General features: G+C 41.8%; 35 protein-coding genes and 2 tRNA genes. 19 read left to right on the top strand and 18 right to left on the bottom strand.

What is annotated here, in order from left to right; translation table 11 throughout:
• From WAZ74_RS03835 to WAZ74_RS03805, 7 genes are all read right to left on the bottom strand, one after another.
• A partial coding sequence (locus tag WAZ74_RS03835; protein WP_422305980.1) for a ribose-phosphate pyrophosphokinase-like domain-containing protein occupies positions 1-185 on the bottom strand: 185 nt, incomplete at its 3' end.
• Between the two features lie 110 nt (positions 186-295).
• Positions 296-371: transfer RNA gene (locus tag WAZ74_RS03830), tRNA-Gln, on the bottom strand.
• Between the two features lie 243 nt (positions 372-614).
• A tRNA-Gln gene (locus WAZ74_RS03825) sits at positions 615-690 on the bottom strand.
• A gap of 215 nt (positions 691-905) precedes the next feature.
• The gene (locus WAZ74_RS03820) at positions 906-1,226 is read right to left on the bottom strand and encodes a hypothetical protein (protein WP_422305978.1); all 321 of its coding nucleotides are present in this window, start codon (positions 1,224-1,226) and stop codon (positions 906-908) included.
• A gap of 137 nt (positions 1,227-1,363) precedes the next feature.
• Positions 1,364-2,332, bottom strand: a complete 969-nt coding sequence (gene ispE / locus WAZ74_RS03815; RefSeq protein ID WP_422305976.1) for a 4-(cytidine 5'-diphospho)-2-C-methyl-D-erythritol kinase — start codon at positions 2,330-2,332, stop codon at positions 1,364-1,366.
• Positions 2,333-2,423: 91 nt separating this feature from the next.
• Positions 2,424-3,062, bottom strand: coding sequence for a lipoprotein insertase outer membrane protein LolB (gene lolB / locus WAZ74_RS03810; protein WP_422305974.1), 639 nt, complete (start codon positions 3,060-3,062; stop codon positions 2,424-2,426).
• Between the two features lie 198 nt (positions 3,063-3,260).
• The gene (locus WAZ74_RS03805) at positions 3,261-5,147 is read right to left on the bottom strand and encodes a tetratricopeptide repeat protein (RefSeq protein ID WP_422305972.1); all 1,887 of its coding nucleotides are present in this window, start codon (positions 5,145-5,147) and stop codon (positions 3,261-3,263) included.
• A gap of 694 nt (positions 5,148-5,841) precedes the next feature.
• Between WAZ74_RS03805 and hemA the strand changes: the two genes are divergently transcribed.
• From hemA to WAZ74_RS03785, 4 genes are all read left to right on the top strand, one after another.
• On the top strand, positions 5,842-7,239 hold the full coding sequence (gene hemA, locus WAZ74_RS03800; RefSeq protein ID WP_422305970.1) for a glutamyl-tRNA reductase: 1,398 nt from the start codon (positions 5,842-5,844) through the stop codon (positions 7,237-7,239).
• A 533-nt stretch (positions 7,240-7,772) separates the two neighbouring features.
• Positions 7,773-8,909 (top strand): aminotransferase class V-fold PLP-dependent enzyme, encoded by a 1,137-nt coding sequence (locus WAZ74_RS03795; RefSeq protein WP_422305968.1) that lies wholly within the window; start codon positions 7,773-7,775, stop codon positions 8,907-8,909.
• Between the two features lie 189 nt (positions 8,910-9,098).
• Positions 9,099-9,536: a YeeE/YedE family protein gene (locus tag WAZ74_RS03790; RefSeq protein WP_422305966.1), complete on the top strand. Its 438-nt coding sequence runs from the start codon at positions 9,099-9,101 to the stop codon at positions 9,534-9,536.
• 87 nt (positions 9,537-9,623) lie between these two features.
• The gene (locus tag WAZ74_RS03785) at positions 9,624-10,043 is read left to right on the top strand and encodes a DUF6691 family protein (RefSeq protein ID WP_422305964.1); all 420 of its coding nucleotides are present in this window, start codon (positions 9,624-9,626) and stop codon (positions 10,041-10,043) included.
• 111 nt (positions 10,044-10,154) lie between these two features.
• Here WAZ74_RS03785 and WAZ74_RS03780 read toward each other — a convergent pair whose 3' ends face one another.
• Positions 10,155-11,819 carry an AMP-binding protein gene (locus tag WAZ74_RS03780; protein WP_422305962.1) on the bottom strand — a complete coding sequence of 555 codons (1,665 nt, stop codon included), beginning with the start codon at positions 11,817-11,819 and terminating at the stop codon, positions 10,155-10,157.
• A gap of 489 nt (positions 11,820-12,308) precedes the next feature.
• On the opposite strand from WAZ74_RS03780, the gene WAZ74_RS03775 reads away from it, so the two are divergent.
• From WAZ74_RS03775 to WAZ74_RS03760, 4 genes are all read left to right on the top strand, one after another.
• Complete coding sequence (locus tag WAZ74_RS03775; RefSeq protein ID WP_422305960.1) at positions 12,309-14,444, top strand: FAD-dependent oxidoreductase; 2,136 nt, start codon at positions 12,309-12,311, stop codon at positions 14,442-14,444.
• Between the two features lie 289 nt (positions 14,445-14,733).
• Positions 14,734-15,561 (top strand): hypothetical protein, encoded by an 828-nt coding sequence (locus WAZ74_RS03770; RefSeq protein ID WP_422305958.1) that lies wholly within the window; start codon positions 14,734-14,736, stop codon positions 15,559-15,561.
• 244 nt (positions 15,562-15,805) lie between these two features.
• Positions 15,806-17,014: a serine hydrolase domain-containing protein gene (locus WAZ74_RS03765; RefSeq protein ID WP_422305956.1), complete on the top strand. Its 1,209-nt coding sequence runs from the start codon at positions 15,806-15,808 to the stop codon at positions 17,012-17,014.
• A 129-nt stretch (positions 17,015-17,143) separates the two neighbouring features.
• Positions 17,144-17,776 (top strand): DUF2238 domain-containing protein, encoded by a 633-nt coding sequence (locus WAZ74_RS03760; protein ID WP_422305954.1) that lies wholly within the window; start codon positions 17,144-17,146, stop codon positions 17,774-17,776.
• A gap of 153 nt (positions 17,777-17,929) precedes the next feature.
• Here the strand turns inward: WAZ74_RS03760 and WAZ74_RS03755 are convergent, their stop codons facing one another.
• Together WAZ74_RS03755 and WAZ74_RS03750 are read right to left on the bottom strand one after the other, a co-directional pair.
• A complete protein-coding gene (locus WAZ74_RS03755) occupies positions 17,930-18,346 on the bottom strand; it encodes a VOC family protein (RefSeq protein ID WP_422305952.1) in 417 nt (138 codons plus the stop codon).
• Positions 18,347-18,415: 69 nt separating this feature from the next.
• Positions 18,416-19,420: a lipoate--protein ligase gene (locus tag WAZ74_RS03750; RefSeq protein WP_422305950.1), complete on the bottom strand. Its 1,005-nt coding sequence runs from the start codon at positions 19,418-19,420 to the stop codon at positions 18,416-18,418.
• 386 nt (positions 19,421-19,806) lie between these two features.
• On the opposite strand from WAZ74_RS03750, the gene WAZ74_RS03745 reads away from it, so the two are divergent.
• Entirely contained in the window at positions 19,807-20,853 is a 1,047-nt protein-coding gene (locus WAZ74_RS03745) for a helix-turn-helix domain-containing protein (protein WP_422305948.1), read from the top strand.
• A gap of 133 nt (positions 20,854-20,986) precedes the next feature.
• Here the strand turns inward: WAZ74_RS03745 and WAZ74_RS03740 are convergent, their stop codons facing one another.
• Positions 20,987-22,594, bottom strand: a complete 1,608-nt coding sequence (locus WAZ74_RS03740; protein ID WP_422305946.1) for a GMC oxidoreductase — start codon at positions 22,592-22,594, stop codon at positions 20,987-20,989.
• A gap of 551 nt (positions 22,595-23,145) precedes the next feature.
• Here WAZ74_RS03740 and trpB point away from each other — a divergent pair.
• On the top strand, positions 23,146-24,372 hold the full coding sequence (gene trpB, locus WAZ74_RS03735) for a tryptophan synthase subunit beta (RefSeq protein WP_422305944.1): 1,227 nt from the start codon (positions 23,146-23,148) through the stop codon (positions 24,370-24,372).
• Positions 24,373-24,470: 98 nt separating this feature from the next.
• Positions 24,471-25,367 (top strand): DMT family transporter, encoded by an 897-nt coding sequence (locus WAZ74_RS03730; protein ID WP_422305942.1) that lies wholly within the window; start codon positions 24,471-24,473, stop codon positions 25,365-25,367.
• Between the two features lie 95 nt (positions 25,368-25,462).
• On the opposite strand, the gene WAZ74_RS03725 is transcribed toward WAZ74_RS03730, so the two are convergent.
• Positions 25,463-26,575: a hypothetical protein gene (locus tag WAZ74_RS03725; protein WP_422305940.1), complete on the bottom strand. Its 1,113-nt coding sequence runs from the start codon at positions 26,573-26,575 to the stop codon at positions 25,463-25,465.
• Between the two features lie 98 nt (positions 26,576-26,673).
• Positions 26,674-27,804: a hypothetical protein gene (locus tag WAZ74_RS03720; protein WP_422305938.1), complete on the bottom strand. Its 1,131-nt coding sequence runs from the start codon at positions 27,802-27,804 to the stop codon at positions 26,674-26,676.
• A 332-nt stretch (positions 27,805-28,136) separates the two neighbouring features.
• On the opposite strand from WAZ74_RS03720, the gene WAZ74_RS03715 reads away from it, so the two are divergent.
• Complete coding sequence (locus WAZ74_RS03715; RefSeq protein ID WP_422305936.1) at positions 28,137-29,240, top strand: alkene reductase; 1,104 nt, start codon at positions 28,137-28,139, stop codon at positions 29,238-29,240.
• 115 nt (positions 29,241-29,355) lie between these two features.
• On the opposite strand, the gene WAZ74_RS03710 is transcribed toward WAZ74_RS03715, so the two are convergent.
• Together WAZ74_RS03710 and WAZ74_RS03705 are read right to left on the bottom strand one after the other, a co-directional pair.
• Entirely contained in the window at positions 29,356-30,351 is a 996-nt protein-coding gene (locus tag WAZ74_RS03710; protein ID WP_422305934.1) for a pirin family protein, read from the bottom strand.
• A 258-nt stretch (positions 30,352-30,609) separates the two neighbouring features.
• Positions 30,610-31,926, bottom strand: coding sequence for an NAD(P)/FAD-dependent oxidoreductase (locus tag WAZ74_RS03705; protein WP_422305932.1), 1,317 nt, complete (start codon positions 31,924-31,926; stop codon positions 30,610-30,612).
• Between the two features lie 558 nt (positions 31,927-32,484).
• On the opposite strand from WAZ74_RS03705, the gene acs reads away from it, so the two are divergent.
• From acs to WAZ74_RS03670, 7 genes are all read left to right on the top strand, one after another.
• Positions 32,485-34,446: an acetate--CoA ligase gene (gene acs / locus WAZ74_RS03700; protein WP_422305930.1), complete on the top strand. Its 1,962-nt coding sequence runs from the start codon at positions 32,485-32,487 to the stop codon at positions 34,444-34,446.
• Between the two features lie 415 nt (positions 34,447-34,861).
• Positions 34,862-36,094: an NAD(P)/FAD-dependent oxidoreductase gene (locus WAZ74_RS03695; RefSeq protein ID WP_422305928.1), complete on the top strand. Its 1,233-nt coding sequence runs from the start codon at positions 34,862-34,864 to the stop codon at positions 36,092-36,094.
• Between the two features lie 265 nt (positions 36,095-36,359).
• Positions 36,360-37,694 (top strand): tyrosine-type recombinase/integrase, encoded by a 1,335-nt coding sequence (locus WAZ74_RS03690; RefSeq protein WP_422305926.1) that lies wholly within the window; start codon positions 36,360-36,362, stop codon positions 37,692-37,694.
• A gap of 117 nt (positions 37,695-37,811) precedes the next feature.
• Complete coding sequence (locus WAZ74_RS03685; RefSeq protein WP_422305924.1) at positions 37,812-38,717, top strand: hypothetical protein; 906 nt, start codon at positions 37,812-37,814, stop codon at positions 38,715-38,717.
• Between the two features lie 463 nt (positions 38,718-39,180).
• Positions 39,181-39,435: a helix-turn-helix transcriptional regulator gene (locus WAZ74_RS03680; RefSeq protein ID WP_422305922.1), complete on the top strand. Its 255-nt coding sequence runs from the start codon at positions 39,181-39,183 to the stop codon at positions 39,433-39,435.
• Positions 39,432-40,382, top strand: coding sequence for a hypothetical protein (locus tag WAZ74_RS03675; RefSeq protein ID WP_422305920.1), 951 nt, complete (start codon positions 39,432-39,434; stop codon positions 40,380-40,382). The genes WAZ74_RS03680 and WAZ74_RS03675 overlap by 4 nt, the downstream gene beginning before the upstream one ends.
• Positions 40,372-43,146 (top strand): hypothetical protein, encoded by a 2,775-nt coding sequence (locus WAZ74_RS03670; protein WP_422305918.1) that lies wholly within the window; start codon positions 40,372-40,374, stop codon positions 43,144-43,146. The genes WAZ74_RS03675 and WAZ74_RS03670 overlap by 11 nt, the downstream gene beginning before the upstream one ends.
• A gap of 235 nt (positions 43,147-43,381) precedes the next feature.
• Here WAZ74_RS03670 and WAZ74_RS03665 read toward each other — a convergent pair whose 3' ends face one another.
• From WAZ74_RS03665 to WAZ74_RS03655, 3 genes are read right to left on the bottom strand one after another with little or no spacing between them, the layout of a single operon-like run.
• Positions 43,382-44,626 (bottom strand): GIY-YIG nuclease family protein, encoded by a 1,245-nt coding sequence (locus WAZ74_RS03665; protein WP_422305916.1) that lies wholly within the window; start codon positions 44,624-44,626, stop codon positions 43,382-43,384.
• Entirely contained in the window at positions 44,626-46,554 is a 1,929-nt protein-coding gene (locus WAZ74_RS03660) for a DEAD/DEAH box helicase (RefSeq protein ID WP_422305914.1), read from the bottom strand. The genes WAZ74_RS03665 and WAZ74_RS03660 overlap by 1 nt, the downstream gene beginning before the upstream one ends.
• On the bottom strand, positions 46,547-48,406 hold the full coding sequence (locus tag WAZ74_RS03655) for a class I SAM-dependent DNA methyltransferase (RefSeq protein ID WP_422305912.1): 1,860 nt from the start codon (positions 48,404-48,406) through the stop codon (positions 46,547-46,549). The genes WAZ74_RS03660 and WAZ74_RS03655 overlap by 8 nt, the downstream gene beginning before the upstream one ends.
• Positions 48,407-48,722: the final 316 nt, after the last annotated feature.

Here is a 48,722-nt window from a genome sequence, read left to right as displayed (position 1 = left end):
GGTGCACAAGTAGGCTGCATGATAAACACGTCTTTACCGCGTACGTGTTCTTTGATTTCCACGGCAATTTCGCCATCAGAAAAACGCGTGATGTCAGCTTTACCAAGAGGTATATGAAGATGATCGGCTACGGTTTTTGCTAATTCAGGGTGAGCATTACCCGTAAAAATCGCCAAATAAGGCATGACAGAAGTCCTATTGATTGACTCAAGCAGCGACCGCTAAGCAGTGTCAAACTGCTCAAATTAAGAAAAGAGTGGTGAAAAGTATTGATGACTACTATTACAGTAAAAAATGGTAGGGGTAGCTGGACTCGAACCAACGGATGTCAGGATCAAAACCTGATGCCTTACCAACTTGGCTATACCCCTGTAATGTCTAGGCTGTGTACGTCGATATCTAATCATAACTTTTATTAACAGTCATTGTTAGAATAGCGTCACGACCTGTTTGTTATCTAATAAACGATAAGCCGTCTAAAATATAACTTTTCCCTAACGGTGTTCATTGCGAACTATACCGAAACTGGCATAACGTTGTCAATGTCAATAAGATGAGCGGCTATCTATAAACCACTCATGATAAATGCACATCAAACGCTTTGAGCTTAAAAATGGTAGGGGTAGCTGGACTCGAACCAACGGATGTCAGGATCAAAACCTGATGCCTTACCAACTTGGCTATACCCCTATTGAGGCGACCTATTATAGATAAATATTCAGCTTTTGCAAGTCATTTACGGCTTTTTCTTAAGTTTATTCAAAATACCGTAAGTAAAGTTATTTTAGCAAGTCGATGCCTATAATCTGATTGTCGCTCGGTTTCGTGTATTACTTGCAGATTGATAATTACTTTTTGGCTTAAGTAGAGTAAGTTTTACAAACTACTGTAATTTGACAATACCTTTATCGTAATAATACTTGGCAACTGGCGTCATTTGATAGGTCGCATTCGATGCGAGTAGTAGGGTCTGATTTCGGTACTGCTTCAATTATATGTTGAGAGGTTATATTCCAGTGTGTGGCATCGGTGATAGAGGCACATTCCTTAGTCATAGGCGCTACAACCGCTAGTGCATCCTCTTGACTGTCCAGTGCCAAGACGACGCTAGTACTATAGGCTTGAACTTCTAACAAGCAAGGCTGTATTTTATGGCGGGTCATATAGTCTTGATAAGCAGGTATGCTCACAGAGGCGAGCATACCAATAATAAGAGCTTTTAGCATCGTTTATATTACCGTTGACTTATCTGCTGGTTGATACGTTATTGAGTAGATAAAATTTATGGGAATCGTTATTGTAGCTGCTTATTTGATACCCTCGCAAGACCTTTATATTCACAATAACGAGTCATCACTTAACCCTAATACAAACTCCCAACCACATGCCCTGCACAAGGCGCATCGTTAATCCATTTTGCCAAAAGTGTCTTATCATTCGTGACACTCGCATCCAAGGGCAAAAATACCGCACTACCAGAGCCGGTCATTCTTGCCGTGCCCAATGCTTCTGATTCTAGCTCTTGCAAATAATGCAGCGCTTCGCTGACCGCAGGCGCAAGGCTAGTTACTACTGGCGTAAAGACATTATGATAAGGCGTGTTTAAATGTTGCACATAATCATTTGAATGGTTTTTAATGGTTTCAATCGATAGCGTGTTGATATCTCTCTGTAGTTTGGGATGCGCAAAAAGCTCAGCAGTATTGACGTGGGCATCAGGCGTCAAGACTAGATAATGCTGGTCTGGCAAATCAATAGCGGTTAATTGCTCACCAATGCCCATGGCAATGGCATCTTGTCCAAAAATGAAAATTGGTACATCCGCGCCGATGGCAGCACCGATTTTTATTAGTTCATTTTGAGTAAAGTTAAGCTGCCAAATCTCATTAAGCGTCATCAATGTTGTCGCGGCATTAGATGAGCCACCGCCCAATCCTGCCCCCATTGGCAAGTGCTTATCTAAAGTCACTTCTACTTGCGGTAACTGCTCAGGTAGCTTATTGGAGTCTATGGCAGCTGCCAGTAGCGCGCTAGCCGCTTTAAAGATTAAGTTGTCTTCTATACTGGTGGTTATAGCTTCTGCACCAACCAACGTTAGCAGCTGACCACACAGGATATTAATATCTACTGCACTATTATTATCCGCTATAGTATCAAGAGTAGTTATTACTTTGTCTGTGACCGAAAAATGCAGATAGTCGCCCCAGTTAAGCAGACGAAACACGGTTTGCAAATCATGATAACCATCAGCGCGCTTAGCGGTAATATGCAAAAATAAATTAATTTTTGCCGGCGATAAGCGCGTGATAACGGATGCAGTGTTATTGGTCATAGATAACCGTCTTTATAGGGTGGTCTTGAATATTAGCATTAAACATTATTATGAAAGCGCTATTCAAAACAATGGTCAAATTTATGCACTATTATTTTTGATGATCAATCGTCATAACCACTTTATTGCCTTGCGACTGAATCGCGCTGATTTTATTTGGTAGCTTATCTGCGCCTTTATAGCTAAAGCTGGCACGCCATTCACCATTTACCGAACTGATTAAACGATTTTGGGCGTCGAGTTGCGGCGCGCTATCTGAAGGCGCTGGGCGACCAGATACCCAATAAGGCATCTGTGAGATAGGCGCTTGCCAGCCGGTGGCTTTTTTAAGTAGTGTTTCAGGATCATCTGCGGTCAATGTACCCGTTTTTTCGCTAACTAAAGTCGCCGACTGACCATTATATTCTATATTGGTTTTGCCAATGCCTAGTGCACCGATGAGCTCAATCGCAAAACGGTCATTTTGTTGTCCCCATGCATAGAACGCACTGCCGCCTTGAGTACCGCTCGCATCATTGCCAGGAGTCGTCACGCCAATTTTACCAGTGATATTAAAGTTTTCTAGCTTTTTAGGTTGTTCAGCGTTTTGACCTTGTACGGTGGTAGTCGGCTGGTTGGTCGCATTGGCGGTTTTCATTGATTGGCAACCAGATGTGATTACCATCGCTGCTGTCATCGCGGTGAATACGGCTAATTTATTACGCTTATAAGAAGGGCTTAGGGTAGACATGATGTTTCCTCAAAATAGACAAGTTTGCAAAATTATTATTTAGAAAATAGGTTAGCTTAAGTGTTATTTGTTACTCGGTTATGCGTGGCTGTTAGCTTCTTATAAGTGACTTGTAATAATGGACGCCATACTTAAAGGCTTAGCCGAGCTATACCGTTAATTATTAATTACATTGTTTGTTGTTAATAGAATCGCTTATTAATAGAGCTGTATACGGTCATTAACATTGTGTTGCCCGAACGAGAAACGCTGCTGTAGATCGGCCAGCAAGGCTTCGACTTTGTCATTATCTCCTAGACCTTGATAGGCACGTAAGAGTAACGTTCCTGAGCGTAGGGTGGGCAGTACGTCATAAGGGGTTTGTAGATAGTCGATGACTTGTTGATAACTCTCGTTGGCTAAGGCATTGCTTGCCAGAACATTGAGCGCTTGCAGGTGTAGCTCGTTGTCATAACGCGGGTCATCATAGCGTATCTGTATAATCGCAGTTGCCAGCGCCAAACCTTGCTCAGAGCCACGCTCATTGGTCAGTAATAGCTGGGCATAACTCAGCTGATAAGCAGGGTTGGTAGGGTCGAGCGCCTGCAAATGATTGAGTAAAGTGCGCTTAACGACATAGTCATCCTTATCATCAAGGAGCTGCGCGCGCGCGAATAGTAACATCTCATTGTCAGGATATTTACGAGCTGCCCGAGTTAATAAACGCAATGCTTCTGCAGACTCATTTTGCTGCCATAAAATATCGGCTTGTAGCACAAAGCTATCAGGCGCAAATATAGCAAAATCTTTACGCAGCTTTTCTAAAGTAGCGATTGCGGCATCGACATTGTCATTGAGTAAGTCAAACGCCACCACTTTTCGTCGAGCTTCTAGCACCAAGTCTTCTTGCATGACGCCATTAAGATAGTATTTTGCTTGATCAAAGCGCTGCTGGCGCTCGGCACTGATACCAAGATAGTAATAGGCTTGATCAAGATAAGCAGGGTTTTTGGCTAACATATTAAGTAGTTGGTCGGCCTTATCATATTTTTCAATATCCAAACTGACTAGCGCGGCTAACAAGGTAATTTCAGCATCATCAGCAAAACGCTCGTGGGTATCAAGTAAGCGTTGCCATGCCTGCTCACTTTGTTGTAAGTCGAGTAAATAGCGAATCTCGTATAGGTATAAGCTTTTACTATCAGGATTACGCAGACGTGCTTGGCTGACATAATTAATGACTACTTCCGCTGGCTCAGTTTTGCGCAATATGTCCGCTTTTAAGGTAATAAAAGGCACGTAATCTGGTTGGCGCTCTAGCGCCCGATTGATGTGCACGATGGCAATCTCAGGCTCATTGAATTGGTAGAGTAAACCTGCTTTTAATACGGACAGCGAAGCGTTTTGCTCACTGTCGATAGGTTGTAAAGCAGCAAGTAGTTCACGCTTATCTTCATCACTATTTGGATAAATGCCAATTAGGATTTCACTGAGGTCGGCGCGAGGATCATAGCTTAAGATACGGTTTAGGGTTTCGCCTGCCAACTCATAATCATGCGCTCTTAATGCTAAATGGGCGACATAAAACCAAGCAGGTACGTGATCTGGGTTTTGGCCTTGCCATTTTTTAGCGAACTGTAAGGAATCTTCAACATTTTCATGACGTAACGATAAGCTCAGAGCCCGCTCAAACACCGCTGTCGCATCTTGTTTAAAAGATTGCTGCTTATAGATAGTAACGGCTCTTTCGGTATCATCGCGATCTGCTGCAAACTCCGCATCTAAAAGTGCATATAAGCTTGGCTCGTTAAAATCAGAAATTGCTTCGCTGGCTGGCAAACGATTTACATCTGTTACACTTTCAATTATTTGCGTTTGAGTGTTAAGCGTTTTACTAGAGGCATCGTCAGTGATGGCTGCATCATTGGAGATGGCTGATGAGATTTCGGATGATTTTATGTTTGGTGACGAGCTTTCATAGTTAGCGTGAGCGGGTAATCCTAAGCACAAGCAAACGGCCAGCGATAATGCTAGCTTATAACGTTGGCATAGACGCTCAATAAGGGCGTGCAGTAAAGCTCGAAAGCTAGATTGAGAATTATGCATAGGTTGTAGTCTAAATGATGACCCAAAAAAAACCATAGCTAGCAGTGTTCACCTATTATCTATGTTATTTATCCATGTTCTTTATACATATTATTTATGCATGAAATGGTTTGCATCGTAAACGGATGATTTTATTATAATCATTTTAAAAACAGATGTCTGTGATGAATAACTTTATCAAACATTATAAGAGTAGATTGAGGATATAAACAAGAGCGCCCGTGTTACTCAAATATTAGCAATTGAGGGAGATTTTTACCAGTAAATCGCTATTTCGAGGGTGTTTATTTTTTTGGGCTGACGCTATAAGCAACATAAGCAATCGTTTCAATGTTGGCTGACGATAGCAGTTGATTTATCGCTAGTGCGCCCAAATACAGACAAATAGCTGCCTTGTATGGGTGAGTGTTAAATAAAGCTGGCAATAATGATATAATGAGCGATTTTTAGCATGTTACTTTATCTATGCTCTGAATCTGAGTTCTGAAAGGCTTTCTGTTAAAGGCTATTTCTCAAAGAGTATTGATTAAGTTTTCAAAGAGTATTTATCAAGAGATTTCTTCTAAAGATAGTGTCTTAAAAGCTACAAGCAACGTATTCAACGCTGCGTCTTCAAAGCTACTGCATAGTATTTTAAAAAAGGACTGAGAGCATTTAGCTGGCAGGTGAACGTTATATTTATGGTCTATCAATAATGAGATTAGTGGTCATCGGCGTCAATCACAAAACCGCACCAGTCGCTCTACGAGAGCGCTTGGCGCTTGTGGGTGAGGATGTGAATATCGCGCTTAAGCAGCTACGTGGCTTTACCGATGGTAGCGTGATTGTCTCCACCTGTAATCGTACTGAAATTTATGCACTAGTACCAGAAAACGCTGTAGCACAAATATCAACATCACAAGACTCAGCCCCACAAATTACAGAGAATACCGCGCCGGTTGGTTCTGGTAATACACCGAGCAGCACTAATCTCTCTTCTGCTACCATCAGCGCTCATATCTTAAAAATAAAAACTTGGCTTGCTGACTTTAAGCAGTTGCCACTGAACGAGATTGACTCTTACTTGTATGTCCATCGTGACACTCACGCTTTAACTCATTGGCTTAGAGTCGCTTCAGGGCTTGACTCTATGATACTGGGTGAGCCGCAGATATTGGGTCAGATCAAGCGTTCTGTACATCTTGCACAAGATCAAAAAGCACTCAGTAATCAGTTGGGTTGGATTGTCGATCAAGTGTATGCCGCTGCTAAGCGTGTGCGTAATGAGACCAAAGTCGGCGCACAAGCAGTATCGCTCAGCTATGCCGCTGCTAAGCTGGTGACGCAAATATTTGATAATTTGCCTAGTCGGACTTTATTGGTGGTTGCTGCAGGTGAGATGAATCGCTTGGTGGCGACGCATATCGCTGGGCTTGGGGTAGGACGCGTTATTATTTGCAACCGTAATCCTGAGCGCGCAGAAGCATTAGCAGCTGAGCTACGTAACCCTAACCGCCGCGTCGATGTGAGACCCCTACAAGAGCTGCCGCAATTACTGGCAGAAGCAGATATTGTGAGCAGCTGTAGTGGTAGTATGGATATCCTGATTGATAAAACCATGACCTTACGGGCGCTAAAAAGTCGTCGCTATCAGCCGATGTTGATGATTGACTTAGCGGTGCCGCGCGATATTGACTCGACCATTAGCCGGATAGATGATGTCTATCTCTATTCTGTCGATGATCTGCAACACGTGATTGCGGGCAATATCGAACAACGTCGGCAAGCAGCAGTCGATGCTGAGCTATTAGTCAGCCAATTGGTCGTTGAGATGGATCGACGTTTTCAAGTGCGCCAAGTGGGCAAAGATATTCAGCATTATCGTGCACGTACTCAGGATCAAGTAGAAAAACTACTGCATGAGTCCATTGCCAAGCTTCAGCAGGATAATATGAACCCTGAAGATATCATCACCGAGCTATCAAGACGCCTGACGCAAACCTTGACTCATGCGCCATCGAAGCTGATGCGCAAAGCAGCTCGCGAAGGTGACAATGAATTGCTCGACTTTGTGGTATCAGGGCTACAAGACGCCCATCGTGTTCGCCGATAGTTACCTGCTATTTATTGATAAATCTCATGGACAAACCATATATTACACAAGTGTTATCATAACGAAAACATGCGTTGTCAAGCTGCATTATCAGTGCTAATATCATGCTGTTACGATTATATTAAGTGATGATAATTGATTGGTTAATTAATAAGGGTTGTTAGGATATGCTTGCGATATTCGCTAAAAGCGCTAACGCCTTTATTTTATCTTAACCTCTGTTCGACTCATCAGTTGTCAATGACCATTCTTATCAGCCTACCATCGCGTAGCAACGATAGTGGTGCGCATATCATATGCGGTTTTGCTTAAAAATTAATAACATCAACGATGTAAAAGATACCACTATCAACGGCAATAGCACTAGGATAAAGCGCTATATCGTCAACCCTGTGTCAAACTCTTAATACATACTCAATATTAGTGCCCCGTTAATACTATCTATATTGGTATTTGGCTAAAATAGTGTTTTTTTTGCTATAACCAATACTTAAAAATAATTAAATTGTCTAACAACAAACAAGGAATGTGCTATGCCTGCATTACGTCAAGATATTGATCCAAACGGCTTATTAGAATACTCAGTGGTTTATACCGACCGCGCCCTCAATCATATGTCAAAAGCCTTTCAAGAAGTGATGAATGACTTATTAAGCAACTTAAAAACGGTTTATAACGCCGAAGCTGCGGTCATTATTCCAGGGTCTGGCACTTATGGTATGGAAGCAGTCGCTCGCCAATTGACCATTGATGAAGATTGCCTCATCATCCGTAATGGCTGGTTTAGCTATCGCTGGACGCAAATCTTAGAAAAAGGTAAATTTGCCAAGTCATCTACGGTGCTAACCGCTGAGCGTACCGAAGATACCGAAGCGCCAAAACCATTTGCACCCGTTGCTATCGAAACGGCGGTCGCCAAAATTAAGGAAGACAAACCTGCCGTTGTCTATGCGCCGCACGTCGAAACGTCATCTGGCATCATCTTGACAGAAGATTATATCAAAGCCTTAGCGGAAGCGACTCATAGCGTTGGTGGTTTATTGGTCATTGACTGTATCGCCTCAGGTTGTGTGTGGTTAGATATGAAAGACTTAGGTATTGATGTGCTCATCAGTGCACCGCAAAAAGGCTGGAGTAGCACGCCATGCGCAGGTCTGGTTATGCTCAGCGACGCTGCCATCAAAAAAGTAGAAAACACTGAATCTAATTGCTTTAGTCTTGATTTAAAGCAGTGGCTAACGGTGATGCGTGCGTATGAAAACGGTGGTCATGCGTATCATGCGACGATGCCAACCGATAGCTTGCGTCAATTCCGCGACACTATTAACGAGGCCAAAGAAATTGGCTTTGATAAATTGTGTGATGCACAGTGGGAGCTTGGTAACCGTATTCGTAAAGTACTTGAAGGTAAAGGTATTGAGAGCGTTGCCGCCGATGGCTTTAAAGCGCCAGGCGTTGTCGTGTCTTATACTGAGCGTGATGACATACATAAAGGCAGTGCCTTTGCTGAAGCGGGCATGCAAATCGCTGCTGGTGTCCCGCTAAAAGTTGGCGAGCCTGATAACTTCAAAACCTTCCGTTTAGGTCTGTTTGGTTTAGACAAGCTGACTGATGTTGAGGGTGCAGTAGAGCGTTTTGAAAAAGCACTTGATGAAGTACTAGCAAAATAATTTGAGCCGCTGACTTGTTTATAGGTAATATGTTTATTTAAGCAGTCAGCAATCAAATAAAGAGATACTGAACTTCTGCGTTACGCTAGGTTCAGTATTTTTTTACCTTTTTATTATATTTTATAATATAATGTATTTATATAAAACGAATTTATATCTGTTTTGATAAAATCAGCTTAGGTAAATATTATGAGTATACAAATAGACTGGCAAGCCTTTACGCCAATCTCCTTGGTCGGCGGTCTAATGCTGGGCGTAGCAACTGTCATTTTGCTATTGGGTATCGGACGTATTGCGGGTATTAGTGGCATTGGCGCAAGCTTACTTAAACCAAAAAAAGTAGAGGCGTGGCAAGTGCTTTTTATACTGGGTCTTGTCGTCTCGCCAGTGCTTTATAGTCTGGTCAAACCCTTGCCAGATATAGAAATTACGACTTCTTTGCCATTGCTTATCGGGGCGGGATTACTGGTTGGTTTTGGCACACGCTTAGGGTCTGGCTGTACCAGTGGACATGGTATCTGCGGTAATGCGCGCCTGTCTCCACGCTCTATGGCGGCGACAGCAACCTTTATGTTCTTTGGTATTGTGACTGTTTATATTGGTCGGCATGTCTTGGGCTTGATTTAACAGATTATTTAATCATTAAAATACCGAAAATATATCAAATACGATTTATAAAAGTTTAGATTAACCAATGACGTGCGAGACAGAATAATGCTAAAAAATATAATTGGATTGTTTGCAGGACTGCTCTTTGGTATCGGGCTATTAATTTCGGGCATGACTGACCCTGCCAAAGTACAAGGGTTTTTGGACGTGTTTGGTGCATGGGATATCTCCCTCGCGCTTGTGATGGGCGGTGGCTTACTGGTGGCAATCGTAGGTGTACAACTGGCAAAGCGTCAGAAGATAAGTTGGATTGGTACGCCGATAGACATGCCGACTAAAACTACGATTAATGGCAAATTATTAATCGGTGCGATGCTATTCGGTATTGGTTGGGGCTTGGTCGGTATTTGCCCAGGACCAGGGATTGTGCTGCTTGGTACCGGACAATGGCAAGCCTATGTCTTTATACCAGCGATGGTTATTGGCATGCTAATATACCAATGGCTTGAGCCCAAATTAAATTAATACTAAAGTTAAAAAATAATAATCAGCCCAATTTCTAGTTAGGCTGATTTTTTTGACTATTAATTTTAACGTTTACTGACTTAATTTTTATCAGCTTAATTTAGTTAATGATCACTTTTGGGTTACGGTTACTTTAGGGGTTTCATGAGCCATGGATTTAGCTGCTTGACGCAATTCAAACTTTTGTACCTTACCGGTACTGGTCTTTGGAATCTCAGCAAAGATGATGTATTTAGGTACTTTAAAGCCTGCTAAATGCTGCTTACAATGTTCAATGACGGTATCACGCTGTAAAGTGCTGCCTTCATAAATCTCAATAAAGGCCACGGGTACTTCGCCCCATTTATCATCTGGTGCTGCAACTACTGCACAACTTTGGATAGCGGGTATCTTATATAAGATATTTTCCACTTCGATACTGGAGATATTTTCCCCTCCTGATATGATGACGTCTTTAAGCCTATCCATAATCTTAATATAGCCATCGGGATACTTTACGCCCAAATCACCAGTACGGAACCAACCATTAGCAAATGCCGCTTCGGTCGCTTTACGGCTTTTTAGATAGCCTTTCATGACCATATTGCCACGCAATGCCAACTCACCCATTTCTTCGCCATCAGCTTTTACAGGTTCCATTGTTCCTTGTTTAAGGACATCAAACTCGGTCATCAAGTGAGAAGTGACACCTTGGCGCGATTTTTTTTGCGCACGAGCAGTAATATCTAGCTCATTCCATTCTTCTTGCTCAGCACAAATCGTCACTGGACCATACACTTCGGTAAGGCCGTAAGTATGGGTGATATCGAAGCCCATCTCTTCCATTTGCGTTAGCATAGTTTCAGAGGGCGGCGCGCCTGCAACCCAGCCTTTGACCTTGTGAGTAATGGCGGCTTTATATTCAGGTTTACCATTGGCAATCATGTTGTGAACGACAGGCGCTGAACAATAATGGCTGACTTGATACTTTGCAATCAGTTGCAAAATCAAATCGGCATCCATCTTACGTAGGCAGACATTGACACCAGCCCGCTCGGCGATACTCCACGGAAAGCACCAGCCATTACAATGAAATAACGGTAGTGTCCATAAATACATTGGGTGCTTGGGCATATCCCAATCTAAGATATTGGAAACAGCATTCAATGTGGCACCGCGGTGATGATAAACCACACCTTTTGGAACACCAGTCGTGCCAGAAGTATAGTTAAGCGCAATCGCATCCCATTCATCTGCTGGCTTTTCCCAATTATCTAACCTATCTGAGCTAGCAATTAATGCCTCATAACTCATCTGTCCAAAACTTTCTACATTAATAGCTACATCAGTCGCATGAATGATAATTAAATTAGGAAAGGTTTCAACAATAATTTCTGCAAGCTCAGAAAATTCGCTGTCCATCATTAAGACTTTGGCTTCAGAGTGTTGCAGACAGAAAGTCAGCGCGTTAATATCAAGACGCGTATTTAGCGTACATAGCACCCCACCTGACATAGGCACGCCAAATGCACATTCAACCATCGCTGGCGTATTGGGCATCATAACGGCAACGGTATCATTTTTATCAATACCTAGTTTTCTTAAGCCGTCCGCTAATTGACGGCAACGGCTATAGGTCTGTTGCCAAGTTTGAGTGAGGTTATTATGTTCAAGGTCGTCATAGATGATGGCCGTCTTATCAGGATAAACCTGCGCGCTGCGGATGATAAAATCAATAGGGGTAAGCGGTTGATAATTGGCAGCATTTTTGCCAAGACCGGTGTGAAAGTCAGTCATAGTGATAGTCCTTTATCATATTTTTAATATTGGGTGAGGCAATGGTTGTACAAAGCATTTGTTTAGAGCAGCGGCTTTATCAAGTGAGTTTATCTAAATCAGTAACTATATAAGCCAGTAACTATTTCAGTCAGTAACTATCTAAGCCAATATGGATAGCAGTAAACCCTTGCGATGAACGGCTATCTTTTATTTTGAACGGAATATATCACGATAAATAGCTGCTTATTTATTATAAACAGTCGCAAGCAAAAATTGGGCTGGTTTTGTGGCGTTTACTTAACCAAATACCATAGAATAGTGTCCTGAATAGAGCCGTTTATCGTTATAATTAATAGAGTGTTCACTCATCAGTCGCTTGTCTGCATAGCTGACGAGAATAGCGGTGTGTTACGATAGCGGTAATGTTAAATCACGCAACATAACTATATCTAAAGAGCATTTCTGTTCTAAAGAGCATCTCTGCAAACCATTCATAAGGAAAATGATATGACCGCCAGCCGCCCTGCCAATACGATTGACACCGCTAGCACCAACGAACACTATCCGCATTTGTTTGAGCCGCTAGATTTGGGCTTTACTACGTTAAAAAACCGCTTAGTGATGGGCTCAATGCACACCGGGCTTGAAGACCGCTTTTATAATTATGGTAAGCTAGCCGCATATTTTGCAGAGCGTGCCAAAGGCGGCGTGGCGATGATGATTACTGGTGGTATTGCGCCCAATCGCGAAGGCTGGTTGTCGCCTGTCGGTGGCACGATGAACACCAAAGCTGACGTGATTAATCATCAGCGTGTCACTCGTGCAGCGCATAAATATGACAGCAAAATTATTATGCAAATCTTGCACAGTGGTCGCTACGGTTATCAGCCGTTTGTGGTGTCATCAAGCCCGATTAAGTCACCAATCTCACCTTTCAAACCGCGCAAAATGAGCATTAAAAATATCGAACAAACCGTCGAAGACTTTGCACGCTCGGCTCGTCTTGCCAAGCAAGCGGGCTATGACGGTGTCGAAATCATGGGCTCTGAAGGTTATTTGCTCAATCAGTTCTTATCGCGTCATGTCAATAAGCGTACCGATGTTTATGGCGGCGATATTCATGCGCGTATGAAATTTCCGGTTGACGTGGTCAAGGCGGTTCGTGCTGCGGTTGGTGAGGATTTTATTATCCTGTTTCGCTTGTCAGTCATTGATTTGGTCAAAGACGGCAATGTCATGGACGAGGTCATCACCGTCGCCAAAGCTTTAGAAGAAGCCGGCGTGACGATTATGAATACCGGTATCGGCTGGCATGAAGCGCGTGTACCGACTATCGTCACTAGTGTCCCGCGCGCCGCCTTTGTGGACTTTACCGCTGAAATCAAAAAGCATATCAATATCCCGATGATGGCGGCTAACCGTATTAATATGCCTGATACGGCTGAAGAAATTTTGGCCAGTGGCCAAGCAGACCTGATTCAGATGGCGCGTCCGTTTTTAGCCGATGCCCATTGGGTCAATAAAGCCAAAAATGGTCAAGCCGATCGCATCAATACTTGTATTGCTTGTAATCAAGCTTGCCTCGATCACACCTTTGCCAATAAACGTTCAACTTGTCTGGTCAATCCGCAAGCTTGCTATGAGACTGAATTGGTTTATAAGAAAACCAAAAAGCCGAAAAAAGTCGCGGTTATTGGTGGCGGTGTCGCTGGTATGTCAGCGGCGCACGTTGCCGCTTTACGCGGTCATGATGTGACTTTGTTTGAAGCCAAAGATATCTTGGGTGGGCAATTTAACTACGCCAAAGTCGTCCCTGGTAAAGAAGAATTCTTTGAAACCATTCGCTACTATATCAATGAGCTTGAGCACTTAGGCGTTGAGATTAAACTCAATACCAAAGTTGATAAAGCGATGCTCGAGAAAGCCAAGTTTCATCATGTCATTGTTGCAACGGGTGTCGTACCGAGAAGCTTAGCAGGCAAACTCGAAGGCGCAGACTTACCACAAGTGATGAGCTATGCAGAGTTGCTCTCTGGTGAAAAGTCAGTCGGTGATACCGTTGCCGTCATCGGTGCGGGCGGTATTGGTTTTGATGTTAGTGAATATTTGACCGCAAAACACGGTCAGCCGCTCGACGAGCTAGGTCCTGAGCTGCTAAAAGACCCAAGCTATCGTCCAAAAGCGCAATCGATTAGCGAATGGCGTGAAGAATGGGGCGTGACCAGTGATACTGACTATCAAAGCGAAGGTGGTTTAATCAAGCCTGAAGGAATTACACCCATACGCCAAGTTTATCTGATGCAGCGTACTAAAGGGCGTTTGGGTGGTGGTCTAAATAAAACCACCGGCTGGGTACATCGCGCCCATGTTAAGTCGCATGGTGTCATTCAAGTATCTGGTGCACAGTACGAAAAAATCACCAATGAAGGTATTTGGATTACCAATAACCAAGGTCAAAGCCAGCTATTACGTGTCGATAGCGTGGTGGTCTGTGCTGGTCAAGAGTCCGTGGTTGAGCTGATGCCTAATGTTGGCGATGCGCCAGACGCACAATATCACTTAATCGGTGGTGCAAAGCTAGCGGCTGAGCTAGATGCCAAACGTGCGATAAGAGATGGTGCAGAGGTTGCGGCGAGTATTTAAGGTTTGATTCAAAAGCTTAGTTCGGAAATAGAAGCGGCGAGATTAATTATCTCGCTGTTTTTTTGGTTTATAGATTAGCTATTTGTAGGGTGGGTTAGCTGAAGCGTAACCCACCAAATATTGATTTATTCTATTATTTCGTGCTTCTATACTACTTTAAAAATCATTCGAAGCTAGGCTTACCTTTTCACTCACAATTAGCGAATTAATAATGATAATAACTCCTCACAAGATACTTTTAATAGCGTTTTCTACATCCAGCTCTCTTTTAATTAGTAGCTGTTCAACCATGACTGATTCTCAAGAAGCTTCTGATACTCCTGTGTTACCCGAAATTAGGCAAGCGAGTATTAGTCTAGACGAGCGTAGTGCTGATGCTTCTTGGTATGAATTAGTTTCTAAAGGGGTTGAACTAATTCCTAGCGCCCGAGCCAATTACGATACACAAGAACCAGAACTAATGGTAATGGGCCCTGCTCAAGTCTTAGTGCTCGACTCCAAATACTATGCTATGGCTTACGGTGTCGATCATACCGAAGCCATGCGTCAGATGCTGATTCAGCATGATAATCAAGAACAAAATGATGCACTTCAAGCAGAATTTGGCGATAGGATAGTGGCAAGGGGTCTTATTGATGAGCCTGAGTATGGGATTTTAATAACATTAACGGATACTGGAGCGCTGCCGCCTGATCGAGTGCTATATCGACCTGCTAATAAGCTTAGTGAGCGTGAGACTGTTGCCCAAAGTTATAGAACAATGACGCCAGAGGGCATTATGCTCACTCAAGCTGAATTGGATAAAGCTATGGAGCTAATCGAGTCACCAACACGTTTTATAGTAAAGTTTGAGGTCAGTCCAAAAGCCAAAAATCTAACGGACGCTCAAAAACAGCTCATGTATGATCGCTCTAATGAGCTAAATAAACAAATCCCTATGCTCATTGGAAGTTCATACGACAGTAGAGAAGGCGAATATAGAATTTACGTGCATGAGGAAGATGCCAAAGCTGCTGGACTTACTGAAAAAAAATTAAAGCAAATTGGTGAAAAAGTGATGAAAATGCCAGTTCGGATCAAGTGGGCAAAAGGCTATGCTACTTATGGAAATGAGTAAATAACAAGCGTAGGGTGAGGTTTTAACCTAGCTCTATCTATAAAATATAAACAAATTGATAATGATGAAAATATAGCTTTAGTGTGTTAGTTTAACTCTTAATTCGCTGGGCTAAAGCCCAGCCTACGCTCTAAGCTTACTACCAAAAAAACCATCTCCCAAAACTCTATATCCATGCTAAATTAAACCTTATCAGCGATAATCAATCGTACGCACCAACCACGCCATAAAAAAGGATTTTATAATGGTAGTGTTAAAGACCCTGTTTAAATGGATCGTTTTGCCTATTGTAGCGCTACTCATTATTATCAGCTTGGGCTTAGTGGTGACGGGCAATGCTTATATTTTTAGAGGTTTACAGCTTACTTATCTTAAAGGTGAAAACACTGCCAATATCGATGATTATATCGACTTTGATAATCGTACTATTCGTGCCAAAGATACTATCGCGTGGGATAAAGATGCTAACTTTGAGCAAGTCGAACTCACGCCCACCTTGCAAAATGCCTTAGATACCGATGAAACTGTCGCCTTTGCTATTATCAAAGATGGCAAGCTGCTGTACGAAAATTACTGGCAAGGTTACGGTAGTGATTCGCATACTAATAGCTTTTCGATGGCAAAAACCGTCACTACTATGTTATATCTCAAAGCCGTTGAAGACGGCTATATATCCAGCATCGATGAGCCTATCACTAAATGGCTACCTGAATATGCGAACAATCAATATGCAAAAAATTGCACCCTTGCAGATTTATCGGCGATGACCTCCGGATATGATTGGACCGAGGATTACTATTTTCCGATCAATCCCACTGCGGAATCTTATTATGGTCATGACTTAGTGAAGCAAATGGTTAATCGAGACTTTGTAGAAGAATGTGGCGGTCAGTTTGAATACTCATCCGGCGACACGCAAATGCTCGGTATTGCTTTATCGCGAGCGTTAGAGCCGCATGGCTATAGTATATCGAGCTATTTGGAAGAGAAGTTTTGGCAACCACTGGGCATGCAAGGCGATGCCTATTGGTCGCTCGATGGCTCAGAGAGCATCGAAAAAGTATATTGCTGTCTCAATGCCAGCGCTTTAGATTTTGCCAAATTTGGGCAGTTATTATTAAACGGTGGTGAATGGCAAGGTGAGCAATTACTCAGCAAAGCGCACGTTGATTTTATGATTACGCCCAATGCGGAAGCCTTTGCAGCAGGGCAAGCACAAGTTTACGGTCATTCGGTATGGACGGATATGGACAGTCCGATTCCGTTTTATGCCATGCTCGGTCATTTAGGTCAGAGAGTATTGGTGCTGCCCGAAGAGAATGCGATCATCGTTAGGCTAGGTAAGCAAAAAGGCTTACCGACACCAGTAGATGGCTTTCATTTGGAGCCGGACTTGGGTCAGTATGTCACTGAAGTGAAAACTATTTTGGATAAGCTGCCAAAAGAGCAGTAAACTGAGTTAATTTATTAGAGTGAGTTAGCATTAGCATAACCTATCACATTCATCGTGCGTCATTAATACTCAAAATAGTCAGTACCGTGATAAAAGTCACTATTTTTAACAAGGAATATTGAAACGTTAATGAATCACTCAAATAAAAATAGAGTGCATGATGGCTCGCTTAAGACTGTTTGGTTAGTGGTATTTTTTGTGGTGCTCATTTGGTCAGGTATTGCACCTAAAAGTTATTTCACTTGGGTTTTGGAGGTTGCGCCCGCTCTGATTGGTTTAGGTATACTCGCTGCGACTTATCATAAATTTACCTTATCAAGGCTGACGTATTTTCTAATATTGCTGCACTGCATCGTATTAATGATAGGCGGTCATTACACGTATGCCGAAGTACCTCTGTTCGATACTGTCGCCAACTGGTTTGGTTGGGAGCGCAATCACTACGATAAATTGGGACATTTCGTACAGGGGTTTGTACCGGCAGGTATTGCTAGAGAAATTTTACTGCGCTTAAATGTCGTCAAAAACGAACGCTGGCTATTGGTTTTCGTGCTGTCAGTTTGTTTGGCGTTTAGTGCCTTTTATGAGCTGATAGAATGGTGGGTAGCGTTAGCAGTTGGCAGCGATGCAGAATCCTTTTTGGGGACGCAAGGCTATGTCTGGGATACGCAGTCTGATATGTTTATGGCGTTGATTGGATCGGCTGTATTCTTATTATTTTTTCGAAAATGGCAGGATTCAAGTATCCGAAAATTGACTTGAGTTAGCGTAGGGCAGTCGGTAACGTAACCCACCAAGTCTATGACTTTGTTATCTGACGTTAAGTCACCTTTAATCTTTACTTCCTACGAAATTTTTATAAGTCTAATCCTGCCTTATTTATTTACTACGTAGCAATTTTACTTACCAAGTAACTTACCACGTACCGATATTTTCCATCGAAATCCAAGGCTCGATAGGTGCTAAGCGCTCACCATCTTGGAGTATCTCGATTGAGATATGGTTAGGGTCTTTGACGAAAGCCATATAGCCATCTCTAGGCGGTCTTAATATCTCGACACCCGCTGCCATAAATATCTCACACTGCTCATATACATTATCGACTTTAAAAGCAAAGTGCCCAAAGTTATTGCCGTTGGTATATTCTTCCTTATCCCAGTTATGAGTCAGCTCAATCTCTGGCGCACCTCCATGGGTCGCCAAAAAGTATAAGCTAAATCGTCCTGTTTCAGAATCCTTTTTTCTAAGCAGTTTTAAGCCCATCAGCTCACAGTAAAATGATAAGGTTTCATCTAGTTTATTGGTTCTAATCATTGCGTGTAAATACTTCATAAAAACACCTCTTAATTTCTAATCTTCTGAAAAATGTATATCTATAGCTTTTTAATCAAACACCAAAATTTAACCTTCCATCTCCCCAAGCAACCACCCGCAGAAGTCATCAATCTGCGCCGCTAACTCAGCATGAGTATTGGCTAATTCATTAAGCTTATTTTTAGTCGACTCTTTATTATATTTAACGTCAGTCAGCGACTCTTTTAACAGGTCAATCAGCTCAACGTTTAACGCATCAGAGAAAATGACTACCTCCCGTATCACTGCTTGCTTCACATCAAGGTGCAAGTCAATAATACCCCAATCAAAGCGCGTCTCAATGTGATGAGTAAACTCAGGCGTCTTACCAAAGCGCCAATTCCAATCAGCCATTTGCTGATAGTATTTGTTCAATGTCGGCTGCTTGGCGAGACTAGCTTCATCCAATTCTTCTATCGGAGCAGTATCGCCATAATACTCACAAAACGCTTCGATAATCGCAGCGGATAAAGTCTCGTGATTGATGTCTTCATTAAACTCAACCAAGTTAGCGACACGAGAACGGACAGATTTAATACCTTTGGCTTTCAGTTTTAGCGGATGCGGATTGAGATAATCGCCGAGCTTTTGCATATCAGCATTGACCAATAATGTCCCGTGATGGAAGCTACGGTCGGCGGCATGTTTAAAGGCGCTGCCTGATATCTTCTTATCACCGACTTGCATATCATTACGACCAGATAAATCCGCGTCTATGCCCAGCTTTTTTAGCGCGTTGATGATAATGGTAAAGTTCGCTGCTTGGTCGTAGCCGTCTTTGGGCGATAAAAAGGTAAAGTTGGTATTGCCTAAATCATGAAATACCGCACCGCCGCCACTTTGTCGCCGTGCCAAAAACACATCGTCGGCTTCCATCTTGTCGATTTTGCATTCTACCCACGGGTTTTGCGAGCGCCCAATGACCACGGTCTCGCTATTGCGCCATAGGAATAGCGTGTGCGAGTCGGGATTAAGGGTATTAAATATCCAATCCTCGGTCGCGAGGTTAAACCAAGGATTGGTCACGGCAGATTTTAAGATACGCAGTTTCATTGTTTGTCCTTTTTCTCGAATGATTTTTCTAGATTTATTATTACGAATAGATATTGTCATTGTTGCGGATGCGAGATTGGAATTCAATGGGTGTGTGGTAGGGAGGATGGTTTTGGGCGTTTGAATATTGTGATGTAGCGGGGAGTTTTAGTTAAATTTTGAGAAGACGGCTTATAAGTTTTTTAGGAATGATTAGTGGCTGTAGCCAATCCTGCTATCCGCTTGTATCTAACTTGTCGATGGCGTTAGGATACCGCTACTATCAGGGCTAAAACGCTCCCCAATTTGACTGGTGATATTTTAAAACCTCACTTACTCTTATGCTACTATTAGTACTAAACTTAAGTGAATAAAAATTCATTTGAAAACTACCTTGGTGATAATAGATGTCAAATAAAAAGATATTAAAATTAAATGAGTTGTTAATACTTAATGTTGACGCCTTGACTAAAAGAGTTAGTAACAGAGAAAGTGAACGTAGAGAGTTTAAGCTAAAATTTGACAATGGTAATTTACCAAAGCTAGCTCGAACTATGGCATCTTTTGCTAATAGAGAGGGTGGAGTTTTGTTTTTTGGCATTAGAAATCAGCCTAGAGAGCTAATAGGCGTGAAGGAAAATGAAATACCTGATGATGTTGTATTTACTAACTTCTTAAAGGAGTATTTTGAGCCTGAAATTTTGTTTGAATCAAAAACTATAGATTTACTTGGCAAGAATATTCATTGTTTGATTATAGAACCATCGATGAATAAACCTGTAATTTGTAGAAAATCAAAATCTCTAGTAATACAAGGTAAACCACAGAAAGAAATATTAAGAGAAGGTGCCATTTATTACCGCTACTCTGCTTCATCAGATGAGATTAAATACGGAGACTTAAGGATTATACTTGATAATGAAAAAGAGAAATTCTTTAAGTCTATGATAGATAATATTACTCTTTTAAATAAGGTTGGAATGGATAGAGCTGCTATTATTGACGCACAAGAACTGTCCGAGAATGATAACTCTGCTTCTGTATTTCTAACGAATGATACAGCGCGAAACCTAAACTGGATAGATAGCGGTAGGTTTGTAGAGGATGAAGATGATGGAGAAAAGGCTTATTATGTGGTAAGGAAAGTTGAAATAAAACATGGTGTAGAAATAGCTAAACCAACAGATTTTGCAATAACGCATCAGTTAACAAAATCCGCGTTATGTAATGTCGTAAAAATAAGTACAAATCATATTGAAGCAGTTATATGGAAATTAGGAATCAAAGACAATCCTAGATATCATATATCTTCAAGTCACGGAAAAAATAAAATACATAAGTTTAAAAAGGAATGTAAAGATACTATCTTAGATGCTTATCCCCTAGATATGGAAAAACGTCTTGAAGAAATAAAAAAAGTCGCCGAAGAATATAAGGCTGCTCTACGTAAATAACAACGCTCATCTTGAGATATGGTTTAGGCTAGACGAGCAGATATAAGCTGATGGCAGGATTAGCTCCACCAAACCCATAACCCAAAAAAACGCCCCTCAAGAGAATTCTTTATCTAGCCAACTTTTATACATCCTATCCAAAGTCTTCCCTCAAAATATTTGCCATATTACGCTCGGCAAGTCCCGTGATAAACACATACGGATTGACGCCAGCGCTACCGGGGATTAGCGCGCCATCTTGCACGTAGATATTTTTGTGCCCTTTGACGCGACCAAACTCATCAGTCGCTTTGCCAAGTACACAGCCGCCAAGCGGGTGATAGCAGAAGTTATCGCCGAAACCTTTGGTGAATAATAAGCTTGAGGTAGAGCCGCCATTTGCTTTAGCGAGCTTATCTAACAGCTCTTTGGCAGCATTTACCGAATATTCGTTTTGCTCGCGCTTCCAGTTCAGCTTGACGGTTTTAGTGGTTTTGTCATAGTAATAATTACCGCGTTCTGGATTATCAGTGATGGCGAGATAGAGCGTCGTCCATGTTTCTAAACCTAAAGGTAAAGGAGCAAGTTCGGCAAAAATTTTATATTTAGAATCACCTCTATCACCTCTATCACCGTCCCACATATTGATACCTTTGACCGGAATGGTGGACTGAGTCGTGCCAGCAGCGTGGACGAAATTGCGTCCGGTCATGATATTGCCATTGGGTCCCCAATGCTGTCCAACATGTTCGTTTAGATGGTTTAACTTTCCTTCGGCTTGGCTTTTTAATAGCAGCTCTGAGGTGCCTGTACTGCCCGCATTCAGGAACAGCTTATCGCAGGTGTAATGTTCTATTTTATCGACGCCACCCGTGGTATTAATGACGTGAACTTCTAAGCGCAGTTGCTTGTTATCGAACGCTTGGATACTATTTACTTTGCGTAAGGTTTTGACGGTGACATTGCCGGTGGCTTCGGCGTCTTTTAGGTAGGTTAAATCTAGTGAGAACTTGCCCGCGTTATTACCATAGATGACTTCGCCGCCGAGTGCTGATTTATAGACCTCGTCTTTGGCTTCTCTTTGCATATAATCAAAGTCGTAGCTGTTACCGAAGAATTCTGTTTTAAGTCCGGCTTTCTCGGCTTGGCGTTCAGCAGCGCGGGTATATTCATAATGCTCGGATTCATTAAAAAACGACTCGGGAATTTTACTGACTTTTAGTTTCTTCATAGCACGAGGGAAGTAGGTATCATACATCTCGTCAGCATTAATCCACGGGAAGACTGCTTCAAAGTGTGCGCGTCTAGGCTGAATGGCAATCGCGCCATTGACGATAGAGCCACCACCGTAAGCGCGCCCTGCGAAGACTTTCATATTATCGTATTCGATTAAATCCAAAACGCCGGGGTATTTTTTAATCGGGATAGGAATGGGAATCGGTGCATTTGGCCAATTACTAAACCAGCTTGAGCGTTTATCAGCAGTAATCATCTTGCAAAACGTATCATGCTTGGGGCTTCTGTCCCAGCGCATGCCCATCTCGAGTATCAACACCTTATGATCTTTTTCGCTCAACCGTAGCGCTGATACTGCACCGCCATAGCCACTGCCAACGATGATATTGGGAAAATGTCCAACTTGGGTCACCGTGCTAGGTAGCTTTGGCTGCTTGGTAAGCGTTTGGCAACCACTCACCGCCGCAGTTGTACTGATCGCACCTAAGCTTAAACCCATGGCTTTAATCAGTTGACGTCGTTGCATGGTAGTTCCTAATGATTGGGGCTCAAGCTAAAAAAATAACAGCTAAAAAAGCCAGTAGCTGAAAGAGCGTGCATTTGATAAGGGTTTGGTAAAGGTAAGCTTAGCTAGGTCGGCTAAGCGAGCGCTATAATAGCAAACATAGGTTGCTTAATTATTTCTTTTATATTATTGCTCTAAAAAGTATAAATAATGAAATTCGAGCTAATTCATCAAATACTTGTATTGTTTTTAATAGCTATATGGTCAGTTCAATGTAAAACGATACAGCGGGGCTGGGATGAATTTTTCGCAGCCTCTGTCGGCGTAGGCACAGCAAGCTAGAAAAAATCATCCCAGTCCTGCATTATAAAATCACTTATTTATTTTATTTGCTATCAACTATAGCCACTCGTTATTTTAGTTTATCCATGAGCTTGACCTTCTAAAAAAAATGCCTTAATATCTTGTTTCAATGTACTAGAACAAAAGTACAAAAATATTGTTTTATGACTAAAAAACAGCATTTCAAAACTTTTATTTCAAATATGGCATTTAAGGGAACAGGTCTAAATATGACAACGAAAAATACAGCAACTGGCTATGGTTTACATCCATCAACCTTACCGGATAACGAGGGTTTATACGGCGAGTTCGGTGGCAAAATTGGACACCCTGAGCTTGCTAAAGCCATGGATGAAATCGAAGTGGGCTTCCGTGAGATTATCAAAAATGAAGACTTTATCGCTGAGATGAAGCGCTTACGTGAGACTTACGTTGGAAGACCAAGCCCCATTTATCACGCGCAGCGTTTGACCGAGCATTGCGGCGGGGCGCAGATTTATTTTAAGCGGGAAGACTTAAATCATACTGGTGCGCATAAAATCAACCACTGTTTGGGCGAAGTGCTGCTGGCGAAAAAGCTAGGAAAAACTAAAGTCATTGCAGAAACGGGCGCAGGGCAACATGGCGTAGCGTTGGCAACAGCCGCAGCATTGATGGGCTTAGAGTGCGAGATACACATGGGCGTCGTCGATATCAAAAAAGAACATCCAAACGTCAGTCGTATGAAGATTTTGGGTGCCAATATCGTTCCTGTATCACGCGGTGCAGGAACGTTAAAAGAAGCCGTTGATAGTGCTTTTGAGACTTATTTGAATGAGCTCGATAGTAGTATGTTCGCGATTGGCTCAGCGTTAGGTCCTGCGCCATACCCTGAAATGGTCAGCTATTTTCAATCGGTTGTCGGACATGAGGCACGCGCGCAGTTTTTGGCGACAACTGGTAAACTGCCAAATAAAGTGATTGCTTGTATTGGCGGTGGTTCTAATGCTATCGGCATGTTTAGCGGATTTTTTGATGATGCCGATGTACAAAAAATCGGCGTGGAGCCAGCAGGTGAAGGTTTGGATACACCCAATCATGCGGCGACCATGTCACTAGGCGTGAAAGGCGAGATTCATGGTTTTAAATGCTATGTGTTGCTTGACGAAAAAGGTGAACCGGTGCCAGTATATTCGATTGCCTCAGGGCTTGATTATCCAGGGGTAGGACCACAACATTCGCATCTCAGAGATTTAGAGCTTGCCACTTATGAGTCAGCAACTGATGCGGAATGTTTAGAGGCATTTATGGCTTTGTCGCGCCTTGAGGGTATTATCCCTGCATTAGAGTCGGCACATGCCATTGCTTATGCGATGAAAATTGCTAAGGATATGTCAGCGGATGAAACGATTTTAGTCAATTTATCAGGGCGCGGCGATAAAGATATCGATTTTATTTTGGACAAGGTGGATTTATAGAAAAATCTGCCATCAGTATAGAAAAAAAAACACCTATTGAGCGATGAACCAGTTATCATCGGGGTTTTTTACTGTCTAACGCTCGATAGGATCCTCCCATGTCTAACCGCGACCTCACCATTTTTATCACCCTGTCCTTTATGTGGTCGCTGTCTTTTATTTTCTACCGTATCGGTGTGCCTGAGTTTGGCTCGTTAGCCTTTGCCAGCCTGCGTGTGGTATTGGCTGGAATCACCATGCTGGTTTTTGTATTAGTCAGTAAGAAAAACAGACAAGGTATCCGTGAGAATTGGAAAGTACTGACGTTAGTTGGGCTGTTCTCTGCTGCCGTGCCATTTATACTGTTTGCTTTTTCAGCACGCTCGGTAAATGCTGGCGTGTTGGCAGTGCTCAATGCGTCTGTGCCGATGATGAGTGGCTTTATCGCCAGTGTATTCTTTAAAGACCGCTTGTATAAAAAGCAGATTCTCGGTTTGGTCATCGGCGTTATTGGCGTAGTAATTTTGATGAGTGAAAACCTGTTTGGCGGGCAGGGCGCTGAGTCGGGTTCTGGTTTATTACCGATGGGCTATGCATTATTGGCCTGTGTCGGTTATGCGGTCGGGGCAAATATCACTAGAAATTACTTGGATAATGTCTCGCCAGTAGCGATTACTGCAGGCTCACTCATCATCGCCAGTGTGATTATGTTGCCCGTGGCGGTTTATGAGTTTCCCTATGGCAAGAGCATTAGTATAACGGCTTGGGTTGCTGTTATTTGTATCGGTGTATTTTCAACCGCTATTGCGCTTATTTTTATGAATCAGTTGATCAAAAGTATTGGTCCTGTGCGGGCGACTAGTATCACTTTAGTGATTCCGATTTTTGCCATTATTTTTGGTTATTTATTGTTGGGTGAAGCGTTAGATACGCCTGCGATTATCGGCTCAATGGTGATATTGTTTGGTACTTACTTGTCGCTAGAGCTGTCTTTTAAAAAGATGTTAAAGTCGTAAGGCTTTTATAGAAGCATAAAAAAACCTACTTAAAAAAGTAGGTTTTTTTATATTAAAAGCGCTTGATTAACACCGCCAATAACAACTTAATATCGTTATTCAGTATTATTTTCTACGCAAACGATGCTAATGAAACAGTTTGTGGTTCCTTCTTGCCATGGGAGCTCCAGTGGTAACGCTTCTACTATTTGGTAACGAGCGATTACCCATTCACTCATCTCATCACCATTTTCATCAAGGTCAGGGGTAGGGTACTTCTCCTGACGCTGACTATCGCTTAGCGCTATAAAGTCCAGCAAAGCTTGAGCATCTCTAGCCAAAATACTATTGGGACGTCTGGCTAGTTTGAGCATCAACGGTCGATATTCTGGGTCTAAAAATTCATGAATGCTGTCATCTGTCCACTGCGTATTTTCTGAACCAAATAATAGTAAATAACGATATACCTCAAATAAATGCTTGGCGTCTTGAGGTGCATAGCCTTTTGGATAACGCGCTAGATAATCTTCCCAAAACTGTGCGCGCTCAATCACTTCTACAAATGAAATCGCAATCCCACCATCGTTCCAAAGAATATCTTGATTGTCCATTGCCAGTCGCTTAATAAACGCTTTTTGATCTTGACGCAGATAAGGGGTAAAGATATCTGCCATTGCTTGTAAATCATGAGTGAATTCGTAATAGCCTTCACCTAAATATATAACACGTACGTCAGTGTCATCCTCTACCAATCTAATGAGATATTGCAATCTTGGGTTTAGCGTCTTCAATAGAGCATCAGGTACCTGTTTGCCTTCGTCAGCCATTTGCATAACGGTATAAAAATTATCATCCTCTATAGTCTCATTTGTAGTTAAAAAACGTCTATACATCGCTTGGTAATCTTTTAGCAAACTCAATACTTCGGCATTACTGGCTGTTGGTAAGCAGTTCTTTATTAACTTTTGGATGGCATAAATCGCTTCAATCTTGCTGCTGTTATCTACTTTTTTTATGGCATCACTGAGCGCTAAACAGGTCTTAGCATCTATTGCTGGCTCTGTGACCACAGCTTGTTTAGATTGTTCTATGCTTAGGGGTTGTTGATTATCTTGCTCTGCTTTTTGCGTATCATTTAATTCAGCAGGCGTTTCTACCTTAGGCTGACAACCACTTAAGACAACCAGCAAGCTCATTATTGTAGTAAGAGATAATAGGATTTTTTGCATGCGATACACCTGTTAAGTAAATGCTAAAAACAGTAGCGGATTATTTTCGGCGTGTTTTGAGGTTCTAAGCCTTCCAATTACACTTCTCTACCGCCATATTAATCGAGATGCTCATCTTGGCAAATCACACCGTTTGAGCAATCTCTATTATCGCCATCAGTATTCCAAGAGGATGGTATCTGCATTGCTTGATTTAATCGATAGTAGGTCATTGTCCTCTCATGCATCTCGTAACCATCTTCATCGGTACTAGGCGCTGGATAGTACTCTTGACGTTCGTTATCGGATAATGCCATGAAGTTAAGATAGTTTATGGCATCTTTTGCCAAGCCACTATCAGGTCGTTTGCTGAGTGCAACCATGGTCTGCTTATACTCTGGTTCAAGAAAATCACGAACATCATCATCCGTCCACCCTGTATTGTCTGAGCCAAAAAATAAGAAATAGCGATACGAGTCTAGTATGGTTTTGGCATCTTTTACCGCGTAGCCCTTTGGATAGCGCGTTATATAATCCTCCCAAAACACCGCACGTTCAACCAACTCTGCAAAAGAAGTAGTAATGGAGGCATCACTCAAAAAAATGTCTTGGTTTTCTGTTGCCATCTGCCGGATAAATGCTTTTTGGTCTTGGCGCAAATAAGGGGTAAACATATCTGCCATTGCTGTTAAATCATGACTAAAAGCATAGTAACCTTCACCTAAATTATAAACCCTAACATCGACACCGTTTTGGATGAGGCCAATCAGGTAGCGCACGCGTGGGCTCAGATTTTGTAGTTTTTCTTCCGCTACTTTTTCACCTTGCTCTAAGGCATTCATTACTTCAAAAAAATCTTGGTCAAATTCTGAATTATTAAGATCAGTTTCATCCCATAAAAAACGCTCATACATCGCTTGATAGTCTTTGAGTAAATTCAATACTTCGGCATTACTGGCGGTTGATAAACAGGATTTTAGTGGTTTTTGAATGGCATAAATAGCTTCAATCTTACTGCTGTTATCTACTTTTTTCATGGCATCACTGAGCGCTAAACAGGTCTGGACATCTACCGCTGAGTCATTAGCAGTTGCAGATTTAGGCACTTTCTTTACGGATGATTGCCTGCTTTGCTCGGCACTGTCTGTTGCCTGTACTTCAGGCGCTGCTACTGATTTCGGCTGACAAGCGCTTAGCGTCAATAACAGCAAGCTCATACCAATGGCGAGTGACAATAGGGATTTTTGCATAGGGCATATCCTTTAAATAAAGGGGAAACCAAAAATAAAAAATGTGCTCAACATCACTCATTCTTATAGCTTAATAAGCTTATAAGACTGCATAAATAGTAGCGCTTTAAAAATTAAAGCGATAGCAATACTGGTGTTTTTCTTTGTAAGTTTTACTTGGAATCACTCACTTAGCCCCCTATAAAGAACACGACTTATTAATACTAGCTGATAGCAGCTGAGCAAATTTAGAGTAGCTTATATTGACAATCCCAAGCGCTATTTGCTTATTTTAATAAACCTATCCCTAGGGTTTTATAACAACCGCTTCATAACAATAAACAAGGCTTTTTATGGCACACGATAACTTATTTGAACCTGTCAAAATGGGCACGCAAACCCTAAAAAATCGCATTATTATGGCACCGTTGACACGTCTACGTGCAATCGAGCCAGGTGATGTGCCGACTGCACTTGCTGGAGAATACTACTCGCAGCGCGCTGGTTCTGGACTGGTCATCACTGAGGCGACGCAGGTTTCTTTTCAAGCAAAAGGCTATGCTGGCGCGCCCGGTATTCATACCCAAGACCAAACGACGGCATGGAAAATCATCGTCGATAATGTCCATGCAAAAGGTGGCAAGATAGTCGTACAGCTATGGCACACGGGCTTAGTCGCGCATGAGAGTGTCCAGCCTGATGGCAAAGCGCCTATCTCGGCATCTGATGTTCACGTCGGTGTGCGTACGTCATTGCGTGATAGCAATAATCAAGCTATCCGCGTTGAGGCGACTACGCCACGTCCAGCCACCCTTGATGAAATCAAGCAAGTCATCGCTGACTTTGGTCTTGCGACCAAAAATGCTCGCGAGGCAGGCTTTGATGGCGTAGAAATTCATGGGGCTCATGGTTATTTGTTGCATCAGTTTTGGGTTGAGCAAACCAACCATCGTGATGATGAATATGGCGGTAGCCGTGAGAACCGTGCGCGCTTGACGCTTGATGTGATCGATGCTTGTGTTAATGCTTGGGATGCGGACCATATTGGTATTCGTATTTCACCACTTGGTACCTTTAATAACGTTGAAGCTGGTTATCATGAAGACGAAAACATCTGGCTAATTGAGCAGATCAATAAGCGTGGTCTAATGTATTTGCATCTCTCTGAGCCTGATTGGGCAGGTGGCACGCCGTATAGTAATGAGTTCCGTCAGCGTGTTCGCGATGCTTTTAGTCAGATGATTATCGCCGCTGGTGGTTATACCGCTGAAAAAGCAGAGAAAAATATCAAGGATGGTTATATCGACGCGGTTGCTTTTGGTCGTGATTATATTGCCAATCCTGATTTAGCTGAGCGTATCCGTGAAGGGGCGCCGCTTAATGAGCAACATCCGCAAACCTTTTATGGTGGCGGTACAGAAGGCTATACCGATTATCCGTTTTTAAACCAAGCATAATCGTTTGCTAGTTAACGCTCTATTTTATAGAGTGGATATTAGCGCACTAAAAAGGCCACCTGACTGTTTTAGTCAGGTGGCCTTTTTATGCGTAAATCTTAACGACTGTCTTTAACTATTTACCGAAATTGCCGGTTTGATAATCACGAAAAGTTTGCTTTAACTCGGCTTGGGTGTTCATCACAAATGGTCCATAACCGGCAATCGGTTCACCGATAGGCTCACCACTTAATAATAGCAATTTGACGGGCATCAAAGGCGTATCATCATTCGTAGCAGTAGAATACTCAAGCTTAATGCTATCGTTGTCAGCTGCCGTACGATTAACATTAGGCGCTTCAAACTGAATCAGGTTGCCTGCGCTAATAGATGTGCCATTGATAAGTAGCTCGCCCTCTTGCATCAATAACATGACATTATGCGTGTTCGGTACTTGTAAAGTGGCTGTCCCTAATGAATGCAGCTCAATATTCCACATATTAATAGCAGTAAAAGTCTCTGCCGCTCCTTGGATAGTTTTTTGCGTGCTTTCAGATGTCTGACGGTTTTTTGCTTGCTCTATATCTTGCCATTCACCAGCGATAATCACCGCTGTACCAACGGGATCACCATTTTTATTGTCTTTAAGCTCAACCACAGGTAGGTCAGCTCGCTTAATGCTTTGATACTTGGGGTCGGTCAATTTGTGGGCGCTTGGCAAATTCACCCACAGCTGCACCATACTAAAATCTCCACCACGTTGTCCAAACGCCTCTGAGTGGAATTCTTCGTGCATGATGCCACGCCCAGCGGTCATCCACTGTACACCACCTTCTTGTATCACGCCATAACCACCCGTAGAGTCGGCATGACTGATTTCGCCAGCATAGGCGATAGTGACCGTCTCAAAGCCTTTATGAGGGTGTTGTCCAACCCCATGCGACTGCGACTCATAGTTTGGATTGGGCGCAAAGCTCATCGGCTGAGAGTAATCTAATAATAAAAACGGATCGGTATGCTGGTAATTAAAGTCGGTATTTTTTTCAAGGTGATTGACCAAGGTTTTGACATAAAAACCGTCACCAACCCAATGTGGCTCTTTATCACCATGGATATGTTTGATTGGACGCATGTCGCACCTCGTAAGCTTAAACGCATTATTTTATGATTATAGATTTACTTGTCATAAATTCTAATTATTAAGTAATTCTACACCTGTAGTAGATATAATGGTGTTTATATTCACAATTATCAAGAGTTGTATTTTCAAATCAGACTACTTATTATTATTTTTTAATAACATTCAGATTTCATAAAATTAGATTCTATAGGAATGATATTTTATAGGGCTGATATTTGATAAATCTTATTTTATAAAGATAGGGTAGTATCAAACGAACTCACCGCAGACAAAGCCACTTGCCCACGCCCATTGAAAATTATAGCCGCCAAGCCAGCCGGTGACATCCAGCACTTCACCGATGAAATATAGACCATCTTGATGGTTGCTCTGCATAGTTTTTGACGATACCTCATCAGTTTTGATACCACCACGCGTGACTTCAGCAGTACGATAGCCTTCGGTGCCAGAAGGTTTGAGTTGCCAGCCATTGAGCGTTGCGCCAAGCTCTATCAAGCGCTCATCTTTAATGTTGGCAAGCTCGGTGTCTTTTATGTCTTCCCATAGATGCGTTTGTAGTGCTGATAGTAGTTTTTTAGGCAGCTTATTATTCTCATCGGTGCTATCGGTATAATCTGCCAAAACCGTACGAATGAGCTGTCTTGGATGGGATTTTTTATGTGCAAGCAAGAGCGTGCTCATATCTGTATCTGGTAGTAAATTAATACTGATGGTTTCGCCACTCTGCCAATAGTTTGAAAGCTGAATCATGGAAGGACCAGAGAGTCCGCGATGGGTAAATAACAAGGGTAATTTAAATGAAATACGCTCGTTGCTGGCAATCACTGGCATACTGATACCTGCAAGCGTGCGAATCAGCTCACCTGTTTTATCGGTAAAGGTAAAAGGTACCAGACCGGCGTCGGTCGCTATGAGCGTATGACCAAATTGCTGTGCTAACTCATAACCTAAACCACTCGCACCCATCGTCGGAATGGATAAGCCACCCGTTGCTACTACCAATGACTCACAGCGATAGCCCGTTTGCGGCAGCTCATTTTGATTTGCGGTATCTTTTCTCTCTTGCTTTTCTTTTTTACTAAGCGTTTTGGTCGTCAATAACTGAAAGCGGGCTTTTTTATCTGCTTCAAGCGCTTGAACACTCTCAATTTGAGTATTAAGTCGGACTTGTACACCCACGGCAGCACATTCATCAAGTAACATGGTCAAGATATCTTGCGCCGAATCGTCGCAAAATAGCTGGCCATGTTCGCGCTCATGGTAAGGAATTTTATGCGCTTCAACCATGCCGATAAACTCCCAACTGGGGTAACGGCTGAGCGCTGATTTGCAAAAATGTTGATTGCTGCCAATAAAATGCTCAGGCTCAACGAAATAGTTGGTAAAGTTACAGCGTCCACCGCCTGACATGAGGATTTTTTTGCCGGCTTTATTAGCATGATCAAGCACCAATACGCGGCGACCACGGCGACCCGCTGTTAGCGCACAGTATAACCCTGACGCACCAGCGCCAATAATGATGACATCATAATGGGAGTGTTGTGGTGCATTGCGGTGATTGTCCATGATGGTTTGTTCCTGATTTAAAAAGTAAAAATGGCACTAATAGCGCATTTCTTATTCTAAAAAATATGATTTTATTGATGTTGCTTCCAGCGATTGCTTTAGGGTAGCTATTGTCCATGTTTTATATCAGGTTACAAGGATTAAATTGCGGAATCACATAGTTGATTTACTTTAAAAATCATATAGATCTGCTGCAATCAATGTTTCAAAAATTTTGGAGCGCAAAGCGCAGCGCAAGCGTGGAGAATTGCTAAAGTAGTACGTTATTTTAGAGTATATATCTTCTATACTGAACTGGTGAACACTAATAAAAATTGACGTCTATAATAAATATTATGCAATGATTGGTTAATTGATAAAGTGAAACATACTCTATTAAGTATGCAGACGCACAGTGAGATTGTTGTGATTAGTGGTTGATGTCTTGCAACCATTCCGCTTATTTGTCAAACTATCCTTAAGTGTCGCCATTATGGAAAATGACCCTTATCACCTGTGCAGGTTTTCGCTATCCGCGATGCTTGCTACAGGTCATAATAATTAAAAAAGGATGACCCAATGACCCAAGAATCATTTCCGATTTCGGCTGAATTTATCGCCGCTGCCAATATTACCGCCGAACAGTATGCTGAACAATATAAACAATCTGTTGCCTCACCTGAGGCGAATAAGGCCTTTTGGGCAAAACGTGCTGAGCTGATTGATTGGATAAAGAAACCCACCAAAATCAGCGACGTCAGTTATGATTTAGAGGATTTCCGCATCAAGTGGTTTGAGGATGGTGAGCTGAATATTTCAGTGAATTGTCTCGACCGCCACCTTAAAACTAATCCCTATAAACCTGCCATTATTTGGGAAGGTGATCATCCTTCATTACATAAAATTATCTCTTTTAAAGAGCTGCATTCAGCGGTGTGTCGCTTAGGTAATGCGATGCGCAAGCTTGGGGTCAAAAAAGGCGACCGCGTCACCTTATATATGCCGATGATACCGGAAGCAGTGGTCGCTATGCTGGCGTGTACGCGTATTGGCGCAGTGCATTCTGTGGTCTTTGGCGGCTTCTCTGCTGAGAGTTTGGGTAACCGTATTATTGATAGCCAATCTAAACTGGTTATTACCGCTGATGAAGGTATCCGTGGTAATAAGCGTACGCCGCTCAAAGCCAATGTCGATCGTGCGTTAGATATGGATGGTACGGACAGCGTTACCAATGTCATTGTCGTGCATCGTACGGGCAACTCAGTGCCGATGAGCGGTCGCCGTGATGTTTGGTATCACAGTTTGATTGACGGTGAATCACAGGAGTGTGAACCTGAAGTTATGAATGCCGAAGATCCCCTGTTTTTACTATATACCTCCGGCTCAACGGGCAAACCCAAAGGTGTCTTACATACCACCGGCGGTTATATCACTTATGCTTTATCTACTTTTCGTGATGTCTTTGATATCAAAGAAGATGACGTTTACTGGTGTACAGCCGATGTCGGTTGGGTCACTGGACATACTTATGCGACTTATGCGCCGCTTGCTAATGGAACGACGACGCTTATGTTTGAAGGTATACCAGAATATCCGACTTGGTCGCGTATCGGGCATATCATTGATAAACATCAAGTCACCATCTTATATACTGCACCAACCGCTATTCGCGCCATGATGAAAGAGGGTGATACCTTTGTTCGTGAGTCGGATCGCTCAAGTCTGCGTTTGCTTGGCACAGTTGGTGAGCCGATCAATCCTGAGGCATGGGATTGGTACTATCATCTCGTCGGTGGCGGCAAATGTCCGATTGTCGATACTTGGTGGCAGACCGAAACTGGCGGTATTATGCTGTCACCGATACCGGGCACGGTAGCGCTTAAACCGGGCGCGGCGATGAATCCACTATATGGCATCAGACCTGAAGTTATCGATACTGATGGGACAGCGCTTGAGGGGTCTGCTGAGGGTAATTTGGTTATTAATAGTAGCTGGCCCGGTCAGATGCGCACCATTTATAATGATCACGCGCGGTTTTTAGCGACTTACTTTACTGAATATCCAGGCTATTACTTTACCGGTGATGGGGTACAGCGTGATGAAGATGGTCATTATTGGATTACTGGCCGTGTCGATGATGTCCTTAACGTTTCAGGACATCGGTTAGGCACAGCTGAGATTGAGAGCGCGGTGGTCTCTCATCCAGCGACGGCTGAAGCGGCTATCGTTGGGATGCCGCATGATATTCGTGGCACGGGTCTTTGCGCCTTTATCATCCTCAAGTCTGGTGAAACAGTCACCGAATCGTTAAAAGCCGAACTGAACCGACATGTACGCGCCGAAATAGGTCCGATTGCCAACTTGGACACTATTTATATGGTCAATTTTTTACCGAAGACCCGCTCTGGTAAAATTATGCGCCGCATCTTGCGTAGTCTTGCTGCAGGGCAATATGTCGGACTGGGCGATTTATCCACGCTTGCAGATAGCTCAGTCATCAATGAGCTGGTCGCGGTGGTGAAAGCTGGACGCGGAGAGTAGTGTTAATTATCAACAATTAATACTCATCAAAAGCGAATTTTAAAAATCCAGTACTGATACTTAAAAGCAGCTCCATTATAGAAAGATCTATCATAAAAGCCCTATAGTCAGTTCTAAATAAAAAAAGTACAACTATTATCAGGCGCTACTGGTGTAAATTTTACTTGCTTGCTGTGCCTGCGCAGACAGAGGCCGCGCAAAATTTATCCCAGTAGCGCTGTATTTATTTAATAGTGGATCGACTATATTATAAACAGCCATGTTATAAAAAATAGCATGGCTTTTTTACTGAGATATCATTGATATTGGCATCCTTTAAAGATTCAATATTGTGCAAATAATAATGCTATTTCTATATGCTTTTTAGATGGTCAGTTTCTATTTTATCAAATACTTTATAAGGTTTACTGTCATTATGTCTGATTCTACATTGCTCTCTACTGATCAAAATATAACCCAATCTGATAATCATACTAATACTAAAAACGACGCTTCAAATGCACCACTTAAAATAGCCATTATTGGCGGTGGTTTAACCGGTTTATTTACTGCAACTTTATTGGAACGCGCTTTTATTGAAGCCAACGGCAAAGCAGTGGTGCCGCAAATTACTATTTTCGAGAAATCACGTAGCGTTGGTCGTTTAGCCACCCGCTATCGTAGCAAAGTTCATAGTGATGCTATTCATGATAATTCTGATAAACAGTGGCAATGGGCATTCGGAGCGCAGTTCTTTACTGCCAAAACTACAAGCTTTCAAAAATTTATTAAGCCTTGGTTAGCGACCAATTTGCTACAGCCATGGTGTGCTCAAGTTGTTAATCTAACGCCAGCTAATGATGCTGGTCAGTCAGCTGACATACAAAACAAAGAACAATGGAGCAGCACGCAAGCACGTTATATCAGCACACCAAAGATGACCAGCTGGGGGCGCATATTGGCTGATGAGCTAAAGCATACAACCCTAAATTTCAAAACTCGTGTAGCGCCATTATTGGCGCGGCACTGTACAGAACAAAATAGTGTTAATAGCAAGACAGAATTGTTCGATGAAAACGACAACAGCCTTGGTAGCTTTGACTGGATAATTTGTACGGCACCAAATGGTCAAGCGCTAGAGCTAATGGCAGATAGTGACTTTACTGAGCAAGCAATGATTAGTAAGCCGCAAATGCAGGCATGCTATACCTTGATGTTAGGTTGGGATGATGTACAGCAATTGCCTGATAGTTTAAGCAATCAGACGATTCCATGGGATGTAGCTTATGTGCAGGACTCAATACTAGATCGAATATTTATCGAACATCAAAAGCCTGCCCATGAAAACCTACTCCCCAGTATCACTATCCATGCGCGTAATGACTGGTCGGAGGCACATGTCGATAACGATATTGAGGTAATAAAAGCGCAGTTGCTACAGGCGGCACAGCAAGCTTTAAATTGGGATATGAAAAGTACACCCAGCCAAGTTGACTGCCATCGTTGGCGTTATGCGTCGACAATTAAAAATATAGACAATCAACAGCTGGGCATCTTGGTTGATGACAGTCATCAGTGGATTGTCAGTGGCGATTGGTGTGCACAAGGTAACATCGAAAGCTGTTATCAGATGGCAGCAGAGACGGTAAAGACAATCTGCTCTCATTAATATATGAAGAAAATTTTGACTATAGAGAAATTAATCAAATATATACAATGATAAATGGCAGGCAAAAAAAGAGCCCACGGAGGGGGTTGTTATGGTGTTATCTCATGTTAACCTTTGTTAGCTCAAGCCCTTTATTTATATAAATCTAATGCTAACGTGTGTTATCCTTGATTATCATCAGTGACCACCAATTAGCAACATTAATGGTGGTCAGATTGGTGGTCAGGTTTTCAACGTGGCGAGTAAAGAATAGGGGCATACAGTCATGGCAGCATTAACAACTGATACTCAGATCAAAAAAGCCGTCAAAGAGGCACAAGGTCAAAAGCGTGTCTATCATACTATTGGTGGGTATCAAGGCCTAAGACTGCGCATCCGGGGTGGTTGCATTGAGTTTCAGCACCGCTATACACATCCAATCACTGGTAAACGTAAAGAGATGACGCTAGGGCAATACCCTGCCTTGACACTCGAGCGCGCAAGACAGACTCATGCCGATAATATGCGTATGCTCGCTAATAGGAAAGACCCAATCACCCAGCGCGATAGCGAACGCACAAGACAAGCCACTGCTATAACTAATACATTTAAGGCGGTAGCTCGTGACTGGCTTTATGAGCAGACAAGCAACCCTGACCACCAACCAGCGACAAGCACCCTAAGGAACATGCACAATTACCTTAGACCTTTAATAGCTGCTTTTGGTAAATTTCCTATTAGTGATATTACAAGCCAGCAAGTGCTTGCCCTATGCAGTGACATACAACGGGTTTATGTTCACAAAGGCAATCGCGTTAAAAATATGGCGCAGCGTATCTTTGCCCATGCTGTACTAAAAGGGTTTATTGAATACAACCCAGTAACGCAGTTATCAGGTGCCAAAGCATTAAAGCCGACTAGAACCAAGCACTATCCTTCACTGACAGACCCCAAAGACTTTGCCGTCCTATTGATAGAGATTGACCAGTTAAGTGATAAGCAGGTGTATAACAAACCGATATTAAAGCTACTACCGCTAACCTTTGCACGTATAGGCGATATATGCTCGATGAGATGGGCAGACATTGACCTTGATGGCAAGCAATGGATATTTAAGCCGCAGAAAGGGCAGCGCCGTGAGGACATGGTAGAAAGTTTAGTAGTACCACTAGCACCGCAAGCAATCGCAGTCATAGAGCAAATGCAATCATTAACGGGTGGGCATGAATATGTGTTTTATAACCCTAGACGCAAGAAAGGTTTTTACCATGATCAGCAGTTAGTGAACAAAGTATTAAACGACCCATCTATGAATAGTGGCGGCATTGGTGACAATTATGAGGGCAGAGGTTATAAAGAAGTGCACACGCCCCATGGTTTCCGTGCCAGCGCAAAAACTATGCTGATGGAACGACTAGGTTATGACGAGCTAGTGACAGAAATGCAGCTAGGTCATCAAATGCTGAACAAGTATGGAAAAGCGTATAACCGTATGCAAGCCGTACCTGAACGAACGCGCATGATGAACGAATGGGCAAACTATTTAGATGATATTAAAGCTGGCAAGTTTGATAACGTCATTCACGCCAGCTTTAAACAGCAGACACAAAAGCATGGGTGACGCCATGTAATAACGACCATGCAAGGCTAGGGGTTGCTCCCGAACGACAGCTATTTACACCCTTAAACTGTCACTGCCTTGCTCCTATTTCAATCTAAGGGTGTAGGGGTGTAAATTATGGTTTTGGATTATTTAAGCATAAAACAGACGCTTATATATCTTGAAAAGGAAACTGGCTACAAGTATGAGTTCGATGAGTTGAAGGAATTAAGTCTTGCTGGAAAATTAGATGTTTTCTTCTATCGTAATTGTATTATTTATAATATATATGATTTCAATATAAGCTCGACCCGTGTAAAAAAAGATAATGAGTTTGTTAGCCAGCCCCTATATTTTGCTAATAATGTCCATAAAATAGGTGGGATGTTTTTTTTAAAAGATGCTTTCCTTAACATTGATGATGGTAATTTTTCAAAGCTTAAGGCAAAAGTAACTGTAGAAGAGGTTTACGAGCAAGAAGACTTTTCGTTTGATAAAGAAAGTAATTATTCTTATTCGAAGGGTGATACAGGTTATCTTTCAAGCGCTAAGTTTGGCAACTTATATTATTTCCCTGACTATCGCATTGATAGTAAGCCATTACAAGATAGGGCTATAATCCATATTAGTTATGATGAATTGAGGTTTAAAAAAAAACAGCTTGATAAGCTTGTGAATATTACAGAAGCTAGTGCTCTAAAAATAGAGGACGAGCTTGCGAAAGTTAGAGATGAATTGAAAACTGCCTATAATAATCTCGAAAAAAAACAAGAAAAAATAGATAGGTTTGAGGCGCAAGAAATACAGCTAGATGACAATGAGCTTAATGAAAGAAGTGAGAAAAGTTATTTGATTACAATCGGATTACTATTGAACATGCTAACTATATCAAGAGTAGCGGGCGGGCGGCCAACATATTCAAGTGAGGCAGTGATTATTAACGATATAAATAGTGAGAATATTTATGGACAAAAAAAATCCACAATAGGTGAGCGGTTTAAAAAGGCTAAAGACGCGCTCATCGATGAAAAAAAGAAAAGATAACAGGCTTGCTGATAATGTAAAAACGATATATTTACTCATAGTAAGCAAGGATGATAGCTAGTATAGAATTGATTAATTCTGTTTATAATCTTAATTTATCACTATTGTTTTAGTGTGTGCTTTCTCTTTCATTATACGTATATAGCTATAGAATAACTTTGCTTTTCAAATTACTAAAAACCTCCTAAGAGCATTGACAGCTTAAAATCATATTGATATTACAAGAATGGCTATTTAGCTAAGCAAATGGATATTTGTTATTTCTTGTGAATAACAAAGTAAAAAATATAATTGCCTTACTAACCATGTAAGGCTTTTTTTTGCCTAGTACAAAATCGGCATCCCAGTTGGCATACTGCTCTATCCCAACTGGGATGCTGACTCTCTTATCGTTGGGTAATATTGCTAACACTTAATAACGCCAGTCATTGGCATTACATAGGAGTTAGCAGAAATGCTAAACATGTCAGATAGCTCCCAAATCATCGAAAAACTTCACCCACAGGGTCAAACGCGCATTAAAGTCGCGGCTACTATCGTTGGTGTACACCATCAAACATTACGTAGATGGTGGAAAGCAGATAAATTTCCAAAGCCAGTTAATATTCATGGCATTTTGTTGTTCAAGAATACTGATATTTTATCTTGGCTAGCAAGTCATCACGTTAATAGTAGTGACGAGAACGTTCCTTTTGTGAGTCAGGAGGTTCTAAAGTGACTGTATTTATTGAGGCTCAAGGTGATAAAACCTTACATCTAGCTACTAAGAGTGGTGTAAAGGCTGGCAGTCTTTATGCGAAGCGACAGTTAGTCAGTCTGCAGAAATATCTAGCTCAAAACTTTGCGGGCTGTTCTAACCATAGCCCAAATGCGTCACAGAAACTTGATCAGCATATGGTGAATCTTACAGGTTCAGAATCGCTATTAAATTATGAAAAAATTATCTACCATTACCCGTTACAACACACGATTAGCCACCTTAAAACCGAGTGTTTTAGTACTTTAGAAAGTTGCGTTTATAAGCTCATTAGTTGTTTGAAACCACTATTGGCGGGCATAGTGCTTAATAATATATGGATATCTACATCATATATTAGCTATTGCTTCCAACGCTTCAGAATCGAAGAAGTTGGTAACGTGAATACTGGCGCTAGCGTTATAAATACTAACCTTAGAAACGCGAATGATGACACCCAAGGTGCGAATGATGACACCCAAGGTGCAAATGATGACAATCAAGGTGCAAATGATGACAATCAAGGTGCAAATGATGACAACCAAGGTGCAAATGATGACAACCAAGGTGCAAATGATGACAATCAAGGTGCAAATGATGACAATCAAGGTGCAAATGATGACACCCAAAGCGCGAATGATGACACCCAAAGCGCGAATGATGACAATCAAGATGCGAATGATGACAATCAAGGTGCAAATGATGACAATCAAGGTGCAAAGAATAGTGTTAAAGCTAAAAACACTGGTCTTAGAAATGTAAGAGATTGCACAAATATGGTAAACACGCATATAGGAATATGCGAATTAAACATAGAAAGTATAAAAGTAGAAGATAGAAGTTTTGTAATATGTTATTACGAATTTCTCCTGCTGAATTGTGAACTATCTGACGACGATTTCAGTTGGGAGGATCAACATGACAGCTAAAACTAAAAATGCACCGAACGCGGCAAACGTCGGTGCATTGGTACAGCAAGCAATCACACAAAACACAAACGACATTAAAGTCAGGGCAGACCTCAGCGTCATAACTAGTATAACACCGCCGACACTAACAAAGAAACGCAGCCTTAACACGTTTGGCGAGTTGGTCACTGATACCGTCGCACAAATGGTGGAAGGTAGAGCCATCAATCAAAGCGTAAATAGCGCACAAGCACTAGGCGATTTGCTCGATAGCTTAGATCATAATCAGGCCGTAACGTGGGGCATACACACCGCCGCACAAGCTGAAATAGATATACTTAGTACTAAGTTATTCACTGAGAGAGGCGAGCCAGCCAGCGCGACCACACGAACGAATAAGCACTATAGATGGGGCAGTGATAACGGAGTTATGATGTTAGATTGCGACGATAAGACGTTATCAAAAGAGGCGTTTATCAAAGCTATTAACGATGTGATCCCGCTCGATAATATCGCGCATGTATGGCGGCCAAGTTCGAGCAGTTATATCTACAACGGTAACGAGCAGATCAACGGCCTAACAGGGCAACGCTTATATATCTTTATTAAGGACGCTGATGACATACCGCGCGCTGGTAGAGTATTGTTTGATAGGTTGTGGCTTGATGGTCATGGCTATTATGAAATCAGCAAAGCAGGAAGTTATTTAGAACGCGCACCGATTGACGTTAGCGTCTTTCAAGCAAACCGCTTAGATTTTTCTGCAGGATCAGATTGTATTGCACCACTAGAGCAGCGACCAGTGCCAACAGAGTGCCATGAAGGGCATGGGTTAGATACTAAAACAGCACTGCCTGAGCTTACAGCTAAACAAGTGAAAGTATTAGCTGCAATTAAAATAAAAGAGAAAGAGCTATATGCCGATAAAGTGAAGGTGATAAGAGATGTATTCAGTCATGATAGAGCCGTCGCACATTTAACGAAGCAAGGCATAAAAGAGCCAACCGACGAGCAGCTAAAGGCCGCAAAAAATAACGTACTACGCGCACTCAACATGGACGTGCTGGCAGGTGACTTTATTATCACATTGGCAGATGGTGAGCAGATAACCATAGCCGACGCACTAGACGACCCAGATCAATATCATGGTGCATTGACTAAAGACCCGCTAGAGCCAGATTATAATAACTTTCATAACGTCGGTAAGTTATACCTTCAAAGCCAACGGCCGACACTGTATAGCATGGCGCATGGTGGTAAAACATATAAGCTACTAAGACAGCCGCGCCGCATTGAGCACGTCGCTGGCAAGATGACAGACACCACACTGCAGACGCTTAGACTAATGCGCGCCTTACCTGATTACTATGATATGGGCGACAACCTAGTCAGCGTTAGAGATGGAAAAATAATGCCATTTAGTGAGTCGTTACTAGAGCATGAGCTAGGCGCGATTGCTCAGTTCTGGCAGTGCCCTAAGACTGAAAAAGCAACCTACGAGCAATTGATTGACCCACCAAAAAAGGCTATCCGCCAGATATTAGCAATGCATAAACACCGCCAGCTAAAGCCATTAAACGCTGTTATTAACGCGCCTACAATCACTCACAACGACCACATTGTCACAAAACATGGGTATGACGTTGAGACTCAGTTATATCTTGATTTCTCAGATGATGGCGTAACGATACCTATGTTTGTCAGCAAAGAGGACGCGATAGCCGCGTACCATGAGTTAATGAAGCCATTTGGTACTTTTGACTATGCAGACAACGTGAGCCGCAGTGTAGCGCTATCTGCAGTGCTGACAGCTGTGACAAGGCCGACGCAAGCAACAGCGCCAGCCTTTGCGTTTGACGCACCGAAACAAGGATCAGGAAAAACATACTTTTGTGAGTGTTTAGGTATCTTAGTGATTGATGAGTCGATAGCAATGACACCCAGTATTGAAAAGAATGAGGACGAAGTACGAAAGACGCTGCTATCTATGTTGATTGAAGGACGACGGTTAATTGTCTGGGATAACATCATGGGTGCGTTTAATAGTGCGACTATGGCCTCATTCCTAACGTCCGAGCGATTTAGCGGTCGCATACTAGGATTCACTCAGAGTGTAGAGGTATCACACCGTGCTATGCTGCTACTAACTGGTAACAACATGACATTATTGGGAGATATGCCGCGCCGTGTCTTAACTTGTCGATTTGATACAGGTATCGAGAACCCCACATTAGCAAAACGTGACTTGTCAGCGATCGACGGACAACGACCAGCTATCTACATCAAAGAAAACCGCTTTAAACTGATGACGGCGGCCATTATCTTGATACGTGGCTATCTGCAAAGCGACGACCACCAACGCGGTGGTATGGTTAGTGATAGACTGCCAGGCTTTGAGGAATGGGATACAACTTGCAGACAACCGATTATATGGCTAGCACAGCACGTTGAGGGCCTAATAGACCCTAAACGCTCGATAGATGACAACATGGAGAAAGACCCTGAACATGAGGCGCTGTGTGAGTTGCTAACTGCTATATATGAGTGGCAAGCCAGCGCACCATTCACAGCACGAGCATTAAATGATTACATGACGCGGCAAGTACTTAATGACCACCCACTACACGAGGTATTGATTGATTTAAACGGTGGCAATTCGTTAACTACTCGATCAATCGGTAATCTTTTGAAGAACAGACATGGACGCATTGCCGATGGAATGAAACTAGAGCTAGTTAAGGCCAGCACAAAAGGTAATCTTTTCAGGATAAGAAAAGTCAGTTAATCAAAAAACAGTCTTTAACAATAAAAAAGCTATTCGTTATAACGAATGGCTTTTTTATTGTTAAAGACTGTTTATATTTAAAAGGGTAGGACAGGTAGGACTAGTAGGGTTATTTCGTACTGCTTGTATACATATGCATATATTTAAATAAAATTATTCAAAATTAATAGGGTTATAATTGTTCCTACTAGTCCTACTAGTCCTACCTTATAACTGTTTTTAGTGCTACGCTCAGTTATTTCAAATCTATTTTCTTTGTAGCAGAGTTATATCTATAATTTATAATCTGCCCGTTCACTATCAAGTCAATCGCTGTATTTATCTGCTCTAAAGGCGCACTGAACCATTCTCGAGGTTTGCACATATTACCTTGTAAATCTGCAATCTCCACATCAATGCAAACATCTCTAAATACGGTATGTACTAAGTTTTCAAACTTTTGCGTATTCATGTTATAGCATTCGTAGTTGGCAACAATCTCTACTGGAGCCATTAAATAAGTCGGCTCATTGGCGGCATTTGCAATACGCTTTTTAACAGGTGTACGTGAATAGCCTATTTTAAATAGATTGGGTATGGATTGAATGCGAGCATCTTGGCTTTTACTAGATAAAATATAAATGAAACCAGCTGACTCATCTTCTTCGTTGATGCTTTTAATATCAGAGAAATACTCCCCTTTAGGCGAGACAATTTTCCCTTCTTTAGACAGGACTTTGGCAAGCGACCTATAAAGCATATTTGATTCTGTTCCATTCTCAAAAATACATCTTGTACGCCCATCTTTTCTTACGACAACCCCATCTATAACTTGATCTTTTGAAGTTAAGCTAACCTTATCTACATACAATAAAATGCCATCTAAGATGTAAAAACTACCTTCATTAATATTGTAGCCAGTTCCTTCAAACTCAATAATCTTACGTTGACCACTGTTCAACTCTTGCTGAACAACAGGAAACAAGTCTTTGTATTTATCAAAATCCTTACATGATTTACGGCGAGCGACAAAGTCAGTCTCAGCACGTTTATCTACCTTAATATGCTTGATGTTAAAAATACTCTGATCAGAGTCACCGAGTAAGCCAAAATCATCATCTGCAAAGATATCTTCAAACGAGGTGATTTCTTTTTCAACAAGTTCGGGTTCTGATGCAGCGACTTCATGGGTAAGTGGTAACAGATTGAATTCGTCAAAATCTACCAAAGCATGGCACTGTTCATTGTTATTCTTAATAGACTCTAAACGCTTGAACAGCATAAGCTCACTAATATTCGCCATGTTATTTTCAGGTAAGCGTTTATTAGCGTTATAGAAGTCGCTTATCTCTTGGAATTTAGCGACTAAGTGCTCATCTGCTGTAGGTGCCCGCGACTTTGCTTTAATCGTTGTAATCCCTAACTCATCATCATCATCAATGAAGCTTAGCCAATCATCTAATTCGATAGACTTTAAAACTTGCCACTCTTCATTTTTCATTATGCAGTTGCTCTCTTGCGTTTCTGTTGCTTAATATAAATGACACATTCAGCAAGTCTCTTTTCAGTAAAATCCGAGCTGTTTAAGTCAGGCTCACGACCCTTTTCATGCACAAACTGCTTAACTTTAGGCCATAGCAGCTTAGCCTCTTCAAAGTCCATTTGAATACGAGTGGTTTCAATGGATTCTTGGATAAGCTTAAGCACATCTGTCGTTATGGATTTTGAAAGTATTTCAAATGCTTTTTGGAAAGGATTGATCTGATCAATCAAGTCAATATGTAGCTCATCAATATTGATAAACTTATCGGCCATGCGGATAAATTTCTTACCGCCTTGCTCAGTTACTTCTGCTGAACTTATTGCACAATCTACTACGACTTGCTGTCTTACCTCTTCAACTTCAGCTTCAGTCAGATCGGGATACTTGCGCTGAATTATTTTAGGTATTAGAATTTTATTCACTACTTCTGGGTCGACTTTACCTGCCGAAGCGGCAATGACCTTATCATCTTGCAAGATAGCAGCTTTTAGATCAGCCAAATCAGACTCTATAATAGCTTTGGTGCGTTTGGTACTAGGTTCTTTAAAACCACCTATTTTCATAGTGCCAGATGGCGTAGGTTCGAAGTCGCCATCTCTTTTCGTTTTGAATTTAAAATTAGGGGCAAGCACTTGTTCCATTAATAAAGAGCCAGTAATAGCTTTCAGCATATTATTTACAGCAATGGTCACGTTGTCGTTTGCAGCATCAGGTTGCGCGATAAGGTTGGTGAATTGAGCGTGGGTTTTATTTGCGCTATCCCGAGTACAACGACCAATAATTTGAATAATTTCAGTTAGTGAGCTTCTATATCCAACAGTCAGTGCGTGTTGACACCACTCCCAGTCAAAACCTTCTTTTGCCATACCTAAGGCAATAATGATATCCATATCGTCTACGTGATTCATATTACGTAAATAGTTTTGGATAATATCTCGCTCGTTCTCTTCAACTAAATCTGCCACCTTAATGACTGTACCATCGGGCCGTGTAACGAGAATAACGCCTGTTTCAGGATCTCTTTTACCGGCTTCACCCAGCACTTCAAGAATAGCATCTACCTCATCATATTTTTCTTTGGTTGATTCACCTGAGTTGACGTTTGGTATATGAATAATGGTTTTCTTTCCATAATTCTCTTCTGAGTTGAGTACCTCATGAATGACATCAGTATATCGACCTTGGTAGAAGTGATAGCCAATACCAAGCGACTTTAGATAGTTATAACCATTGAGCTGCTCATAATAATTGAAAGAAACTTTATCAAACTGGGCTTCATCTTCAGGTGTCAGCACAGGGATACTATCGCCACGGAAGTATGAACCTGTCATAGCAACAATATGGGCGTTTGAATTCGCCATGATACTGCGCAACACACCGCCTAAGACGTTATCACCATCAGCAGACACATGATGAAATTCATCAATAGCGAGCAAGCAGTCATTGAACACGCTATCTTCTATTTCTTGAAAGGCAAAACGTAGTGTGGCGTGAGTACAAATCAATATCTTGTCATCGCTTGCCATAAAACGCTTAAATGCTTTGGTTTTGCTACTCTCACCACCAGGAATACATAGGTTATTGTTATCGTCAATGTCCCAATCACAAAAGAAACCATATTTAGTTAATTCGGTCGAACTGAATGAACCGCCAATAGATCGCTCTGGCACCGCTACAATCGCTTTTTTGATACCTTGATTATTTAGCTTATCCAATGCTAAGAACATTAGGGCACGTGATTTCCCTGATGCAGGAGGCGCTTTTAGTAATAGGTACTGACTATTGCGAGCGGCATAGGCACGTGCTTGCATTGCCCTCATGCCCATCTCGTTTTCGTTTGAGCTAGCACCCGTCTGAGCGTATTCGAAGTGCATTAAATTAGGCATTTTTATTTCCTGTCATTTGAACATATTGCTTAAGAAGAATCTCAAGCCTTTCATCATCGTTTTTCAAAGGATTAGTTTTATATAAACTTTCAAAGTACGTATCTAAAGCTAAATGGGCACTTAAGAGATCAGATGGCATGTCTCCCTTTTTATATAGATTCCCAATAGTAGTATTTAAATGTTCTTCTCTTGCAGAGAGTATTTTTATTGATAACTCAGTTAAAACTTCTTTATTCTCATCAGTAAAATCAGGGCAAGGAAAGGTGTTGTAACAAATAACATTAGAGTAACGGTAATCGTTCTTTAATCTCCCAGCCACGGCTTTGACCCATGTCATATGCATTTTGGAAGAAATAACTCCGAAAACCCAAAGCTCAGGATCATGAATGACCTGTATAGAATTCATAGAAATATAACTTGATGTAAAAAAACCACACTGCACATAGTCCCTGTTTTCAGAACTAGTACATGGCACAACTAACATATTATTTTTAGCTACATGCCTATATCTAAACTGGTGAGAACGATTCACTAAACTCCTAGCAACCTCTCCACCATTTTCTCGAAACTTTCTTACAGATTCAACTCTCTTAGCTATAGAAGGTATCAGCATTGCCTCCTCTAACTCATAGTCCTCTATCCAAATACACCAACGCTTAATTCCTTTTAAAAATTCTTCTCCACCAATAGTTGGTTTAATGAATTTCTCAGCATTATAATTAGCGCTAATGATTTCTTCTTTCTCAGAGCAAGTAAGCTTTAAAAACCCTCCTTCAAGAGGCATATTTCCATATATCATTTCTGGTAAGCTACTTAATGGCTTTTTTGATTTTTCTACGATTACTTTGCTATCTGCATTTAAGTAAGGTCCTATCGAAGATGTAGAAAGCTTAAGATTATCAGTATATATATAACACTCTTTTCCAGATGACTTCCGCAGTCCAACTATAACGCAAATTACAGCAGCCTTTCCCTTAGCTGAATTCTCCCATTTAAAAGACCTATAACCGAAAGAAATTTCAATATCTTTATTAAAAATATGTGGCCAAAGTAAAGAAACTTGGTCTCCTTGGACAATGGAGTTTGTAGAGACGAGTGCTGCTTGTGCTTTTGTTTGTTTTATAAATAAAGAGGCTAGATAGAACCAACAAGCTATATAATCCAGATTTTTGTAGTCTTTTGAGAAATGAAAGACTCTTTTCAAATCTTCTTTTTGTTCTTTATTCTGTCTTTTAGCGCCTAAGTAAGGTGGGTTACCTATAATATAGGTGTTAGCATCCGCCCCTTTAACATAGTCCGTCCATAGTAACTTTGTCGCATTCCCTTGGGTAATATTACCACTACTCTTTAAGGGTAATGTTGGAGCACATTCACCAAACTCATCCTTAAACTCTACATTCATTTGATGCTCAGCTAACCAAAGCGAAAGTATGGCTACTTCATGAGCAAAATCATCAAGCTCTATTCCATAAAACTGAGATAGTTTGATACGTGAAAACGATGAGTCTAAGCCGGCCTCATCAAAAAAATCATCTTGATAATCATCTTTTTTAAACTCTTGAAGTTGCTTAATTATTTCCATCTCAAGCTTACGAAGCTCTTTAAAAGCAATAATTAAGAAGTTACCTGAACCACAAGCTGGGTCAAATATTTTGATGTTAGCGATGCGATCATGCAGTTTACGCAAACGGCTAGGTTTTAATTTTGGATCAATGTTCTCTACTATATTTTCTAGCTCTACATACAAATCATCCAAGAACAGTGGTTCAATTACCTTCATGATGTTGATGACGGACGTATAATGCATCCCCATCCCACCACGCTGATCGGGGTGTACAACGGCTTGAATCATAGAACCAAAGATATCAGGATTGATACCCGACCAATCTAGCTCACTGCCACACTCAATGAGCATTCTGCGAGACTTGGTAGAAAACTTTGGTGAACCAATAGAGTCAGCAAATAAGCCACCATTAACGTATTCAAATCTAGCTAAATAATCTGGTAAGTCATGACGATTTTCTTTGCTAGTATTTAAAACCTCTGAACCGCCCCGACTATATCGGAGAGTGTTTTACTTGAGTCAGGCAGCAATGCCTGACAGGGTTAAATTATCATAATACCGCTTTTCAAATTCAAAAGGTGACACATATCCAATCGTGCTATGC

The organism is Psychrobacter sp. (assembly GCF_049295055.1).
Taxonomy (GTDB): Bacteria; Pseudomonadota; Gammaproteobacteria; order Pseudomonadales; family Moraxellaceae; genus Psychrobacter.
This window is presented reverse-complemented; position numbering and strand designations above follow the sequence as displayed.

What these genes read in the sequence shown, in the direction of transcription:
- WAZ74_RS03820 (WP_422305978.1), bottom strand. Translation starts at nt 1,226, where the DNA reads ATGCTAAAAGCTCTTATTATTGGTATGCTCGCCTCTGTGAGCATACCT.
- ispE (WP_422305976.1), bottom strand. Translation starts at nt 2,332, where the DNA reads ATGACCAATAACACTGCATCCGTTATCACGCGCTTATCGCCGGCAAAA.
- lolB (WP_422305974.1), bottom strand. Translation starts at nt 3,062, where the DNA reads ATGTCTACCCTAAGCCCTTCTTATAAGCGTAATAAATTAGCCGTATTC.
- WAZ74_RS03805 (WP_422305972.1), bottom strand. Translation starts at nt 5,147, where the DNA reads ATGCATAATTCTCAATCTAGCTTTCGAGCTTTACTGCACGCCCTTATT.
- hemA (WP_422305970.1), top strand. Translation starts at nt 5,842, where the DNA reads ATGAGATTAGTGGTCATCGGCGTCAATCACAAAACCGCACCAGTCGCT.
- WAZ74_RS03795 (WP_422305968.1), top strand. Translation starts at nt 7,773, where the DNA reads ATGCCTGCATTACGTCAAGATATTGATCCAAACGGCTTATTAGAATAC.
- WAZ74_RS03790 (WP_422305966.1), top strand. Translation starts at nt 9,099, where the DNA reads ATGAGTATACAAATAGACTGGCAAGCCTTTACGCCAATCTCCTTGGTC.
- WAZ74_RS03785 (WP_422305964.1), top strand. Translation starts at nt 9,624, where the DNA reads ATGCTAAAAAATATAATTGGATTGTTTGCAGGACTGCTCTTTGGTATC.
- WAZ74_RS03780 (WP_422305962.1), bottom strand. Translation starts at nt 11,819, where the DNA reads ATGACTGACTTTCACACCGGTCTTGGCAAAAATGCTGCCAATTATCAA.
- WAZ74_RS03775 (WP_422305960.1), top strand. Translation starts at nt 12,309, where the DNA reads ATGACCGCCAGCCGCCCTGCCAATACGATTGACACCGCTAGCACCAAC.
- WAZ74_RS03770 (WP_422305958.1), top strand. Translation starts at nt 14,734, where the DNA reads ATGACTGATTCTCAAGAAGCTTCTGATACTCCTGTGTTACCCGAAATT.
- WAZ74_RS03765 (WP_422305956.1), top strand. Translation starts at nt 15,806, where the DNA reads ATGGTAGTGTTAAAGACCCTGTTTAAATGGATCGTTTTGCCTATTGTA.
- WAZ74_RS03760 (WP_422305954.1), top strand. Translation starts at nt 17,144, where the DNA reads ATGAATCACTCAAATAAAAATAGAGTGCATGATGGCTCGCTTAAGACT.
- WAZ74_RS03755 (WP_422305952.1), bottom strand. Translation starts at nt 18,346, where the DNA reads ATGAAGTATTTACACGCAATGATTAGAACCAATAAACTAGATGAAACC.
- WAZ74_RS03750 (WP_422305950.1), bottom strand. Translation starts at nt 19,420, where the DNA reads ATGAAACTGCGTATCTTAAAATCTGCCGTGACCAATCCTTGGTTTAAC.
- WAZ74_RS03745 (WP_422305948.1), top strand. Translation starts at nt 19,807, where the DNA reads ATGTCAAATAAAAAGATATTAAAATTAAATGAGTTGTTAATACTTAAT.
- WAZ74_RS03740 (WP_422305946.1), bottom strand. Translation starts at nt 22,594, where the DNA reads ATGCAACGACGTCAACTGATTAAAGCCATGGGTTTAAGCTTAGGTGCG.
- trpB (WP_422305944.1), top strand. Translation starts at nt 23,146, where the DNA reads ATGACAACGAAAAATACAGCAACTGGCTATGGTTTACATCCATCAACC.
- WAZ74_RS03730 (WP_422305942.1), top strand. Translation starts at nt 24,471, where the DNA reads ATGTCTAACCGCGACCTCACCATTTTTATCACCCTGTCCTTTATGTGG.
- WAZ74_RS03725 (WP_422305940.1), bottom strand. Translation starts at nt 26,575, where the DNA reads ATGCAAAAAATCCTATTATCTCTTACTACAATAATGAGCTTGCTGGTT.
- WAZ74_RS03720 (WP_422305938.1), bottom strand. Translation starts at nt 27,804, where the DNA reads ATGCAAAAATCCCTATTGTCACTCGCCATTGGTATGAGCTTGCTGTTA.
- WAZ74_RS03715 (WP_422305936.1), top strand. Translation starts at nt 28,137, where the DNA reads ATGGCACACGATAACTTATTTGAACCTGTCAAAATGGGCACGCAAACC.
- WAZ74_RS03710 (WP_422305934.1), bottom strand. Translation starts at nt 30,351, where the DNA reads ATGCGTCCAATCAAACATATCCATGGTGATAAAGAGCCACATTGGGTT.
- WAZ74_RS03705 (WP_422305932.1), bottom strand. Translation starts at nt 31,926, where the DNA reads ATGGACAATCACCGCAATGCACCACAACACTCCCATTATGATGTCATC.
- acs (WP_422305930.1), top strand. Translation starts at nt 32,485, where the DNA reads ATGACCCAAGAATCATTTCCGATTTCGGCTGAATTTATCGCCGCTGCC.
- WAZ74_RS03695 (WP_422305928.1), top strand. Translation starts at nt 34,862, where the DNA reads ATGTCTGATTCTACATTGCTCTCTACTGATCAAAATATAACCCAATCT.
- WAZ74_RS03690 (WP_422305926.1), top strand. Translation starts at nt 36,360, where the DNA reads ATGGCAGCATTAACAACTGATACTCAGATCAAAAAAGCCGTCAAAGAG.
- WAZ74_RS03685 (WP_422305924.1), top strand. Translation starts at nt 37,812, where the DNA reads ATGGTTTTGGATTATTTAAGCATAAAACAGACGCTTATATATCTTGAA.
- WAZ74_RS03680 (WP_422305922.1), top strand. Translation starts at nt 39,181, where the DNA reads ATGTCAGATAGCTCCCAAATCATCGAAAAACTTCACCCACAGGGTCAA.
- WAZ74_RS03670 (WP_422305918.1), top strand. Translation starts at nt 40,372, where the DNA reads ATGACAGCTAAAACTAAAAATGCACCGAACGCGGCAAACGTCGGTGCA.
- WAZ74_RS03665 (WP_422305916.1), bottom strand. Translation starts at nt 44,626, where the DNA reads ATGAAAAATGAAGAGTGGCAAGTTTTAAAGTCTATCGAATTAGATGAT.
- WAZ74_RS03660 (WP_422305914.1), bottom strand. Translation starts at nt 46,554, where the DNA reads ATGCCTAATTTAATGCACTTCGAATACGCTCAGACGGGTGCTAGCTCA.
- WAZ74_RS03655 (WP_422305912.1), bottom strand. Translation starts at nt 48,406, where the DNA reads ATGATTCAAGCCGTTGTACACCCCGATCAGCGTGGTGGGATGGGGATG.